The 56379-nt window shown below is 62.2% G+C and carries 56 protein-coding genes and 1 tRNA gene (2 of these 57 only partly in view); 10 read left to right on the forward strand and 47 right to left on the reverse strand.

All coding sequences use genetic code 11. The features are described 5' to 3' along the window. From PE058_RS00685 to PE058_RS00755, 15 genes are all read right to left on the reverse strand, one after another. Positions 1–735: the 5' portion of a cbb3-type cytochrome c oxidase subunit I gene (locus PE058_RS00685; RefSeq protein ID WP_020085603.1), read on the reverse strand. 639 nt of this gene lie to the left of the window's left edge; the window shows 735 of its 1374 coding nt (coding positions 1–735); its start codon is at positions 733–735; its stop codon lies beyond the left edge, outside the window. A gap of 25 nt (positions 736–760) precedes the next feature. Then, positions 761–1213, reverse strand: a complete 453-nt coding sequence (locus tag PE058_RS00690; RefSeq protein WP_020085604.1) for a c-type cytochrome — start codon at positions 1211–1213, stop codon at positions 761–763. Between the two features lie 254 nt (positions 1214–1467). Then, positions 1468–1764 carry a Sec-independent protein translocase protein TatB gene (tatB, locus tag PE058_RS00695; protein ID WP_020085605.1) on the reverse strand — a complete coding sequence of 99 codons (297 nt, stop codon included), beginning with the start codon at positions 1762–1764 and terminating at the stop codon, positions 1468–1470. A 26-nt stretch (positions 1765–1790) separates the two neighbouring features. Continuing rightward, entirely contained in the window at positions 1791–1991 is a 201-nt protein-coding gene (gene tatA / locus PE058_RS00700; protein WP_020085606.1) for a twin-arginine translocase TatA/TatE family subunit, read from the reverse strand. Positions 1992–2044: 53 nt separating this feature from the next. Further along, complete coding sequence (locus PE058_RS00705) at positions 2045–2392, reverse strand: hypothetical protein (RefSeq protein ID WP_020085607.1); 348 nt, start codon at positions 2390–2392, stop codon at positions 2045–2047. A 53-nt stretch (positions 2393–2445) separates the two neighbouring features. Then, entirely contained in the window at positions 2446–3483 is a 1038-nt protein-coding gene (locus PE058_RS00710; RefSeq protein ID WP_020085608.1) for a cytochrome c peroxidase, read from the reverse strand. A 12-nt stretch (positions 3484–3495) separates the two neighbouring features. Further along, entirely contained in the window at positions 3496–4431 is a 936-nt protein-coding gene (locus PE058_RS00715; protein WP_020085609.1) for a methylamine utilization protein MauJ, read from the reverse strand. Positions 4432–4462: 31 nt separating this feature from the next. Then, positions 4463–4831, reverse strand: a complete 369-nt coding sequence (locus PE058_RS00720) for a cupredoxin domain-containing protein (RefSeq protein ID WP_020085610.1) — start codon at positions 4829–4831, stop codon at positions 4463–4465. Between the two features lie 78 nt (positions 4832–4909). After that, a complete protein-coding gene (gene mauA, locus PE058_RS00725) occupies positions 4910–5461 on the reverse strand; it encodes a methylamine dehydrogenase (amicyanin) small subunit (protein ID WP_020085611.1) in 552 nt (183 codons plus the stop codon). A 64-nt stretch (positions 5462–5525) separates the two neighbouring features. After that, positions 5526–6158 carry a methylamine dehydrogenase accessory protein MauD gene (mauD, locus tag PE058_RS00730; protein WP_020085612.1) on the reverse strand — a complete coding sequence of 211 codons (633 nt, stop codon included), beginning with the start codon at positions 6156–6158 and terminating at the stop codon, positions 5526–5528. Next, positions 6158–6724, reverse strand: coding sequence for a MauE/DoxX family redox-associated membrane protein (locus PE058_RS00735; protein ID WP_020085613.1), 567 nt, complete (start codon positions 6722–6724; stop codon positions 6158–6160). The genes mauD and PE058_RS00735 overlap by 1 nt, the downstream gene beginning before the upstream one ends. Before the next feature lie 10 nt (positions 6725–6734). Continuing rightward, positions 6735–7928, reverse strand: a complete 1194-nt coding sequence (gene mauB / locus PE058_RS00740; RefSeq protein ID WP_271029603.1) for a methylamine dehydrogenase (amicyanin) large subunit — start codon at positions 7926–7928, stop codon at positions 6735–6737. Positions 7929–8065: 137 nt separating this feature from the next. Further along, a complete protein-coding gene (locus PE058_RS00745; protein ID WP_271029604.1) occupies positions 8066–8908 on the reverse strand; it encodes a cytochrome c biogenesis protein CcdA in 843 nt (280 codons plus the stop codon). A gap of 368 nt (positions 8909–9276) precedes the next feature. Then, positions 9277–10719 carry a sensor histidine kinase gene (locus PE058_RS00750; protein WP_020085616.1) on the reverse strand — a complete coding sequence of 481 codons (1443 nt, stop codon included), beginning with the start codon at positions 10717–10719 and terminating at the stop codon, positions 9277–9279. Then, entirely contained in the window at positions 10709–11383 is a 675-nt protein-coding gene (locus PE058_RS00755; RefSeq protein ID WP_020085617.1) for a response regulator, read from the reverse strand. Before PE058_RS00755 ends, PE058_RS00750 begins: the two co-directional genes overlap by 11 nt. A gap of 386 nt (positions 11384–11769) precedes the next feature. Here PE058_RS00755 and napG point away from each other — a divergent pair, with 386 nt between their 5' ends. Beyond that, positions 11770–12561, forward strand: coding sequence for a ferredoxin-type protein NapG (gene napG / locus PE058_RS00760; RefSeq protein ID WP_020085618.1), 792 nt, complete (start codon positions 11770–11772; stop codon positions 12559–12561). Between the two features lies 1 nt (position 12562). Then, the gene (gene napH / locus PE058_RS00765; protein WP_020085619.1) at positions 12563–13504 is read left to right on the forward strand and encodes a quinol dehydrogenase ferredoxin subunit NapH; all 942 of its coding nucleotides are present in this window, start codon (positions 12563–12565) and stop codon (positions 13502–13504) included. Positions 13505–13520: 16 nt separating this feature from the next. On the opposite strand, the gene PE058_RS00770 is transcribed toward napH, so the two are convergent. The 17 genes from PE058_RS00770 to PE058_RS00850 form a co-directional block, all read right to left on the reverse strand. Further along, the gene (locus tag PE058_RS00770) at positions 13521–13880 is read right to left on the reverse strand and encodes a response regulator (protein WP_020085620.1); all 360 of its coding nucleotides are present in this window, start codon (positions 13878–13880) and stop codon (positions 13521–13523) included. Between the two features lie 4 nt (positions 13881–13884). Continuing rightward, positions 13885–15315 (reverse strand): sensor histidine kinase, encoded by a 1431-nt coding sequence (locus PE058_RS00775; RefSeq protein WP_020085621.1) that lies wholly within the window; start codon positions 15313–15315, stop codon positions 13885–13887. Positions 15316–15325: 10 nt separating this feature from the next. After that, positions 15326–21547 carry a HAMP domain-containing protein gene (locus PE058_RS00780; RefSeq protein WP_271029605.1) on the reverse strand — a complete coding sequence of 2074 codons (6222 nt, stop codon included), beginning with the start codon at positions 21545–21547 and terminating at the stop codon, positions 15326–15328. A 136-nt stretch (positions 21548–21683) separates the two neighbouring features. After that, entirely contained in the window at positions 21684–21956 is a 273-nt protein-coding gene (locus PE058_RS00785) for a DUF5985 family protein (protein ID WP_020085623.1), read from the reverse strand. Continuing rightward, positions 21953–22213, reverse strand: a complete 261-nt coding sequence (locus tag PE058_RS00790) for a DUF5985 family protein (RefSeq protein ID WP_020085624.1) — start codon at positions 22211–22213, stop codon at positions 21953–21955. The genes PE058_RS00785 and PE058_RS00790 overlap by 4 nt, the downstream gene beginning before the upstream one ends. After that, complete coding sequence (locus PE058_RS00795; RefSeq protein WP_271029606.1) at positions 22210–22590, reverse strand: hypothetical protein; 381 nt, start codon at positions 22588–22590, stop codon at positions 22210–22212. The genes PE058_RS00790 and PE058_RS00795 overlap by 4 nt, the downstream gene beginning before the upstream one ends. 368 nt (positions 22591–22958) lie before the next feature. Beyond that, the gene (locus PE058_RS00800; RefSeq protein ID WP_271029607.1) at positions 22959–23690 is read right to left on the reverse strand and encodes a type 1 glutamine amidotransferase; all 732 of its coding nucleotides are present in this window, start codon (positions 23688–23690) and stop codon (positions 22959–22961) included. Positions 23691–23742: 52 nt separating this feature from the next. Then, entirely contained in the window at positions 23743–24516 is a 774-nt protein-coding gene (locus PE058_RS00805; protein WP_020085627.1) for a FadR/GntR family transcriptional regulator, read from the reverse strand. Between the two features lie 178 nt (positions 24517–24694). After that, positions 24695–25642, reverse strand: a complete 948-nt coding sequence (locus tag PE058_RS00810) for an alpha/beta hydrolase (RefSeq protein WP_083929135.1) — start codon at positions 25640–25642, stop codon at positions 24695–24697. 53 nt (positions 25643–25695) lie between these two features. Continuing rightward, positions 25696–27057 carry a glutamine synthetase family protein gene (locus tag PE058_RS00815; protein ID WP_271029608.1) on the reverse strand — a complete coding sequence of 454 codons (1362 nt, stop codon included), beginning with the start codon at positions 27055–27057 and terminating at the stop codon, positions 25696–25698. A 22-nt stretch (positions 27058–27079) separates the two neighbouring features. Beyond that, positions 27080–28153, reverse strand: a complete 1074-nt coding sequence (locus tag PE058_RS00820; protein WP_020085630.1) for a hypothetical protein — start codon at positions 28151–28153, stop codon at positions 27080–27082. Then, positions 28150–29175, reverse strand: a complete 1026-nt coding sequence (locus PE058_RS00825) for a branched-chain amino acid ABC transporter permease (RefSeq protein WP_271029609.1) — start codon at positions 29173–29175, stop codon at positions 28150–28152. Before PE058_RS00825 ends, PE058_RS00820 begins: the two co-directional genes overlap by 4 nt. Next, complete coding sequence (locus tag PE058_RS00830; protein WP_020085632.1) at positions 29172–30071, reverse strand: branched-chain amino acid ABC transporter permease; 900 nt, start codon at positions 30069–30071, stop codon at positions 29172–29174. The genes PE058_RS00825 and PE058_RS00830 overlap by 4 nt, the downstream gene beginning before the upstream one ends. Positions 30072–30073: 2 nt before the next feature. Next, the gene (locus PE058_RS00835) at positions 30074–30787 is read right to left on the reverse strand and encodes an ABC transporter ATP-binding protein (RefSeq protein WP_020085633.1); all 714 of its coding nucleotides are present in this window, start codon (positions 30785–30787) and stop codon (positions 30074–30076) included. After that, positions 30787–31938, reverse strand: a complete 1152-nt coding sequence (locus PE058_RS00840; protein ID WP_083929136.1) for an ABC transporter substrate-binding protein — start codon at positions 31936–31938, stop codon at positions 30787–30789. Before PE058_RS00840 ends, PE058_RS00835 begins: the two co-directional genes overlap by 1 nt. Positions 31939–31949: 11 nt before the next feature. Beyond that, positions 31950–32744 carry an ABC transporter ATP-binding protein gene (locus PE058_RS00845; protein WP_271029610.1) on the reverse strand — a complete coding sequence of 265 codons (795 nt, stop codon included), beginning with the start codon at positions 32742–32744 and terminating at the stop codon, positions 31950–31952. A gap of 252 nt (positions 32745–32996) precedes the next feature. Continuing rightward, complete coding sequence (locus PE058_RS00850; RefSeq protein ID WP_040498095.1) at positions 32997–33764, reverse strand: SDR family NAD(P)-dependent oxidoreductase; 768 nt, start codon at positions 33762–33764, stop codon at positions 32997–32999. 131 nt (positions 33765–33895) lie between these two features. On the opposite strand from PE058_RS00850, the gene PE058_RS00855 reads away from it, so the two are divergent. The 4 genes from PE058_RS00855 to PE058_RS00870 are packed head-to-tail and all read left to right on the forward strand — an operon-like array spanning position 33896 to position 37712. After that, a complete protein-coding gene (locus tag PE058_RS00855; RefSeq protein WP_271029611.1) occupies positions 33896–34681 on the forward strand; it encodes an SDR family NAD(P)-dependent oxidoreductase in 786 nt (261 codons plus the stop codon). 60 nt (positions 34682–34741) lie between these two features. Continuing rightward, positions 34742–36112 (forward strand): glutamine synthetase family protein, encoded by a 1371-nt coding sequence (locus PE058_RS00860; RefSeq protein ID WP_020085638.1) that lies wholly within the window; start codon positions 34742–34744, stop codon positions 36110–36112. A 53-nt stretch (positions 36113–36165) separates the two neighbouring features. Beyond that, complete coding sequence (locus tag PE058_RS00865; protein WP_020085639.1) at positions 36166–36927, forward strand: SDR family NAD(P)-dependent oxidoreductase; 762 nt, start codon at positions 36166–36168, stop codon at positions 36925–36927. Between the two features lie 29 nt (positions 36928–36956). Beyond that, a complete protein-coding gene (locus PE058_RS00870) occupies positions 36957–37712 on the forward strand; it encodes a creatininase family protein (RefSeq protein WP_026867977.1) in 756 nt (251 codons plus the stop codon). Positions 37713–37779: 67 nt separating this feature from the next. On the opposite strand, the gene PE058_RS00875 is transcribed toward PE058_RS00870, so the two are convergent. Next, positions 37780–39225 (reverse strand): flavin-containing monooxygenase, encoded by a 1446-nt coding sequence (locus tag PE058_RS00875; protein WP_271029612.1) that lies wholly within the window; start codon positions 39223–39225, stop codon positions 37780–37782. A 258-nt stretch (positions 39226–39483) separates the two neighbouring features. Between PE058_RS00875 and PE058_RS00880 the strand changes: the two genes are divergently transcribed. Together PE058_RS00880 and PE058_RS00885 are read left to right on the forward strand one after the other, a co-directional pair. Beyond that, positions 39484–40242 carry a TorF family putative porin gene (locus PE058_RS00880; protein ID WP_020085642.1) on the forward strand — a complete coding sequence of 253 codons (759 nt, stop codon included), beginning with the start codon at positions 39484–39486 and terminating at the stop codon, positions 40240–40242. A gap of 335 nt (positions 40243–40577) precedes the next feature. Continuing rightward, complete coding sequence (locus PE058_RS00885) at positions 40578–41729, forward strand: DUF2778 domain-containing protein (protein WP_271029613.1); 1152 nt, start codon at positions 40578–40580, stop codon at positions 41727–41729. Positions 41730–41765: 36 nt separating this feature from the next. Here PE058_RS00885 and PE058_RS00890 read toward each other — a convergent pair. After that, positions 41766–41842: transfer RNA gene (locus tag PE058_RS00890), tRNA-His, on the reverse strand. A 272-nt stretch (positions 41843–42114) separates the two neighbouring features. Then, complete coding sequence (locus PE058_RS00895) at positions 42115–42474, reverse strand: HigA family addiction module antitoxin (RefSeq protein ID WP_020085644.1); 360 nt, start codon at positions 42472–42474, stop codon at positions 42115–42117. Positions 42475–42928: 454 nt separating this feature from the next. On the opposite strand from PE058_RS00895, the gene PE058_RS00900 reads away from it, so the two are divergent. Then, the gene (locus PE058_RS00900) at positions 42929–44590 is read left to right on the forward strand and encodes an FMN-binding glutamate synthase family protein (RefSeq protein ID WP_051113804.1); all 1662 of its coding nucleotides are present in this window, start codon (positions 42929–42931) and stop codon (positions 44588–44590) included. Between the two features lie 102 nt (positions 44591–44692). On the opposite strand, the gene PE058_RS00905 is transcribed toward PE058_RS00900, so the two are convergent. From PE058_RS00905 to PE058_RS00960, 12 genes are all read right to left on the reverse strand, one after another. Beyond that, a complete protein-coding gene (locus PE058_RS00905; RefSeq protein ID WP_020085646.1) occupies positions 44693–45640 on the reverse strand; it encodes a DUF2950 domain-containing protein in 948 nt (315 codons plus the stop codon). Between the two features lie 36 nt (positions 45641–45676). Continuing rightward, positions 45677–46954: a DUF3300 domain-containing protein gene (locus tag PE058_RS00910; protein WP_271029614.1), complete on the reverse strand. Its 1278-nt coding sequence runs from the start codon at positions 46952–46954 to the stop codon at positions 45677–45679. A gap of 17 nt (positions 46955–46971) precedes the next feature. Beyond that, positions 46972–47913, reverse strand: a complete 942-nt coding sequence (locus PE058_RS00915; RefSeq protein WP_020085648.1) for an HlyD family secretion protein — start codon at positions 47911–47913, stop codon at positions 46972–46974. Beyond that, complete coding sequence (locus PE058_RS00920; RefSeq protein ID WP_020085649.1) at positions 47910–48146, reverse strand: DUF3302 domain-containing protein; 237 nt, start codon at positions 48144–48146, stop codon at positions 47910–47912. Before PE058_RS00920 ends, PE058_RS00915 begins: the two co-directional genes overlap by 4 nt. A gap of 3 nt (positions 48147–48149) precedes the next feature. Next, the gene (locus PE058_RS00925; protein WP_271030642.1) at positions 48150–49661 is read right to left on the reverse strand and encodes a DUF1254 domain-containing protein; all 1512 of its coding nucleotides are present in this window, start codon (positions 49659–49661) and stop codon (positions 48150–48152) included. Between the two features lie 293 nt (positions 49662–49954). After that, positions 49955–50548 (reverse strand): HdeD family acid-resistance protein, encoded by a 594-nt coding sequence (locus tag PE058_RS00930; RefSeq protein WP_271029615.1) that lies wholly within the window; start codon positions 50546–50548, stop codon positions 49955–49957. A 2-nt stretch (positions 50549–50550) separates the two neighbouring features. Continuing rightward, positions 50551–50952, reverse strand: a complete 402-nt coding sequence (locus PE058_RS00935; RefSeq protein WP_020085653.1) for a DUF1622 domain-containing protein — start codon at positions 50950–50952, stop codon at positions 50551–50553. A 10-nt stretch (positions 50953–50962) separates the two neighbouring features. Then, complete coding sequence (locus tag PE058_RS00940; protein ID WP_271029616.1) at positions 50963–51904, reverse strand: HAD family hydrolase; 942 nt, start codon at positions 51902–51904, stop codon at positions 50963–50965. Between the two features lie 224 nt (positions 51905–52128). After that, positions 52129–53700 carry an arylsulfatase gene (locus tag PE058_RS00945; RefSeq protein ID WP_271029617.1) on the reverse strand — a complete coding sequence of 524 codons (1572 nt, stop codon included), beginning with the start codon at positions 53698–53700 and terminating at the stop codon, positions 52129–52131. Between the two features lie 72 nt (positions 53701–53772). Then, positions 53773–53937 carry a hypothetical protein gene (locus PE058_RS00950; RefSeq protein ID WP_271029618.1) on the reverse strand — a complete coding sequence of 55 codons (165 nt, stop codon included), beginning with the start codon at positions 53935–53937 and terminating at the stop codon, positions 53773–53775. Beyond that, positions 53934–54917, reverse strand: a complete 984-nt coding sequence (locus tag PE058_RS00955) for a formylglycine-generating enzyme family protein (RefSeq protein ID WP_040498096.1) — start codon at positions 54915–54917, stop codon at positions 53934–53936. The genes PE058_RS00950 and PE058_RS00955 overlap by 4 nt, the downstream gene beginning before the upstream one ends. Positions 54918–55103: 186 nt before the next feature. Further along, positions 55104–55256 carry a hypothetical protein gene (locus PE058_RS00960; RefSeq protein ID WP_020085659.1) on the reverse strand — a complete coding sequence of 51 codons (153 nt, stop codon included), beginning with the start codon at positions 55254–55256 and terminating at the stop codon, positions 55104–55106. A 569-nt stretch (positions 55257–55825) separates the two neighbouring features. On the opposite strand from PE058_RS00960, the gene PE058_RS00965 reads away from it, so the two are divergent. Beyond that, on the forward strand, positions 55826–56379 hold the 5' portion of the coding sequence (locus PE058_RS00965) for a SphA family protein (RefSeq protein WP_271029619.1). The gene runs 469 nt beyond the window's last position; 554 of the gene's 1023 nt are visible here — the first part of the coding sequence; its start codon is at positions 55826–55828; its stop codon lies beyond the right edge, outside the window.

Below are 56379 nucleotides of genomic sequence, written 5' to 3' on the forward strand. Positions count from 1 at the left end.
GTGACCGGTTCCGAGAATGCCGGAGAACAGCGCCGTGCCGACGATGACGTAAAGCCACTTCTCGACGATCTCGCGATCGACACCCGTCAGCTTGAGCATGAGGTAGGCGAGGATCGACGCCATCACCAGCTCCCAGACGCCCTCGACCCAGAGGTGGACGACGTACCACCAGTACATCTTGTCGAGGCTCAGGTTGTGCGGGTTGTAGAAGGCGAACAGGAAGAAGATCGCGATACCCCAGAGGCCGATCAGAAGCACAGTGGTGATCGCCGTCTTCTTTCCGGCGAGAACCGTCATAGAGATGTTGTAGAGGAACATGAGCGCCGCGACGACGATACCCATCTTCACCCACAAGGGCTGCTCGAGGAACTCTCGCCCGTCCTTGCCGAGCAGGATGTTGCCCTGGAACAGATCGAAGACATAGGTGACCACAGCGCCGAGCGTGCCGAGCACCAGGATCGCGAGCTGATAGTAGGCGATTTTCGTCGAGTGGATCTCACGCCCGGCTTCTTCCGGAACGATGAAGTAGGCCGCGCCGAAGAAGCCGACCAGCAGCCACACGATCAACGCGTTCGTGTGAAGCATGCGGACAATATTGAAGGGCAGGAGTTCCGACAGGGTGTTGGGCGAGATATAGATCCAGCCGGCCAGCAGCCCTCCCGAGACCTGCACGATAAACAGCAGCATCGCCGTTAGAAAGTAGGCGAAGGCGATCTTTTGACTTTCATATTTCATCGCATTTTTCTCCGTGCATTCGTCTTCAGCCGGAATCCTTGGGGGGCCAGCCCTGGGTGTCGGTCTTGTCCGCCCAGATCAGGAAGTTGGTGAGGTCGCGGATCTCCTCATCGGTGAGGTGGAAGCGCGGCATCTGACGGCGGCCCGCGATCCCCGTGGGCTGCGCTTCGATCCATCCCTTGAGAGCAGCGAATGCATCGTCCGGAGATTCCGTCACACCCCAGCGGGTCATGACGTTGCCGACCTCAGGAGCGAAGTACGCTCCCTCGCCGTGCAGGCTGTGACAATTGATGCAAGCGTGCGTCTCCCAGACGCGCTTTCCGCGTGCGACCGAGTCCGTGAGCGGCATTGCCACCGTGGTTTTTGTGACGATCTGGTAGTGGCTGTGAGCTGTCAGCCCCAGAAAGATGATGATGAAGAAAAGCGACCCGCCAAAAAAAATGTTCCGGGCCATGGTTTTCGTCATGACTTCGCGCATTGTAGACAGCCTCCCTTCGACGGCCCATGGGTGGCCAACACTGGCGCGAAGGGAACTGGCCTTACTTGACGAAAGGCAAGAGTCTCGCCGTTTTCTGAACTGCGGACGGACACAAACGGCGCATGAGGCGCGTCGTGTTGCCTCAGCCGCGCAACACTATGATGAGGCTGTTCGGGCGCGACGATCCGCGCATGATGGCGCAGAACGTGAGCCCACCTTCGGGCTTGCGGCGCAGGCGCGATAGAGCTCGTCCGCTAGGACGCGTCGCCCGACGATGCCGGTTTTCTCTCCATCGGCCGGGCGGGCACCCGGCCGGGGCCGAGATCACGGGCGGCGGCGTTCTCGAGAGCCTGCATCTCCTTGCGAACGAGATCGAGATCCGCTTCGCGAACCGTGGCGTCGATCTGCTCGCGCAACGATGCGACCGTGCGTTTGGCCATGCCTGCGTATCGGCCAATCGTGCGTAAGAGAACCGGCAGATCCTTCGGACCCACAACGACCAACGCGACAAGCGCCACGATCAGGATCTCGCTCCAGCCGATCTCGAACATGGGTCACCTCACGGATTTCGAAGGACCTAAAGGGCGTCTGCGGGCTTGCGGGCGGCTTCGTCCACGCCGATCTCCGGAAGAGGCGGGACGGCCTCGTCAGCAAGGCCTTTCTTGAAGCTCTTGATGCCCTTGGCGACGTCGCCCATGAGATCGGAGATCTTGCCTCGTCCGAACAGGAGCACGGCCGCGAGAAGGACCAGAAGGATGTGCGGTACGCTGAGACCCATTTCTCTCTCCAGTTTGGCTGCGTGCTCTTTGCTTGTGCCGCTCCGCCCGCAGGCTAGGGCTTCTGTGCGGCCGAGGCCGGGAGGATTTCGAACTCTGCCTTGATGATGGGATGAATCCAGCAGCGCACCACCGCGGGTCCGGCCTGGCGAAGCGTGAGCTTCCGCTGCGTGCCCGGAACCTGTGTATCCAGGTTGTCGACCGTACCATCGGGATAGGTGATGTAGAGATTGTGGGCCATGTCTGACTGATTGTCGAAGATGATCACATCGCCGACGTGCTTGACGCCCTCGATCGCTTGCAGCTCCATATGATGGATCACCACCCGATGCTCGGCAGCGTGAACCGCACCCGACACGAGCGCCATGAGGCACATCGCCCAGACCGCTCTCAGAAAGATCATCGCGCTTCCTCGCATTGTGCTTGCTCGTGTTGTTCTGGCTCGTGCCGTGCCTGTTACGGCAGCCGCGGAATGGCCGTCTCCAGAGGCTGTCCCTGGATCGTCTTCAGATAGGCGATCAAGTCGTCTCGCTCCTGCTTGGTCAACTTGATGGCTTTCATCTCGGGCGAGAGGCTCGGGCGTGCCTTGCCGCCATCCTCGTAGTGCGAGATCACCTCGCCGATCGTCTTCATGCTCCCGTCGTGCATGTAAGGACCGGTGAAACGGAGATCGCGCAGGGACGGCGTCTTGAAGGCGTGGCGCATGATCACGACAGTCGGCGGCGCGAACTCGCCTCGGCCGATGTCCTCGGAGGCTAGGCCGATGTCGTGGAAGCTGTCGTCAGTGAAGCGCCAGCTCGAATGGCATTTGTTGCAGCGCCCGGCCTCGTTGAAGACGACGAAACCGCGCTTCGCCTCTTCGGATATGGCGCTTTCGTCTCCTTCGATCCAGCGGTCGAACGGCGCGGGATTGGAGACGAGCGTCCGCTCGTAGGTAGCGAGCGCGGCGAGCGTGTTCTCGATGCCGATCTCCTGGCCGGGGAACGCAGCTTCGTAAAGCCGTGCGTAACCATCGATGCCCTTGAGACGCGTCACCATCTCATCAAGCGGCATTCCCATCTCGTGCTCGGCCGTGAGGGGGAGAGCGGCCTGCTGCTCGAGCGAACCAGCGCGTCCATCCCACATCAGGGCCGTGAGCCACGCCGCGTTGAGCACGGTCGGCGTCTTGCGCGGAAGCGGCACGCCTGTCACGCCGACGCCGCGCGGAAGACCGTCCGACCAGTCGAAGCCGGGGTTGTGGCAGGACGCGCACGAGATGGCGCCCGTGCGGGAGAGGCGTGGATCGAAGAAGAGATGCTTGCCGAGCTCCGCCTTCGCCGCGTCGAAGGGATTGCTCTTGGGAAACGGGGTCTCGGACGGGCGCCGATACTTCTCCTTGAGCTCACGCGATACCAGCACCGTCTCGGCCGCGTGAGCGGCGAGGCCCGCGAAAGCGCTGGCCAGCACGACGAGCGTGGCGGCGGCCATACGGAACGACAACATGTGCGCTGCCATCTCGCTCCTCACCTAGACCGGTCCGGAATTTTCGGGGATCTTGTCCTCGATGTCGGCGGCAACGGCGAAGTGGCCGCCCTCTCGCAGGCTCGCAAGAACGATGTCCCGCGCCACCAGATCGACGAGGTTAGCGAGGGCCGCAAACGCGGCGTCCGACTGATAGCCACACGCGCCGATGCTTCCCTCCGCCTCGCTCCCCTTCTGGCCCAGCAAGCCCGCCAGAAGCGCCTTGCGTTTCGGCTCTATGCCGCTCGCAAACTCTCCGAGCGTCGCGCCGTTCAGCTCCGGCTGGAAAGCGAACACGCTACTTCTCACCAGAAGGTCCGTCGTGATGACCGGATCGTCGTAGCCTTTGAGACGCGCGGTGAACGGCGAGCGGCCCGCCACCGCCGCATCCACGATGGCGCCGGCGCATATGAAGCGCCACGCCGCGCTGGTCGTGCAGCGGGATTCGCGATAGAGGCGGAGGATCTCTCCATAGGCCGCAGGCACGGACTCGAGGCCTGCCTCCGCCAAGAGCGCGCTCGGCCGAAAGGGAACGCAGCGCCAGCGCGCGCCGTGGTCGATGTCGGCGACGCGCCAGCCCGAAATCTCGATCCCGCGCCCATACTGAAGCGCCAACCGATCCAGCCTGGCGACGAGGTTCCTGTAGCAGGCGGAAAGTGCGGCGACCGCTCCGGTCGAGGAGAACGTGTAGACGATCTCCTCCAGCTTGCCGGAGGCGTTCGCACAGTCGTCGATGGTGCACTCCTTGCCGTCGAGGATGACCTGTCTGTGCCCGTCGCGCGCCGAGACGAGAATATCCGTCTCCGCCGTACGTGTGACGGGATTGCGCAGAAAGAATCCCACGACGAAGACGCGCTCGTCCTTCGCCGCCTCCGAAGCCTGGATGGTTGGCTTCGGCGTTTCGGCCTTCAACGGCGACAGCAGGTTATGAGGAATCCACATTGTGCACCGGCTCGGATGACGGAGGGGGCTCTTACGATTTCGGCTTAACCGTCACTTTGCCCTTCATGAAGGGGTGCGGCGTGCAGATGTATCCGTACTCTCCAGCCGTGTTGAATTTCAGCGATAGGGACTGGCCGGCGCGAAGCATGTCGCCCACAACCTTTAGCGGCTCCGACAAGAAGACGTTGTGGGGGACGGCGTCATGATTGGTCCAGGTGACGGTCGCGCCTTCCTCGACCTCAATGGCCGCGGGCGCGTATTTCATCTTGGAGATGTCCACCTTGACGGCCTCCGCAGGTGCGGAGCCGGAATCGACCTTCTCGATCGCATCGGCGGCGAGCGCTGCATCGAAGGCTGCCGCCACGAAAACAAATAAGGAAAGAACAGTCCTGATCTTCATCGTCTCACAGATCCTCTTCACGAATGGAGAACGGGCAGCAACGACGGCGGCCGTTGCTGCCCCAGTGACGGTGGGCGATCAGCCCGCCTTACCCACGATGGGCGAGATCGTGCAGTGGTAAGTCATCGCGTCATCCTCGGCGCCGAAGCACCAGATGATGTCGTTGGCGAATTCCGGACGGTAGACGGGAAGCTCGCCTTCAGTGTTGAGGCACGGGCAGGTGAGCGCGACGTTCTTGCCGCAGCAATCGCGGTAAGCGATGAGGTAGCTCTGCTTGTCGCCGGGGTTGTAGCAGCTCGCCACCCAGGAGCTCGGCGAGAGCTTGGTGCCCGGAGGGCAATCGGTGAGCGTGCCGCCGGCGCAGCCGCAGATGTAGCCGTCGAGCGAGCAGTGACGCCAGTAGTCGCACTGGTGGATATCCTGGTCCTGCGGATGCCAGCCTTCGCGGCTTCCGGCGCCTGCATGCGCGCGGCTCACGCGGCCGCTGCGATCGACCGGCAGAAGAGGCACGAGGGCAGCGCCGGCCACGGCGGTGCCAACGCGGCTGATGAAGCTACGGCGGCTGGTGCGCCCGGCGATGTGCCGGGAGAACTTTTCGACGAGGTCATCGAATTTGCTTCTGTTCGTCATTGTCGTTGTTCCATTGATTTTGAAAGTTGATCCCTAGACGTAGTCGCGACCCTGCGGCCCGCCCTCACATGGTGAGCGGAGGAGCAGAGTGCTCCGAGGGGGAGCCCTTCTTGGTCGCCATGTAGTCCTGCAGAGAGGCGTGGCCGGTGCGGCTCGCCTCGAGCAAACTTTCGAGGTGCTCGCGCGTGTTGCAGAGACCCTTGGCCTTGATCACGCCGGCTTCGTCGATCAGCACGCCGTAAGGCACCTTGCCGACCTGGAAGCGCATGCCGATCTCGGCCGAGATCACGTAGGACAGGTTGTCGAGCTTGTGCTTTGCGAGGAACGCCTTGTGCTCCTCCTCGGCACCGTCGCTCACCAGCATCACGTTGATGCCTTCAGCGCGCGCCACGGACTTCACGATCGGCAGAAGCTTCTCGCAGGCGGGGCACGTAGGCGAGGTGAAGAGCAGCATGGTCTCGTGACCCGCCGGATCCACGCCACCGATCTGACGGCGCTGACCCTTGACGTCGATGATGCTGAACGTCGGGGCCTTGTCGCCGATGCCGGGGCCGTGATCGGTGATCATGGCGCCAAGCGGCGCGGAGCGTTCGTGCAGGAGACCGACCTGCCGGGCAATGCCGAGGAGAACCAATCCCCCGGCGCAGAGAGCGACCCACTGAAGGACGCTGGACGCGATTAAGAGCTCGTTTGTCATCACAGTGTTCCTTCCTTGGCGATCGTACGCTTGCTCAACGGAAGCTGGCGGAGCGACACCAGCTCATTTGCACAGAGGTAGATGAGCACCACGCTCGCCGCCGCGAGCGCGGCGATGATGAAGTCGTTGGCACTCACGGCCCGCGTCCACATCGGCTGCGCGGCGAGCCAGGCGGCTCCCCCAAAAAGCGCGATGTTGCGTGCCACCAGCGCCCAATTCAGGCGCTGGCGAAGTCCTTGGCGGAAGCATCCGCAGTCGATCTCCGTGCGGCCGCGAAGGATGTTGATCGCGATCGCGAGTGCAAAGACGACGAGGAGGGCTCCGGCGGCAGCGGCCGCGATGTGCGGCACGATGCCAAGGGCGAGGGCTGCAGCGATGACCAGCTCGATCCAGGGCAGAGCGAAGGCGAAGGCGCCATCGACGGCCCTGGGAAGCAGACGGAAGTTGCGGACGACGCCGTGGAACTCGTCTGCGTTCTGGAGCTTGGAAATCGCCGCGCCTGCGAAGACCAGTGCCAGCAAGAAGCGCAGGAACAGGTCAATCATCGGGAACGACGATACCAACATGATCAAAGCCTCACTGATCGACAGTCGTCAGGACCAGCGGAACCGAGCCGAGCTGCTCGACTTTCGAGGTCTCCTTGCCGGTGGCGGCGTCGTAGATGTAGAGCGTGCGATCCACGGAGGAGAGACCGTAGAGCTGGGGCTCCTTGTCCGCGCTGACGCCGATCGAGTTCACGTCGTGATTGAGCTCGATCTTGTTCAGGCGCTTGCCGGTTGCCGCGTCATAGACGAACACGAAACGGCTCGCGTACTTATGCGTCCACTGCGCGCGCTGATCGGCGAGAAGGAAGATGCGGTTGCTTTCGCGATGGTAGGCAACCATGTTCCAGCCGCCCGGCGCCCACTTGTCGGCTTTCTCCTCCGGCGTGAAGGCCTCGAACGTATCGAGGAATTTCGCGTCTCCGGACGAGAAATCGACCTGGTACATGGTGCCGTCGTAGCTCGGCCACACGAGGCGCTTGGCCTTGGTGGAGTAAGCCGGCGTGTTGATGAGATGCTTGTTCTCCGGGTGGAGAATCTTGGTCTTCTCGTGCTTCAGGCTGCCATCCTTGCCGAAGGTGGCCTTGAGGAGGTGGCCTTCGCGGCAGTGCATGAAGAACGTGTCGCTGGCGGTCGGGAAGATGTGATAGCAGTCCGGAACGTCCATCACCTTCACGAACTTCTTCGCTTCGAGATCGACAAGGCCGACGCCCGGGCTCGGCGAGAACTGATAGAGCAGCAGCGACTTGTCGTCGGGCGTCAGCGCCGTCATCCACTGGTAGGTGTTCACCAGCAGGCGGATCTCGGGGATGTCGATGTCGGCGATGACGTTGTGCGTCTGCGCGTCAAGCACCTCGACGTAATCGTCGCGCTTGCCCTTCGAGATGCGCGAGAACACCGTGCTCGCGTGGGCGAAGAACTTTCCGTCCGAAGAGACGATCGGGTTGGGAACGAGGCCCGTGTCGCTCTGTGCCAGCAGCTTCGCGTTGTTGCCGTCGACCGTGATGATGCGTGTCGCGACGGCGAAGTCGGCCGGATCGGTCACGTAGACGCGGCGCGCGTCGCTCGGAGGCGCGGACAGGATCTTGGGATCGTCCTCGAGCTGCGAGGTCACTTCCTTGGAGACGTGCTGCGGAATCGCAGCGCCGCCGGCGAGCGCGTATGAGCTGACAACCGCAATCGCCAAAGCCGAACAAGCGGCTGTAAGCGTGAGCGACGAAAACTTCATGTCTTTCCTCCTATTGGATGGACTACGAGCGTTTTTATTGGGGCCGTGAAAAGGACGACGGAGGGGGAGCGGGCCCGCGTCGCCGCAGCCCACCTCCGAAATTCGTGACAAAGGGATTTGCCGTTTGGCCTAGGGGATCAGGCGATCAGCATCGCCGCGATCGCGAAGCCGGAGCCCACGAGGAGCATGCCATCCACGATCGCCGCGTTTTCCTGATTGCGTGCTAGCCAGCCGGTGATCGACGCGTCCGTCAGCGGAAGCGCGTTGAGCACGAGCGGCAGGAAGCGGCCAAGATTGAACACCAGGAAGACGCCGACGGCGAATGTCACGGAGCCTGAGAAGAGCGCGGCCCCCGTGACGGCATAGAGCAAGGGCGTCTGCACGTAGGTGAGATAGTTGAGGCCGAGCGAGAAGCCGTACAGGAGCCCGATCACCCACTTCGGGAAGCGCTGGCGGGCGTCATGCGGCACCTGGCAGCGGCGCTGCGGATAGGGCACCTTCACGAAGCCGAACTGATGGGCGCCGTAAGCAACGAGCAGGGCGGCAAAGGCCGGAATGGCGTAGGCGTGTACGCTTTCGAGACCGAGCACGGCGCCCGTTACGCCAAGCGCACCGCCGAGGACAAGCGCGCCGAGCGCATAGCCGATGGCGTGCGCGACGAGCGTAGGCGACCAGGCCACGACCGAGCGCAGCGAGTACTTTCCGCTGGGGCGCAGCAGGCAGACGCTCGAATATCCACACGGAGACCACGTGGAGAGCAGGCCGCCAGCGAACGCGACCGCAACGAGCAGCCACGTCAGCGACGCTTCCATCGGCACGCCGGCCGCGAGGAGGTGAACAGCGGCGACACCCGACACGGCACTCATCGCCATCAGGATCGCACGCGTCGCCCGCGAGCGCGGCGCAGCGAAGATCTCCGCGTCGGGGATGCGTTCAGCGCTGCCGGAACCGGCGACAAGAACAGCCGTCTGCTCTGCCATAAGAAGCCTCCAATTCGTATTCGTGCGTTTCCAATTTTGTTTCTTGCCGGCGGCGGCCCATTCGTAAGGCCGTCACCGGAGGAGCAAAGCTTTTCCGTTGCCTCGCAAGGATGCGCACCCTCACGAGAGCCACGTCTTTTCTTCTTTCTGCCCGCCGCCGAACGGCAGGGCCGTCGTGTCCTTCCCGGAGCGACCGCTGAGGCAGTTGCGGCGGGCACAGAGCGGATGGTTCGCACCGGACCCGCCTGCATCTGCGTTGTCGCGCTAAGGAGGAAACGACATCACGCTCGGCAGAATGCGGGATCATTCTTTCAAGCGCCTCGAAGCACCCTTACAAATTTGACAGGAATCAAATTTCGTCCGCGCACTTAGCGCCGGACGTGCCGCACGCGGTAACCGGAGCGCATGCGCAGTTGAGCTTGCGGCGTCACTCTGACGGGGCGAGCCGGGAAATGAATGAGGACCTTGAGACCGGGATTGTTGTCACAAAGCTCAACCACCGCGCGATGAAGCTCACCGATGGCGACGGCAAAAGGAATTCCCAGGCCATGGCCCGGCTTCGCGCGTGACGTCTCAAGCCGATAGAAGCGCTGAAACAAATTGCGCATCTCATCGGGGGGAACACCAGCGCCGTTGTCGGCAATTATGATGTCCGTGCCACCCCGCACCTGGTCGATGCCGATGCGAATGGTGGTTCCGGCCGGGCAGTACTGAATCGCGTTCTCAACGAAATTGACGATCATTTCGAGAAGCAGCTCACGGTCGCCCTGCACGGCGGGGATCGGCCCCTCCGGCAAGGCCGCCTCAAGATGGAGATCGTGGTCGGATATGATCGGCTCGTAGACATCAATGACGTGAGACACCAGCGCGACCAGATCGACATCGACAAAGCGCGATCGCCAATTTCCCGACTGCAACTGGCCGATATTCAAAAGCGCTTCGAAGATCGCGATGAGGGAATCGATATCCTGAATGTTCTCCTCGATCTTGCGCTTGAACTCGTCCTGACTGAGCACACCAGTGCTGACGAGCTCGAGACGCTGGCGCAGGCGCGTCATCGGCTTCTTCAAATTATGCGCAATATCGGTGGAGGTCTGGTTCAGCGTCTGAATGAGATTGCGCGAATAGTCGAGCGACGTATTGATGGCATAGGCGAGCTCGGACAGTGCATCTGTGCCGCCTTGGAAGATAATTCGCCTGTCGATGTCGCCTGACGAGAATGCGGCCAACGTGGTGTTCATGACGTCGATACGCTGGCGCGAGCGGCGTGACAGGAAGGCCCACGTGGCAAATGCCAGGGCCAACACCGATCCATTGACCGCCACAAACGCGGCGAGCAATTCCGTGCGCTTCTCGAACGCCTTTACATCCGTCTGGCCGACGAGAAGGCGTCCGGCGGAGAACGGCGCGGCCGCTACATAAAAGCGATTGCTCGAAAAGCCGGTGCCTACGCGCGCGGAGTGGATCGACAGGTTTTCCGCCTGCCATGCCTGACGCGCCGAAATCTCCGAGGAGGTGTGAATAATGACGTCGCCGTTCCGATCCTTGATCGAGACGAACACCGCATCATCCTCATCCCAGGCACCCTTCGCGCCAACGAAGCTGACGAGCTGCGGGAAGCCGTGACTGTTCTCGTATGCGACGAGGGATGCCAGGATGCGATCGACACGCTCCTGGATGCGAGACGCAATCTCGGCCTGGGACTCGAGGCAAAGCCCTGCGAACGCGAAACTCGAGACGATCAGGAGAATCACGGCAACGCAACCCGCCACCTGCAGGTTGTAGCGCGTCAGGAAGATCTCATTCTTCATATATGGAGTAGCCGCAGCCGCGCACGGTATGGATCAAGGCCGTCTTGAACGGCTTGTCGACCTTGGCTCTTAGTCGAGAGATATAGGTCTCGACGACGCTGGTCTTCGGCTCGAAGCGGAAGCCCCACACGCGCTCCAGCAGCATGGTGCGGAGCACGACACGCCCCTTGCTGCGCAGCAAGATCTCGAGAAGCAGGCACTCCCTGGGAAGCAGGTTGAGCTGCCTGCCGCCGCGCGTCACGATCCGGTGGGCGACATCCATCTCGAGATCACCCACCACGAGCTTTTCATGCTCGTTGCGCATCGGCGACCTGCGGCCGAGCGCGTTGACGCGCGCCAAAAGCTCGGAAAAAGCAAAAGGCTTTACGACATAGTCGTCGCCGCCGACCTCTAACCCCTGAACACGATCGTTGATGCCGCCGAGCGCAGTCAGAAACAGGATCGGAACGGCACGCCCGCTGCTTCTCAGCGTGCGCGCGACGGCGAGGCCATCCAGGCCCGGAAGCATCCGGTCCAGGATCACAAGATCGTAGTCTTCCTGGATACCCAGCAGCACGCCGTCCTTGCCGTTACCAACGGAATCCACGGTGTGGCCTGCCTGCCGCAACCCATTCCCGACAAAGGAGCAGGTTTCCGGATCGTCTTCGATCACCAAAATGCGCATAACCGAAGCCTCGCTGCGTCAGTAGCGTCACTTCTTGGAAATAAATTTTATTTCCTATTACTCACAAACCTGCAGCGACGCAACATCGCACTGCGACTCTTCGAGCCTACCATCGCAGGGTCTCGAAGACGATCGGAGAGCGAGGATATTTTCTTCTCTCTTACCGTCGGAACCCGCGCTGAAAACGGATCGAAATTTACATTGCGTGTAAGGTTTCTGTTTTGATTGCCGACCGTAAACCTTCTCGTCAAACTGAACGGCGTGACAGAGCGCATATTCGCGCGTCACGCGGGTTTTTGTCGGCGGTCTGCTGCTGACGCGCGCCTCGTGCATTCCAGCCGACGACGCTTTCGACGCACGTATTTCAACCGCGCAAGAGTGGTTTCATGAAAGACGGACGCACTGGCGATGGCAGCGGAGAGAGCGCGCTCCGCAACGGGGACAGAGACAAGACGCAGGAACGGCCCGCAGCCCGGACGCCGGCACGCGCCAGCTCCAACAGAGTGTCCCGTCGCGATTTCATAGGAAACGTCGCCAAATCGGCCGGCGTCGCCTGCCTCGCAGCCGTCGCCCTCGACCAATACATCCGGACCGCCCGCGCAACTGATGCGAAAGCGCTGCGGCCACCCGGTGCCATCAAGGAAGAGGAGTTCCTGGCCGCCTGCGTCCGATGCGGGCTCTGCGTGCGGGCCTGCCCCTACGACACGTTGAAGCTCGCGACCATGGGCGAGGAGACTGCCCTCGGCACGCCCTACTTCGTAGCCCGCGACGTACCCTGCTTCATGTGCGATGACGTTCCCTGCGCTAAGGCCTGCCCCACCGGCGCACTCGATCGCGAGATCCCCAACATCCGCCATGCCGACATGGGGATTGCCGTGCTCGTCGACCACGAGACGTGCCTCAACTACAAGGGCATGCATTGCAGTATCTGCTATCGTGTCTGCCCCATTCGCGACGAAGCCATCACGCTCGAGAAGCAGACCATTCGCGGGCGGCAGATGATCATTCCGACCGTACATTCCTCGAAGTGCACCGGCTGCGGTACCTGCGAGAAGCAATGCGTGCTCGAGGAAGCGGCCATCCGCGTGCTGCCGCGTCCGCTCGGCCAAGGCAAGGCCGGCCGCAATCACGCGGGGCGGCCCGTGACTGGACACGGAACGCTGAAGCGAGATCTCTAGGATGGGTGCCCTCAAGCCGTATATCGAGCGCATGACGTCGGACGCGAGATCCTACGCGGCGGCGCGGCGGGGCTGGCTGTTCGCTCATCGTTTCTGGCTTATCCGGCGAATCTCGCAACTCGCCGTGCTCGGTATCTTCCTCACCGGCCCGTGGCTCGGCATCTGGATCGCGCGCGGCAACTTCGCTTCGAGCGAGATCGTCGGCGTTCTGCCGCTCGCGGACCCTTTCATCTTCCTGCAATCGCTTGCAGCCTGGCACAAGCCCATCGCGCTCGCCGTGATCGGCGTAGCGTTCATTTCGGCGTTCTATTTTCTCGTCGGCGGACGGGCGTATTGCAGCTGGGTCTGTCCGGTCAACGTCGTGACGGACACCGCCTATTGGCTGCGCGAGAAGCTGGGCCTGACGCGCGACCGCAAGCTCGACAAGCGCACGCGCATCTGGGTGATGGTGGCGGCCCTCCTCGCGTCTGCGTTGAGCGGAACGATCGCATGGGAGTTCGTCAACCCGGTGAGCCTGCTTCAGCGCGGCCTCATCTTCGGCATGGGTGCGGGATGGGGCGTCATCGCCGCCGTTTTCATGCTCGACCTTTTCGTGACGCGGCGCGGCTGGTGCAGCCACCTGTGTCCTGTCGGCGCCTTCTACGGGCTGATCGGATCCAAGAGCGTGGTACGGGTGAGTGCCATCAACAGATCCGCCTGCACGGATTGCGGTGCCTGCTTCAAGGCGTGCCCGGAGCCTCACGTCATCACGCCCGCCCTCAAGGGAGCGGGCACACACCTGATCCTGTCCGGCGATTGCACGAACTGCGCGGCCTGCATCGACTCCTGCTACATTGATGTCTTCCAGTATGGAAACCGCTTTGCGGCCAAGCACGACCCGAGCCGATTCCTCATCGAGCCGCATGGGGTGCCGGCCTCTCAACGGCGCGAGACCGCCGCCTGAGACCCTGACGCTTGCCTCACATGCACTTGCGCAGCGTCTCGCAGATCTTGTGGGCATCGTAGGGCTTGTCGACACGGAGCTTGTCGCGATCCTCGAAGCGCAAGGCGCTGGCGCCGTATCCCGTCGCAAAGATGTAGGGAATGTCGCGCTCGTTCAGAACGTCCGCGACGGGCGCAGAGGTCTGGCCAGAGCCGAGGTTCACGTCCAGCACCGCCGCGTCGATCGAATTGAGAGAGATGCATTCGAGGGCCTGGCGCGTGTCGTAGGCTGGGCCGACGACGATGCATCCCGCATCCTGCAGGATGTCCGCGAGCACGATCGCGATGAGAGGCTCGTCCTCCACCACCAGGATGCGCTTACCGTTCAGCGGATCCATGTCATTACCCGTCGATCGGAAGGAATAGTTCACACGAAATACCTCTGTCGGTGAATTCGCAGGCGTATTCGCCGTTCGATTGCGCCGCCAAGGACTTCAAGAGGCGCGTGCCGAAGCCGACGTGGCTCGGCTCGACGGCCGGCGGCCCGCCGTTCTCCTTCCACCTGAAATGCAGCCGCTGCTTCTGCGGCGCGGGGTCGACGCTCCAGGAGATGGCGATCTTTCCGTCGGGCACGGAGTAGGCCCCATATTTGACCGCATTGGTGAGAAGCTCGTGGATGGCCAGGGTGACGGATATGGCATCACGGGAAGACAGCACCACGTCCTCGCCATCGCGAAGGAGACGCGGTGTCTCGTCGCGATAAGGCGCGAACAGCGCATCGAGCACGTCGACCAGGCGCGCGCCGTTCCATTGGCTCTGGGTCAGAAGATTGTGGCCGGTCGCCAAGGCGTGGATGCGAGACAGGAAGCGGTCCTTCTGCTCGCCCTGCGCGCCCATCATGCTCTGCAAGGCAATGGACTGCACCGTGGCCAGCATGTTCTTGACACGATGATTGAGCTCGTCGATCAGCAGCGAGCGGGCTTCCTCGGCCTGCTTTCTTTCGGTTATGTCGAGCGCGAGCCCCGTCAGGGAGCCTGGCAGACCATTGACGCCGGGAACGTAGTGGCCCTGCTCACGCAGCCACCGGATCGTGCCGTCGCTGTGCTTCACGCGCAGCTCGGCCTCATAGGCGCCACGCGTGACGATGGCCTTTTGCCATGCTTCCGTGACGGCGCCCACGTCCTGCTCATGTATCCTCTTCAGCCACTCGTCCGTCGGGCACGTGCTGTCCTCGGGAGGAAGCCCGAGAATCACGTTCAGGCTTTCGTCCCACTGGCTCATGCGATTACTGAGATCATGCCGCCACGTTCCCATCTTCGCTGCGGCGAGGGCCTGGCGGAAACGTTCCTCGCTCTTGCTCAGACGCGCCGTGGAGGCCTCCAGCTCCGACGTTCGTTCCGCCACGCTCCGCTCGAGGTTTGCGGCGAGGCGCTCGAGCTCGCGCGCCTTGCGGTAAAGCTCGATGAAGACTTTCACCTTGGCACGCAGGATCTGCGGAACGACCGGGACCGGGACGTAGTCCACCGCGCCGAACTCGTATCCGCGGATGCGATCGAGATCAGAGAGAAGAACAGCGGAGATGAAGATCACGGCGATGTTCTGAAAGCGGGGATGCTCGCGAATGAGCTGAACGAGCTCGAATCCATCGAGATCCGGCATGCAGACGTCCACGAGAACGACGGCGACATCCGTCTTCAGGAGAACTGCCAGGGCCTCGTTTGCCGAGTTGGCGGAGATCAGGTTTTCTCCCAGGTCACGCAGGATCACCTCGTAGCTCAGGAGCTTCGAAGGTTGATCGTCCACGAGCAGGATGTTCACTGCTTCCGGCAGCACGTCGTCCCTCCTAGCGGTGCAGCCACATGCGCAACGAGGCCAGCAACTGCTCCGTGTTGACGGGTTTCGCCAAGTAGTCCGAAGCTCCCGCTTCCAGACATTTCTCCCGGTCGCCCTTCATGGCTTTCGCCGTCAGGGCGATGATCGGCAGCCGCCTCCATTTCCCTTCGGCGCGAATGGCCTGCATGGTTTCATAGCCATCCATCTCAGGCATCATGATGTCCATGAGAACGATGGAAATCTCAGGGCTTTCCCGCAAACACCCGATCGCCTCGGCGCCGTTTGTCGCGGTCAAGACGTTCATTCCCCGCCGTTCGAGCACACTGCTCAGCGCGAAAATGTTGCGGGCGTCGTCATCCACCAGAAGCGCCGAACGGCCCACCAGCGCGTCGTCCGAGCGATGGAGGCGCTCGAGCATGCGCTGCTTCTCAGGCGGCAGATCGGGCACGACGCGATGCAGGAAGAGCGCGGTCTCATCCAGGAGACGCTCCGGCGATTCCACACCCTTGACGACGACACTGCGCGCCATGGAATGCAGCTTTTGATCGTCTTCCGCAGACAGCTCGCGGCCCGTGAATACGACCACGGGAATGCTGGACAGCTCGGCGTCGTCGCCCAACGTCTCCAGGATCTCGAAGCCCGTCATGTCGGGAAGCTTGAGATCGAGCACGACGCAATCAACGGGTGTCACGCGTAGATAGCTCAAGCACTCGGCGCCGTTCGAAACCGTGTCGATGTCGATGTCCTCGTGGCTCAGCAGCTCCCTGATGCCCATCTGCTCGGCCGGATTGTCCTCCACTACGAGAAGTCGGCGGCGCCGGTTCGCGCTGAACTCCTTGATGCGCTCCAGCGCCTCGCGAAGGACTTCAGTCGTTGCCGGCTTGGTGAGGAAGGCGAACGCGCCCTGAGCCAGTCCGTGCTGACGATCCTCGTCCAGTGTGACGAGTTGCACCGGAATGTGACGTGTGGCCGGGTTCTGCTTGAGCTGACTCAGTACGCTCCACCCCAGCATGTCCGGCAGGAAGACGTCGAGTGAGATGGCGTTGGGATTGAACTCGTTGGCGAGCGCCAGCGCGTCGGCTCCCCTCTGCGTGATAACGACCTTGAAGCCGCTGTCCTTGGCGAGGTCGGCGACGATGCGTGCGTAGTGCGGATCGTCCTCGACGACCAGAAGGACAGCATCGCCGGACGCGATGTCGTCCCGATCGTCCTCAACGGTTTCCACCACGCGCTCCGGCAAACGGAGCACCGGCGGCTCGAGACGCGTCCTGTTCCGGGCCACGGTCTCCGCATCCGCGACCACGCTCACCGGCGCCGAATATTTCTGCGGCAGGAAAAGGGTGAACGTGCTGCCCTTGCCGGGCGTGCTGTGCAACTGGATCTCGCCGCCGAGAAGGCTCGACAGCTCGCGGCTGATCGCGAGGCCCAATCCCGTGCCGCCGTACTTTCTGCTGGTGCTGGCATCCGCCTGCTGGAAGGCCTCAAAAATGATCTTCTGCTTCTCCGGCAGAATGCCGATGCCGGTATCCGTCACCTCGAAGGCGATCACGGACGGCGCGCCATTGAGCGTTGGATGGTCATAGCTCCAGCCGCCGGTCGCCGACGAGACCGTGAGCTTGACGCCGCCGCTCTCGGTGAACTTGAAGGCGTTCGAAAGAAGGTTCTTGAGCACCTGCTGAAGCCGTTTCGCGTCGGTGACGATGCTGCGGCCCAGCGTCGGACTGAGGTCCACATCGAACGACAGACTGCGGTTCTCGGCCTCGTGGCGGAACGGGCGCGCGATGGAGTCGAGCAGGCTCGGCAGATGCAGCTCTTCCGCATCGACGGACACTGTTCCGGATTCGATCTTGGATAGATCGAGGATGTCGCTGATGAGGTTCAACAGATCGCTTCCGGCTCCGTGAATGGTACGGGCAAACTCCACCTGCCTGTCGGAGAGGTTTCCGTCTGCGTTCTCGCTCAACTGTTGGCCCAGAATAAGGATGCTATTGAGCGGCGTTCTGAGCTCATGGGACATGTTCGCCAGGAATTCGGACTTGTACTTCGAGGTGAGCGCGAGCTCGGTCGCCTTCTCTTCGAGCGCTCGGCGGGCGTGCTCGATCTCCTGATTCTTGGCCTCCACCTCGACGTTGCGCTCGGCAAGCTGCTGTGCCTTCTGGCCGAGTTGATCGTTCGTCGTCTGCAGCTCCTTCTTCTGCTCCTGCAGCTCCTGGGCGAGCTTCTGGCTCTGCTTCAGAAGCGCTTCGGTCTGCATGGTGGCTTCGATGCTGTTGAGAACGATGCCAATGCTGGCGGTCAACTGCTCGAGGAAGGTGAGGTGGGCCTTGTCGAACTCGTAGAGCGACGCGATGCCGAGCACGGCCTTGAGCTGCTCTTCGAAGACCACGGGCAGCACGACGATGCTGCGCGGCCGGGTTTCCAGCAACCCCGCGCCCACCGGAACCACGTCCTCGGGTATGTCGGTCACGAGAATGCGCTGCTTCTCGACAGCGCACTGGCCGATGAACCCCTTGCCCAGCTCCACGGTCTGAGGATAGCCGCGATCGGGATGATCGGCGTACTTGCCGAGAAGCTTGAGCTTCTGATTGTCGTCGGGGCTCATCTGATAGATGACGCCTTGCTGGCCGCGCACGAGGGGCACCAGCTCGGAAAGAAGCCTGCTGCCAACCGTGGTCAGATCACGCTGGCCCTGCAGCATGCCGGTGAAGCGCGCGAGGTTGGTCTTCAGCCAGTCCTGATCCGTGTTCCGCTCGGTGGTGAGGCGGAGATTGTCGATCATGGTGTTGATGTAGTCTTTCAGCTCCGCCACCTCTCCGCGGGCGTCCACCTGAATCGAGCGGGTCAAGTCTCCCTCGGTCACAGCGGTCGCCACCTCGGCGATGGCGCGAACCTGGTTCGTGAGATTGTCGGCAAGCAGGTTGACGTTGCCGGTGAGATCCTTCCACGTTCCGGCAGCGCCCGGCACGTTGGCCTGTCCGCCGAGGCGGCCCTCGACGCCCACTTCGCGCGCCACCGTCGTCACCTGATCGGCAAAGATGGCCAGCGTGTCCGTCATGTCATTGATGGTCTCGGCGAGGGCAGCGACCTCGCCCTTCGAATTCACGGTGAGGCGCTGCTTGAGATCGCCGCCCGCGACGGCATTCACCACCTTGACGATGCCACGCACCTGCTCCGTGAGGTTGGCCGCCATCACGTTCACGGTGTCGGTCAGATCCTTCCACGTACCGGCGACGCCAGGAACCTGAGCCTGGCCGCCCAACTTGCCCTCCGTGCCGACCTCGCGGGCGACGCGCGTCACTTCGGAGGCGAAGGCATTGAGCTGATCCACCATCGTGTTGATGGTGTTCTTGAGCTCCAGGATCTCGCCCTTCACGTCCACCGTGATCTTGCGCGAGAGGTCACCTCGCGCCACCGCCGTCGTCACCTCGGCGATGTTGCGCACCTGGGCCGTGAGGTTTCCGGCCATCGAATTCACGCTGTCGGTGAGATCTTTCCAGGTGCCTGCCACCACACCGGGCACGACGGCCTGCCCGCCGAGGCGGCCTTCGGTGCCCACCTCACGCGCCACGCGCGTCACCTCCGCCGCGAACGAGCGGAGCTGCTCCACCATCGTATTGAGCGTTTCCTTGAGCGATAGGATCTCGCCGCGCACGTCCACCGAGATCTTCTTCGAGAGATCGCCCTGGGCGATGGCGGTTGCGACCTCCGCGATGTTGCGCACCTGGGCGGTGAGGTTGGACGCCATGAAGTTGACGCTGTCGGTAAGGTCCTTCCAAGTTCCGGCGACGCCCGGCACCTGCGCCTGTCCGCCGAGCTTGCCTTCCGTTCCGACCTCGCGCGCCACGCGGGTCACCTCGCCCGCGAAAGCGTTCAACTGATCCACCATGGTGTTGATGGTGGCCTTCAGCTCGAGAATTTCGCCGCGCACATCCACCGTGATCTTGCGCGAGAGATCGCCCCGCGCCACGGCGGTCGTGACGTCGGCGATGTTGCGCACCTGCGTCGTGAGGTTTGCCGCGAGCAGGTTGACGTTGTCGGTCAGATCCTTCCACGTGCCCGCGACACCCGGGACATTGGCCTGCCCGCCGAGACGGCCTTCCGTACCCACCTCACGCGCCACGCGCGTCACCTCTCCCGCGAAGCGGTTGAGCTGATCCACCATCGTGTTCAGCGTTTCCTTGAGCTGCAGGATCTCGCCGCGCACATCGACCGTGATCTTGCGCGAAAGGTCTCCGTTGGCGATCGCGGTTGCAACGTCGGCGATGTTGCGCACCTGATTGGTGAGGTTGGAGGCCATGGAATTGACGCTGTCGGTCAAATCCTTCCAGGTGCCCGCGACGCCCGGCACCTGGGCCTGCCCCCCGAGCTTGCCTTCGGTGCCGACCTCACGGGCGACGCGCGTCACCTCGGCGGCGAAGGCGTTGAGCTGATCCACCATGGTGTTGATGGTCTCGGCAAGCTGAAGGATCTCGCCGCTGACGTTGACGGTGATCTTCTTGGACAAGTCTCCGAGCGCCACGGCGGTCGCGACCTCGGCGATGTTGCGCACCTGCCCGGTGAGATTCGACGCCATGGAATTGACGCTGTCGGTGAGATCCTTCCAAGTGCCCGCGACGCCGCGCACCACGGCTTGGCCGCCGAGCTTGCCTTCGGTGCCGACCTCACGGGCGACGCGTGTCACCTCGCCCGCGAAGGCGTTGAGCTGATCGACCATCGTATTGATGGTTTCCTTCAGCTCCAGCACCTCGCCGCGCACGTCCACCGCGATCTTCTTCGAAAGGTCTCCGTTGGCGATGGCCGTGGACACCTCGGCGATGTTGCGCACCTGGGTCGTCAGGTTGCTCGCCATCGAGTTCACACTGTCGGTGAGGTCTTTCCATGTGCCCGCAACGCCGCGCACATCCGCCTGGCCACCGAGGCGGCCTTCGGTGCCCACCTCACGCGCCACGCGCGTCACCTCGAAGGCGAAGGCGTTGAGCTGATCGACCATCGTGTTGATGGTCTCCTTGAGCTGAAGGATCTCGCCGCTGACGTTGACGGTGATCTTCTTCGAGAGGTCCCCGCCGGCGATGGCGGTGGCGACCTCCGCGATGTTGCGCACCTGGTTGGTGAGGTTGCCAGCCATCGAGTTGACGTTGTCGGTGAGATCCTTCCAGGTACCGGCGACGCCCGGAACCTGTGCCTGGCCGCCGAGACGGCCTTCGGTGCCCACTTCACGCGCGACGCGCGTCACCTCGGAGGCAAAGGCATTGAGCTGGTCCACCATGGTGTTGATGGTGTTCTTCAGCTCCAGGATCTCGCCCTTCACGTCCACCGTGATCTTGCGCGAGAGATCGCCGCGCGCCACGGCCGTCGTCACCTCAGCGATATTGCGCACCTGCGTCGTGAGGTTCGCCGCCAGCAGGTTCACGTTGTCGGTCAGGTCTTTCCAGGTGCCTGCGACGCCCGGCACGACAGCCTGGCCGCCGAGACGGCCTTCCGTGCCGACCTCGCGGGCGACGCGCGTCACCTCCGCCGCGAACGAGCGGAGCTGATCCACCATGGTGTTGATGGCTTCCTTGAGCTGGAGGATCTCTCCGCGCACGTCCACCGTGATCTTCTTCGAAAGGTCGCCGTTGGCGACTGCGATGGTGACGTCGGCGATGTTGCGCACCTGGGCCGTGAGGTTCGAAGCCATCGAGTTCACGCTTTCGGTGAGGTCTTTCCAGACGCCCGTCACCTCGCTCACCTGGGCCTGACCGCCGAGCTTTCCGTCCGTGCCCACCTCACGCGCCACGCGCGTCACCTCGGAGGTAAAGATCGAGAGCTGGTTGATCATCGTGTTGACGATGGTGGCCGAGCGCAGGAAGTCGCCGGCGAGCGGGCGGCCGTCGACATCGAGACGCATCTTCTGCAGCAGGTCTCCCTGCGCGACCGCGCGAATGGTGCGCGTGACTTCCGCCGTCGGCCACAAGAGGTCGTCGATCAGGGAGTTGATGGAGGATTCCATTTCGCCCCAGGCACCGGCCGGAGTGCCGATGCGCACGCGCAGCTTGGTCTTTCCCTCGCGCCCGACCACCTCTCCGACGCGATCGAGCTGCTGGGCCATGCGCTCGTTCGTCGAGACGATCTCGTTGAAGGCATCGGCCACCCGCCCCCACAGATCAGGCCAATCGCCCGGCAGCCTCACAGAGAAGTCACCCTGACGCATGGCCTGGAGATTGTACAAAAGCTCGCCGAGGTGGCCGCTCATGTCCCGGCCGTTCGCGGGCTTTGAGAGGGGAACTTCCTCTGAGGACGCTACGCCTGGGCCTAAGTCGGTCATCTAGTTGCTCCGAACGAGATACGTATCGGTTGCGTCAAAGCGTGGACGAGAGCACGTGCCGTCACTATCCCCGTCGGGGCTTGTTCTTCAGAACGATTGCGAAGACGATGAGAAAAAACGTGAGGAGCCGCACGAAGTAGTAGACCGGCTCATGCTCCTCCAACGACGGATTGACGCCGAGATAGAAGCGGCCGATGCCGTCGACACCGAAAGCGACGGCGAACAACAGAAAAAATACGTCCCGCGTCTGCCGCCAGAACTTGAGGAAGAAAAGCGAGGCCATCAGAGAGGCCATCGCCACGGCACCGAGCAGAACGGAGTTGACCTGATCGTTCATTCCGAATCCCACACCAAGCCATAGAGGAGGATCATCATCGCGCCGAGCGCGCTCGCCGTGCGCCACAACGAAAGGTCACCATCGGGAATGACAAGCTTGTCGATCACCAGAAGAAGATTGTTGATGGTGAGACCCGCGAAGCAAAGTCCGCTCCAGAGCAGCAGACGGTAGCCGCTCTTCGCGTAAGCATTCAGCAAGAGGTACGTGCACAAGAGGGCCGTCATGGCACAGAGGCTGTAGATGGTCGCGACGATCATCCACGGTCCTTTCTCAGTTTGAACGCATTGGCGAACTCCCGAATTCGGCGCGGCTTCGAGTGGATGATGTTGGTAACGGCGATGAGGTTGCTCTTGTAGGTCTCGGCCAGACGCGCCACCATTTGCTCAATCTCCGGAGAACGAGCGGCATACCGGTATATTCCGTCCCCGCACGCGAGCAGTCCGTCGTTGCACAGATTGGCAAGGATCTCCTCCGTGCTCTGCTCTGAGATATAGAGTCGTCTGGCCGTGGAGGTGACATCCCAAACCTCTTCCTCGTGGCGGCGTAGAAGAAGCAGAGCCTCTATCTGGGCGATCGAATCGATGTGCCTCAGGATGAAGTCCTGAAGATCCAGAGGTACTGGGCTCTCCGACATTGCTCTTCTGGACTCACCCCTTTGTGCTGCGTGATAGGCAAACTGCGCCAGCCGATGTGACAGTCATCGGCCGGGCTCAGCGGACGGATCGACAAAAAAAGTCTAGCTCTCGTGCACCCCCGATAGCGGCGAACTCAGCAAAACGCGGCACGGGCGCGAAGGTTCCCATCTGAGGCCGAAGAAAATTGGAGCCGCCGGCGGCGGTGCTACGAGGCCGTCATCTTGACCTCTGCTGGAGCACTCTTTCGCCAGATCCTGGCCTTTAACGGATGATTGCAAAACGCAGCGAGCCCGCCACCCCAAAAGGGTGCTGGCTCACTGATCGTGACGTCATTGAAAAGGGTGCGCGGGGGCCGACGCGGAATGCTCTAGAAGAGATCCATCCAGCGGTTCATCACGCGCTCACCGAACGCGCGCTGAGCAGCGTCGAACTGCGCGAACTCGCGGTCCATCCTCGCAGCCATGTCCGCGATCTCCGCCTCGGAATGGCCGGTCTCGGACGAGAGTTCCCTGCGAAGCCAGATGTCCACGACCTCGCGCTCGGCTTCGAAGTGGCACTGGAAGCCATAGGTCTTCGCACCCACGCGATACACCTGGTTTGGAATATTGTCGCCGTGCATCAGGTGAACGGCCCCCGGCGGTAACGCCAGCGTGTCGTTGTGCATCTCAAAAAGCGGAATGCTCTCGGGTGTATCGTGGAGCAGCGCATCCGATGCGGCTTCGGGCTTTACCCTGAGCTCCGTGAACCCGAACTCGAAGAAGCCTTGCGGCATGGCACCGCCGCCCAATGCGCAAGCGATGCTTTGCGCGCCGAGGCAGGATCCGAATACCGGCTTTTCGTCCTCGTGAAACGCGCGGATCGTCCGGAACAGGCCGTCGAAATAATCTGCATAGCGCGGATCGTGAGCACCGATCTCGCCGCCGAACACGATCAGCCCGTCAAACTGCGTCGTTTGTTCGGGGAGCGCGTCGCCCTTCAACCTGAACGACCAGTGGAGGTCAGCCCCCCGATCCTGCACGACTTTTCCGATGCATCCTGTTTCTTCGACACCGGCCATGCCGCCGGGCATGATGGCGAGAATCTTCACGGGAACGGTCACCAGGGTCTTCCAGCTCTCGAATGAAGGATCGCCTCTCGGCGACGCGTGGTCTCTACTTTTTCGATTTCGCGGGCTTCGGCATGAGGTTGTACAAACTCACGCGCGTCGCCTCGATGTGCATTTTCATGCGCTGCGCGGCAAGCTCACTGTTCTGGCTCTCGATCGCCGCGTAGATACCCTGATGATGATCGTTCGCGCGATCCTCCAGGCGGTTGAACACCTTTCCGACGGGCAGGAACATCGCCGCGCGCGATTGCTCGACCGCCTCGAAAAGAAAATGGTTCATGGACGCTTCGGCGATGGCGAGATGAAACTCGGAGTCGCAGGCGAAGAAGCGTGCGATGTTGGAGATGTTCGCGCGGCTTTCCTTGTTCGCACACAGCGCATCCATTTCGGTGAGCGCACTGCGCAGGCGGGCGAGATGCTTCTTGTCGCGCCGCACGGCCGCGAGCGAAGCTGCAGCGCATTCGTTCGCCAGCCTGTATTCGAAGAGGCTGTCGAGAAGACCCCTCTGGGTCTCCATGTAGGCCTCGATCTCCGCATTGTTCAGCCGGTTCTGGCCGAGCACGATGAGACCTCCCGCAGCGCCGCGCTTGACCGCGAGCAACCCCTCGCCTTCGAGTACGCGGATCGCCTCGCGGATCGTCGTTCTAGATACGAGCATCTGCGTGGCCAAATCCCGCTCGGGAGGGAGCTTGTCTCCCGGCATGAAGCGGCCGAGGAAAATTGCCTTGCGAAGCTGCTCGACGACCAGCTCGTAAGTCGCTGTGGCCCTGATGGAGCCGATCGAATGATCCGGCTGTTTAACGGGAGCAGAGGGGTTCACGTGTTTTGCTCTCATTGTCTATGCGCGCGCTTTGTGCACATGCACAATGATATAGCACCTATTGGACCAATGGTCTAATGATTGATTGGTTGCTCTTAGCCTGTGACGATGTGCCCATTGAGGTCAATCAGTTTCGAAAAGCAATTCACGTTTTTTGCTAAGAGAAAGAGAAACGGCATCAGGCGGATTTTCCGCCTAATGCTTCGGCCATATGACGGGCGCACTCGCCGAGCGCCGCGTCTGCTTCCGGCAAAAGACCGCGAAGCGAAACGAAGCCATGGATCATGTCCTCGTAGCATTTGTGCTTCACCTCGACACCGCTTGCCGCGAGCTTGCGAGCGAAGTCCTGACCCTCATCACGCAGGGGATCGAAACCGGCGGTGATGACCAGGGCTTGCGGCAGCCGCGATAGATCTTTCGCGAGCAGCGGAGAGGCCAGCTCGTTGCCTCCGTCACCGTTGGGGCCAAGGTAGCTCGCGATATAGAAGGGCATGCTGTTCAGGAGGTAGCCCTTCGAGTAGAGGCGCTTCGACTCGTTCTGGCTCGTGAGGTCCGTCACCGGGTAGATGAGAAGCTGATACCTGATTTTCGGGCCGCCTTTGTCCCGGGCCTGGAGGCAGGCCGCGATTGCAACGTTGCCGCCCGCGCTGTCGCCGCCGACTGCGATCCGATCCGGATCGACGCCGAAGGCGGCTGCGTTGGCGCTCATGTATTCAGCGACCGCGTAGGCATCGTGTGCTGCCGCGGGGAAGGGGTTTTCCGGGGCCAGCCGATAGGCCGGCGACACGACGAGACAGCCGGCCTTGCTGGCGAGAACCCGGCAAATGGAATCGTGCGTGTCGATGTCGCCGCGGATGAAGCCGCCACCGTGGTAGTAGATCAGAAGGGGGCGCTTTTCACCGACGAGCCCCTCCGGCTGATAGGCCCGCGCGGGGATGGATCCTGCGGGGCCTGGTATTTCGAATTCCCAGACGCGCCCCATATGGGGGGCCGGCGCATCCACGCCCGCCATATCTCCCTTCCACTCTTTTCTCGCCTCGTTCGGATCCTGCACCTCCACCGGAACGGCATTGGGGTTTTCAGGCTGAGACAGGATGTTTTTCAGGGTGGGGTGCAATTCGCTCATAAGGGGACCACGTAGATTGTCGTTGAAGGAAACGGAAAGCGAGAAACGCGGGCTCAAACCGTCTTGAAGTAGCGCTTCAGCTCGTACGGCGTGACCTGCTCGGCCTGCCACGCCAGCCAGTGCTGCCACTCGATGTCCCGAGAGGCCGCGTAGTGCTCGACGAAGGCGCTGCCCAGGTAATCCTTGGCGATCTCGGAATTGCGGAACATCTCGGTCGCTTCGGGCAAGGAGGACGGCAGGCGCGCCCAATTGGGATCGAGCGCGGCATTGCCTTCGGCGCCTGCGAGCGGCGCGAGCTTGCTCGTCAGTCCCAGGTGACCGCCGGCGAGCATGGCCGCAAGGACCAGATACATATTGGTATCGGCGCCCGGCACGCGATGCTCGAAACGGAAAGCGTTGCGGCCCGGCTGGCGGATGGCGCGCAGCGCGGCACTCCGGTTGTCGTAACCCCAGGATGCATTCTCCGGCGACCAGGACTTGTAGTCGAACCGGCGGTACGAATTGACGTTCGGCCGGAACAGGATCGAGAACTCCGGCATCGTCTTGATGAGGCCGGCCGCGTAGCTCAGCGCCGGGTCCGACATTGTGGTCCGCGCGGGATCGAAGAACGCGTTCTGCCCGTTCTGCCAAAGGCTCTGGTGCACATGGCCGCCGGACCCGGACTCGCCGATCTTCCATTTGGCCATGAACGTCGCGACCAAGCCACGCTCCGCACAGAGCGCGCGGAAATAGGATTTGGCGCGCGTTGCATTGTCGGCTGCTGCGACAGCCCCGGCAGGCGCGAGCGCGAACTCCAAGGCGCCGAACCCGAGCTCGGTGTGGAACGCTTCCACCTCCACGCCCGCGCCGCGCATCCGCTGCATGAAAGCGCATGCCAGCTCGCGCGCGCCGTCCGATTCCGCAAGCCGATAGGCATTGTGCATGGCGCCGAGGGGCTTCATCTCGTGATGGCGGCCTTCCGCCATAAGCCCCTCGTCCGCATGCATGACGAACGCTTCGAACTCGATGCCGAACATGGGTTCGTAGCCCGTCTCCTGGAAGCGGGACGCCACCTTCTTCAGGACGGACCTCGGCGCGAGCGGATAAGGCGAGCCGTCGGGATTGTACATGTCGTAAATGACGGCGGCGGTGTTCTCGCGCCAATTGAGCGGCACGGCCGTGTCCGGATCCGGACGGGCCTCCATGTCGGGGAAGCCGTTGTCGAAGGAGCTGTGCCTCGTCACCCAGACGTCGTCGACCGGCGTAAACTGATAAACGATGGTGCAGAAAGCGCCTTGCGAATCCGGCTTCACCTTCGCGGCCGGCAGGAACTTGCCGCGGAGCGCGCCGTCTAGATCGACGGTCTCCATCTGCACGAACTCTATTCCCTGCTCCGGCAGGCTTCCCAAATCCAGTCGCTTGGCTGGCGCGGCCATTCTTGATCCCAGCTTTCCGTTTCTATTTCTTCTGTGCGGCGCCGCCGATATGGGCGGGTTTCGTCATGCCTACCCGCTCGTAAATCGACTGCGGCACCAGCTTCGGATCCTTGTAGACGTACCAGGTGCACTTCCCGCCGGCTTTGGCATCAGGCCACGTGGGCGGATCGACGACACGCGTCGGATAGCCGAACCTGCGCATCGGCATGCGCTCGTTCAGCGCGCAACAGTGAACGCAGTAGAGGCACACGCCCTTCTTGTTCCAGGCCCACTCGTGCTCGGATGTGGTGACACCGAAGCCGTAAGGCGGCTCCATGCGCGGCGGCAGGCCGGTGTCCGGATCATCGCGATAGGTGCGCCCGCCGGAGCCGCACGGATCGAAGCGCATCCCCCAGCGGTCCTCCTCCTCGAACACTTCGATGGTGCCGAGGCGTCCGGGCCCGCTCAGGTGCCCCCGCAGGCCTTCGAGCGCATAGTGCATCAGAAGGTCGAACGAGCGCGGCCAGGGATTGTTGTCCACGTCGTAACGCACATAGTAGGCGTACATCGGCGCCATGAGCGCATCCCACAGCTCACCGATACAGCTTTCTCCGATCTGCTTGGCCGCGACGTCGACAAGGCCGTAGACCCAATCGCATTTTCTATCGTGGGTGTCGCGCCAGAGCTGGCGTGCCTGCTCGAGCTCGGCGCTCGCCTGATCGGCATGACCCGCCACGCACGACGACGCGCACGCTTCGATCAGCGCGTTGTAGCGCGCCCAGCCGGCCTCGGGATCGAACTCCGTGCCGTCGGCGTTCTTCACCAGATCGCGGATGCGGCGCTCCTCGGCGTCGATCACCTGGGTCGCGACGCCGCGCGCTTCGAGAAACGCCCGTATCTCGACGATCCAATCCCGATAGAGCTCGTGCGCCTCGACCGCCTCGCGGATGGTATAGCGCGCAAGCTCGGCCGCGTCCTGGAAGCGGCCTTCGGCGAGAGCCTTGTCAGCCAGCACGTACGTAGAGGCCGCGTGATCCAGATATCCGCCTCGACGGATCTCGTAGCCGATGGCTTCGTGATGAACCAGCGGCGAGGCGCTTTCCCGGCTTCCTGTCATGATACATCTCCGCCGGCGGCACGATCCTGGCTCCGGCGACGCCAGATCTCATCGATTTCGTCACCGCCGACCAGTCCGTGCGGCCGCAGGATCATGCACAGCACAATGGTGACGCCCAGGAAGACGCCGGTAAGGCCGAACATCTCGGGCAGCTTGATGCCTGCGAGCGACGGTCCGTTCTCGAGATAGCGCGTGATCTCGAAGCCCACCGTCATGACAACGGAGCCGATCACCGCCCCGCTCACGCTGTAGACGCCGCCGACCACGAGCATCGCGAGCGTGAGGAAGGTAAGATCGAAGTAGAAGCTTCTCGGGCTGATGGTGCCCACAAACAGCGAGAAGAGGACGCCCGCGACGCCGAGCAGCGCCGCGCTCAGAACCCATGCCGCCAATCGCAGCCGCTTGATGCGAACGCCCATGGCGCTGGCGGCGCGCAGCTGAAGGCCCCATCGGGAGTCTCTGAACAGGCGCGCCACAAAAATCGCGGCGATGGCGCAGAACGCGGCCCACCCCAATGTGGCCTTAACGGGAACGCCGTATATGGCGCGGGGGCCGCGCGTGAGATCCACCCAGTTCATGATCACAACATGCACGATGACGAGCAGCGCAAGCGTTGCGATAGACGCCGGGGTTCCGGTCTGCCGCACCAGCATCGAGCCCACCAGAAAGGCGATCACGACGGTCACCAGCAGGGCGATGGCGACGCTGGTCCAGATCCCGAACTCCATGCCCGCGAGCCCGAACGGCGCGTTGGCGAGCGCGGTCTTCTTGATCGCAATGGGCGTCACGAGAATTGCAACCGTGTAGGCTGCGATCCCCATGAACGCGATGTGTCCGTAGTTCGTGATCCCGGCATTGCCCATGAACACTTGGAGACCGATCACGGCGATCAGGTTCACCATGAAGATGAAGACGATGCGTTGATAGAACGGCTCGGCGAAGAGCGTGGCCGCCACCGCGATAAGCGCGACGATGGCCCCGAGCAGAAGGGCGCCTTTGGCCGATTGAACGAGGTTGCTCAAGACTTTTCTCCGAAATCCGGACGCTCGCCGAGAATGCCCTGAGGCCGGAACACCAGAACCACGCCGATCAGGAAGAACACGATCGCGTCTCTGAACCCTGCGATCTCCTGGGGCAGCACAACCTGGAGCGTGACCTCCGCGATGCCGAGGGCGAAGCCGCCCACGACGGCGCCCGGCAGGCTGCCGAAGCCACCCAGCACAGCAGCAACGAATGCCTTGAGCACCGGCGCAAAGCCCATGAAGGGGTCAACGGCGCCGCGCCGCGCCAGAATGAAGATTCCCGCGAGGCCCGCGAGAAATCCCGAGATTGCGAATGCGGTCAAAATCACGCGATCCGCCTTGATGCCCATGAGGCGAACAGTCGGCACGTCCTTGGCGGCCGCCCGCATGGCCAATCCGACGGTCGTGTAACGCAGCAACGCCACGAGCCCGATGATGGCCGCGATGGTGACGCCCGTTTCGAGCACCTGGACGATGGGAATCTGGACGGAGCCGAGGGAGATCGAGGACGCGATCCAGTCGGCAGTCGGAACGGCCTTCGGCCTGCTTCCGCCGAAGATGAGGGCGATGTTCTGGATGACGATGCTCGCGCCGAACGCCGTCAACATGCCGGTGGTCGGTGAGGCGTTTCGCACGGGCTTGAAGGCGATCCGCTCCAGCAGGAGCGCGGCCGCAACCGTCATCAGAACGCCGAAAGGAAGAACGAGGAGGGGGTCGCGCACGCCGAACATGAGCAAGAGGAACATCGCGTAGCCGCCGACGGTGATCATGTCACCATGGGCGAAATTGACGAGGTTCATCACGCTGAACACGATGGCAAGGCCGAGCGCCAACAGCGCATACTCGCCGCCGACGCTGAGGGCATTGAATGCCTGCTGGAGAATGTAATCCGACACGATCAGTGGCCCTCCAGACCGAGATACATCTCCATCACCTCGCCGGAAGCCTTGAGATCCGCGGCTTTACCTCCGAAGACCAACGATCCGCTCGCAATCACGTATGCGGAATCGGCAAGATCGAGCGCCTCGTTGGCGTTCTGCTCGACAAGGAGCATGGTAAGGCCCTTGGAGCGCAATCCGTGGAGAAGCTCGAAGATCTGATCGACGACGCGCGGCGCGAGACCGAGCGATGGCTCGTCGAGCATCAACATCTTCGGGCGCGACATGAGCGAGCGCGCGATGGCCAGCATCTGCTGCTCGCCGCCCGACAGCATCCGCGCACGGGCTGCGTAGCGCTTGCGCAGAATGGGAAACAGCTCGAGGTACGTTTCGAGATCCTCGGCCACGCCGTCCCTGTCCTTGCGGCAGGCCGCGCCAAGCTGAAGGTTCTCGCCAACCGTGAGGTCGGCGAAGACGCGCCGTCCTTCCGGCGTCAGCGTGATACCGCGGGTGACGATCCTTTCGGTGGGCTCGCCCGTGATGTCGGCTCCATCGAGCCGGATCTTGCCGGCCGACGTGGGTGCGAGCCCAACCACAGACGACACGAGGCTCGTCTTTCCGGCGCCATTGGGACCAAGGAGGGCGACGATCTCGCCCCCCTTGACCTCAAGAGAAACGCCGCGGACAGCCTTGATAGGCCCGTAGCTCACATGAACGTTCTCGAGCTGCAACATCAGGGCGCCGCAACCCAGCTCGGACGAACGGTCTCGATGGGCGTCATCTTTCCATCCTTGACCTGCATGACGGTCATCTCCTTCAGGGGCACGCCGCCGCGATCCTTGTAAGTGATCGAGCCGGTGGTGATGCCCTTGAGATCCTGGATCTCCTTGATGGCGCCGTTGATGGCGGCGGAGTCGAACGAGTTCGCCTTTTCAACCGCCGCCTTCACCACCTCGACCGCCTCGCCGCCGAGGCCGAAGAAGATGTTCTGCACCTTGAAGCCTCTCTTGGTGCAATCATCATAGAAGGCCTTGAGGGCGCTGCCCTCGCCGGGGAACCCGTGGGTGACGAACGTGGCGAGCCCGGCGCCGCCCGCCGCGACCTCGGGGAACGACGGATCGTCGAAGCCATCGGTGCCGAACACGGGCATATCGAGACCCGTGGCCTTGATCGTGCGCACCAGAACGCCAGCGTCCGGTACGAGGATCGCCGCGAAGATCATGTCGGGCTTGTCGGCGATGTTTTTGATCTCGGTGACCTGAGCGTTGTAGTCAGCCAGGCCGTGGTGGTAGTTGACGCGTCCGACGATCTTGCCGCCGAGCTTCTCGAAGGCCTTCGCAAAATACTCCGGCGTGACAGCCGAATAGGCGCCGACGTCGTTGGCAATCATCAACACGGCCTTGCGATGGCCGGCCTTGTAGGCAACTTCGGCGGCGCCGGCGGCGGAGGCGTTGTCTCCGAACGGCACGAGATATCCGTTCTCAGGAGAGGCAACGGGGAATGCGGGCTGCGTCGCGCCGACAGAGAGAACCGGAATGCTCTTGGGCAGGGCGAGCTGCGCGATCGGGATCAGGCCGTCGTCCGTGGGCGGCCCCAGAAGCACGTTCGCGCCCTGATCGATGAGATCCTGGCCAACGTTGCTCGCGGTCACCGCATCGCTCTTCGTGTCGCGAATGATGAGCTTGACGGGCTTTCCGAGAATACCGCCAGCCTCGTTGATCTGCGCCACACGGCACGAAACGCCGTCCGGGCTGTCATAGGGCGCCAAGCCGCCGGTCACAGCCGCCGCGTAGCCGATTACGAGCTGGTCAGCGGCGTTCGCCGGGCCGCTCCCAACCACGCCCGCAATGGCAATGGAGGTCAGCAATACGTCTCTCAGTCTCATTCGATGCTCCTTTAGCTTCCAGCGTGCTTTTTCGATCGCTCGTGTCCGATGTAGACCTCGATCACCCGCGGATTCCTGCGGATCTCCTCCGGCAGGCCGCTGGCGACGATCTCGCCCGCGTCCAGCACGAAAATTCGCTGGCACAGGGTCATGATGAAGCGAAGGTCGTGGTCGATGACGACCACGCCGCACCCGAACCGGTCGCGAATTCCCTTCACGGCCGAAATCAGCGCGGTGGTTTCGACAGCGTTCATTCCCGCCGCCGGCTCATCGAGGAGAAGAAAAGAAGGACCGAGCGCCAAGGCTCTCGCGATCTCGAGACGGCGCTGATTGCCGTAGGAGAGCGCGCCTGCTTTCCAATGCTGGATGCGTTCAAGCTCGAACCAGGCGAGCAACTCGCCGACATCGATCGCGGCAGTCTGCTCGGCGCGATCACGCTGGCCGCTCGTCAGCGCCACCTCGATGTTCTGGCGAACGGTGAGGCGCGTGAAGAGCTTGATGTTCTGGAACGTCCGCGCCAGACCTGCGGACATGCACAACTGCGGGCTGGTGTTGCTGACGCGGCGGCCGGCGATGGTGACCTCACCCTCGTCCACCTGCATCAAGGATGTAATCGCGTTGATGAGCGTAGACTTCCCGGCGCCGTTCGGACCGATCAAGCCGACAATCTCTCCAACGCCACAGTCGAGATCGACGCCCCGAAGAACTTTCAGCCCCCCGAAGCTCTTTCGCACACCGCTGACGACTAGGCCACTTACGCGGACATCAGGTGCTGCGTCGTCCCGGCGCTCTTGGGTATCCCCCATTACCTGCGTTCCGTTTCCCAACTCGTGAACCTAGTTCCAAATATCTAATATTGCCTTTGGTCTACATTTCAGTCCATAGTTTGATCTAAGTCAACGACAATTGTGCGTCACGCTATCGGTCTCACACCAAATGCGTGACGCGACGACGAAGGATCTCAGTGAATGGCTCTCGCGTGCCCGATCTCCAGACAAAAGCCTTGTCGGGACGCGGCGAAGAACGAGATCCGGAGGGCGTTCCGGGCTCTCGCGCCCTCACAGCTTCGCCAGCAATCCTCCATCTACGGCGAGATCGATGCCGGTAATGAAGCGCGCTTTCTCCGAGAGCAGGAAAAGCGTGGCAGCAGACACATCTTCAGGTTGACCGATGATGCCGAGCGGGGTTCTCGCCTCCATGGCGGAGACGCGCTTGCTATCTACGTAGATGTCCGCGGTCATCGGCGTTGCGATCGATCCGGGGCAAACGGTGTTCGATCTGATTTTTTCGCGCGCGTACTGCATGGCGAGGGATCGCGAGAAAGACACGAGACCTGCCTTCGAAATCTGGTAGGCATCCGCCGGACCGCCGTCGATGATGTTCTCCATGTTCCTCAAGGCGACGACACTCGCGATGTGCACGAAGGATCCGCCGCCTGCCTTGCGAAGCAGCGGGAGGCTTTCTCTCACCACACGGATCGCGCCCGTAAGGTTCACGTCCATGGTCGCAGCAAATACAGCGTCGTCGGCCTTTTCGACGGAGCCATCACGCTCGAAGAAGCACAGCCCTGCTGCATTGACGACGCAATCGATCTTGCCGTGCGCCTTGTCGATCTCGGCGAACACGGCGCGGATGCTCGCGGCATCGCGCAGATCTCCCTGGAAGAAGCGCGCGCGCTCGAATCCTTTCAATTCCAGCGGTTCGGGCTTCAAATCGAAGGCGAAGACGCTTGCGCCCTCGCTCAGGAGATCGCGTGCGATCGCAAGGCCAATTCCTCCGCCCGCACCGGTAACGAACGCGATCTTGTTTTCGAATGTTTGGCTCATCGGTATAATCTCCAGACCATTGAGGGCGCGGAACATGCCACCGAATGAGCGGCGTCGCATCTCAAAAAACTCACCGACGTTGCGCGAGCTTTCACGACATCAGCATCTGAACGAAGCGGAGACGATCTCAAATGACACTTGAAGGCAGGCGCGCAATCGTGACAGGGGGCGCAAGCGGAATCGGCGCTGCGATCGCCGAGCGGCTCGCGGCCGATGGCGCGCACGTCGCGGTCGCCGATCGCAACCTTTCAGGCGCCTCAACTCTCGCGAAAGACCTCTCGCAGCGCGGGCTTCGTGCAATTGCGGTGGAGGTGGACGTCGCCTCGTCCGCCTCTGTCTCGGCGATGATCGACACATGCGTGCGCGAACTCGGCGGGCTCGACATTCTGGTCAACAACGCGGGCATCGTTCATCGCGAGGATGGCGACGTCGAATCCACGACGGAAGAAGCTTGGGACACGACGCTCGCCGTCAATCTCAAGAGCATCTTCCTCTGCTCCAAGCATGCCATCCCGGTGATCGAACGGGGCGGCGGCGGCTCGATCGTCAACGTTTCCTCGATCGTTGCGATGATGGGCTCATTCCCGGCGCAGATCGCCTACACCGCGAGCAAGGGCGGTGTGCTGTCGATGACACGCGAGCTTGCCGTGACGCTCGCCCGGCGCAACATCCGCGTCAACGCGGTGTGCCCGGGCCTCACCGCGACGGCTATGGCGGCCCAGCTCGTGCAGGACGACGCGGCGTATCAGCTCCGGCGCCTGCATATCCCAATGGGCCGCATGGCGCGCCCGGAGGAGATCGCCGCGACCGTGGCGTTCCTGGCGTCCGACGAATCTTCCTACATGACCGGCCAGATGCTTCCCGTCGACGGCGGCATGACGGGTGCCTACCTCACCCCGCCCGATCCCTCCAACTAACGCGATCAGAGAGACACGATGCGCCACCTCGCCCGCGCATCCAACAATCAGGAAACCTAAATGACAACGACACTGGACGATCTCAGGCGCATGATCGAGGCCGGCACGATCAAGACCGTCGTATGCGGGCTTGGCGACTTGTGGGGACGCCTCGTCGGAAAGCGCCTGACGGGTAAGAACTTCCTGCAGTGCGCCTCCGGCTCCGAAGGCCTGCACGCCTCGGTCTATCTGTTCTGCACCGACATGGATATGGACCCGCGCCCGGGCTATGCGATCACAGGCTGGGACAAAGGATTCCAGGATTTCGTGATGAGGCCGGACCTCGACACGATCCGCATCACGCCGTGGATGCCGAACACCGCCTTCGTTCTCTGCGACGCGGTGGACGAGACCACGGGCGAGCTTCTCCCGATCGCACCGCGCACCATTCTGAAACGTCAGATCGCACGGGCGCAAGCGATGGGTCTCGCGTTCAAATGTGCAACCGAGCTCGAGTTCTTCACCTTCCGGGACACCTATGACACGGCTTGGCAGAAGAGATACCGGGGGCTCGATCCCACGTCGCGCTATCGCGGCGACTACCACATCCTTCAGTCGACGCGCGACGAGGAGGTGATCGGTGAGATCCGCGATCTCATGGAGGCTGCAGGCATCGAGATCGAGAATTCGAAGACCGAGTGGGGGCTCGGCCAGCAAGAGATCGCGCTGCGCTACACCGATGCGCTCGAGATGGCCGACAGGCACCTGATGTACAAGTGCTGGGTGAAGGAGCTCCTGAGCCTCCGCGGCATGTCCGCGACGTTCATGGCCAAGCCCTTCATCGACGAGGTGGGCTCGTCCTGCCACGTTCATATCAGCCTTTGGGACAGCGGCACGGGCCAGCCGATCAGCTACGACGCCGATTCCCACACTCACATGTCCGATCGCTTCGGCTCGTTCGTCGCCGGAATGATCGAGCATGGCCGCGAGTTCGCCCTGCTCGCTGCGCCCACCATCAATTCCTACAAGCGCTTCCGCACCACGTCGTTCGCACCCGTGCAGCTCGTCGTCGGCGGGGACAACCGGACGTGCGGCTTCCGTCTCGTCGGACACGGCAAGAGCTTCCGGGTCGAATCCCGCATTCCCGGCGCGGACGCCAACCCCTACCTCGCGCTCGCCGGAACCATCGCGAGCGGCCTCAACGGCATCGAGGCGCGGAGCCCGCACCCGGCGCTCTACACCGACAACGCCTACGAGGACGCCTCTCTTCCGCGCGTGCCCGGAACCATGCGGGAAGCGGTCACGCTGTTCTCGGCGAGCCAGAAGGTGCGGGCCGCCCTCGGCGACGAGGTGCACGACCACCTCAAGAACTTCTCGGAAAACGAACTCGATGCCTTCGAGCGCGAGACCGTCACCGACTGGGAGCTGATGCGCTACTTCGAGCGCATCTGATCTCGCGAAGCCATTTCAACAAATATCAAAACTATTCAAGCAAAGGACACGACATGACGGACGTGAAGAACGTCGCGCTGGTTACCGGCGGGACAGGCGGCATCGGCGGCGAGATCAACAAGAGGCTGGTGGACGCTGGCTACCTCGTGGTGGCAGCGGATATGAACGTTCCGCCCGAGGCTTCCACCAAACCCGCGACGGATCAACCGAACGGCGTCGTTCTCTATCGCATGGATGTTCGCAATGGGGCAGAGGTCGATGCGTGCGTCGCGTTCTGCACCACGCTGGGCAAGCTCAAAGTCGTCATCAATTGCGCCGGCCTTCTTCGCCATGGCCTGGTTGAGGACATCACCGACGACGCCTTGAATACGGTGTGGGACGTCAACATCGCGGGTGCGGCGCGCGTGTGCCGCGCGGCAAGCCCGCACCTCTCGGAAGGGGCCTCGATCATCAATATCTCGAGCGTAACGGCAAAGATCGGCCGCATGCGCGGCGGCGCCATGTACGGCTCCTCGAAAGCTGCCCTCGAGGCGCTCACGCGCTATCTCGCCATCGAGCTTGCGCCCCGCGGCATTCGCGTGAACGCGATCGCGCCGGGCTTCATCGCGGTGCTGCCCATGAGCGCCTCCATGCGCTTCATCGCCCATGCCGACAACGACCAGGACGCGCTGGCCTGGTGCATCGATCAAACGCCGATGGCCCGGCCTGGGCGGGCGGACGAGATCGCCGGTCCCGTGCTGTTCCTCGCCTCCGACGACGCCTCCTACATCACCGGCCACGTGCTGATGGTGGACGGCGGCGTGACGGCGGCTTGATCGGGCGTTGAGAGAAGGGAGACCCGGACATGCCACGCTGGGATATGCTCACGAGCCCCGAGATCGGGGATCTCGTGGCGAGCGGAATGGACCTCGCCGTGCTGCCGGTGGGAGCCACGGAGCAGCACGCGGCGCATCTGGCGACGGGGACCGACACGTTCTCGGCCGACACAGTGGCGACGCTGGCGGCGAAGGAGGCGGGCGTTCTCGTGCTGCCCGCCATTCCCTATGGATGCTCGCACGGGCATACGGAGAAATGGCCGGGAACGATCTCGCTCGATCCCGTGACGCTCACGGGCGTGATCTATGACGTTTCGCTGTGGGCCATCCGCTCCGGCGTTCGGCGGATCATCTTCCTGTCGGGCCACGCCACCAACGGCCCCTCTCTTGGGAGCGCAATCCTGCGGCTACGATACGAGCAGCCTGAAGCCCGCTTTCGTCAGCTCGGGCTCTGGGACATCTCGCAGCGTGCCGGACAGCTCTATTCGAGGGACGCGGAGGATTTTCACGCCAATCGGGGCGAGACATCCCTGCTTCTGCACGCGGCTCCCGACATGGTGCGCATGGAGAAGGCTTTCGACATTCCGGATGTGACGCCTGGCAAGGTATTCCAATACCCGCCGCCGCGCACGACGCCCACGGGCGCTGTCGGCAATCCGAGCGAAGCGACGGCAGAGGACGGGCAGATGATGATGTCAGTGCTGGTGGAGGACTTCGCGGCGCTGCTCAAGACGGCGCTGGTGGAGCCGTGGCCCGACATTCCTCCCGGACCGGACGCGGCCTGAGACCCGACCTAAAAAAGTGGCCTAGCTCGACGAGCTAGGCCACTCGAGTTTAGCGCTGCTGCGTGCGCTATTTGAAGGTCACCATGAACCGCCGGGCAAGCTTGGTTCCGAAGATGTAGGCGGAGGCACTGAACGGCCACTGCGAAACGACCTTGCCGCTACGGGCCTGGAAGTAGTTGCTCGTCGAGCCCCAGACGGTGCGCGAAAGCCGGTCCTGCAGCCACGCATTGAACTTGCGGAACCAATCGGGGTTCACCGACACCGTCTTGGCTCCGCGCTTCAGAAGCTTGGAAATGAGGGACGCGGCGAAGTCGGCCTGAGCCTCGTAGAACGACACCAGCGGCACGCTGTTCGTGTTAGGGCCGTACATCATGAAGAAGTTAGGGAAGCCCGGCACCATCAAACCCAGAAGCGCCTCGGGCTCGCCGTTCCACTTCTCATGTAGATCGACGCCGCCTTCGCCCTTGACCTTGTAGCCACCGAGATAGTTCGCGGCGTCGAAGCCCGTGGCATAGACGATGAGGTCTAGCTCGTGCTCGGTGCCGTTGGCATCCACCGCGCCTTTCGGCGTGAGCGATTTCACGGCATGGGGAATGAGCTCGACCTTCGGATTCTTCAGGTCGTCATAGTAGGTATCGCTGATGACCGTGCGGCGCGCCTCGAAGGGAAACGCGGGCGTGGCAAGCTTGAGGAGATCAGGCCTGTCTCCGAGAGAGGCGTGAAGGTAGGCGAGCGCCTGATCCGCACGCTTCTGGTTCGAGCGGCCGCCCTTGCGCGCGTGGCTCGCGCCGTACTGGCGCACGTCGTAGCCGGCGTAGAGCTTGAACCTCTTCCACCAGGACACGGGGCCGAAGCGATTCCAGCGGCGCTCGCTCGGCGTGAAATCGCGAGCGAGCTTCGGCAGCAGCCAGTTCGGCTCGATCTGGAAGATCTTAACCGACCTGGCATCGCGCGCGGCTTCCGAGATTACCTGCACCGCCGAGGACCCAGTGCCCAGGATGCCGACGCGCTTTCCATGCATCGTCAGCCCTTCAGGCCAACGCGACGTGTGCGTCTGATCGCCGAGGAACGGCGTCTCACCGCGCGCGAACGGCGGCAAAAGGGGAAGGTTCAGGAAGCCGACGGCGCTGATGACCGAGCGGAACGGGCCGTGCTTGGCGCCCGACGCCGTGGTCACGGTGTAAGTCTTGCTCTCGTCCGACCAGGCGACGGTATCGACCTTCTCGTTGAAGCGAATGTGGCGGACGATGTCCCATTTGGCAGCGACGTGATTGAGATAGTCGAGCAGCTCCTGCTGGCTCGCGTAGTTCCGCGTCCAGTCATAGGGCTCGAACGAAAACGAATAGATGTGCGATTCGAGATCGACCTCGGCACCGGGATACCTGTTGTTCCACCACGTGCCCCCAAGGCTTTGCTCCTGCTCGAAGATCGTGAAATCCGTAATGCCCCTTCTTTTGAGGGCAATGGCGGCGGCGAGGCCGCTAAAGCCTGAACCGATGATCGCAACAGGCATCACCGCATGCCCCTCAACCGAAGCCCTCGGGTTCACTCGCAACCTCTTCTTGACAAATGTCTATGTGGTCTATTAGTTAGACCTATTGACCATTGTCAAGATTGTTCTCTTGACCAGAGCGGAAGGGGCGCTCTGCAGAAACGAATGGCAAGGCACGGCCGCGATGTGGGTTGAGTTCAGCAACGACGCGGACAGACGGAGACGATTTCTTTTGGGTGCAGGAGACGGACAGGATCCGCCTGCAGAACGGGGGTTGATATGACGACAAAGAGTTTCGCGGGCGCGATTGCCGCTCTTGGACTTTCCCTTTGCGCGGCCACGACTGGGGCTCAAGCCGAGGACAGACAGTTCGGCTACGCGCTGACCATCACGGGTGCGAGCGAATTCATGTTCCGCGGCATCTCGTACACGGACGAAAAGCCCACCGCGAACCTCTATGCCGAACTCAGCTACGGCATCGCCTACCTCGGACTGTGGACGTCCAACATCGACTATGGCCCGGTCGGCCCGTGGGAGCAGGACGTCTATCTCGGCATTCGTCCCGTCACCGGCCCTATCAACTGGGACATCGCCGCCTACTACTATCTCTACGGCAACCGCGACAGCGGCCAGTTCGGCTCGTCGTCCGACATCGATTATTACGAGTTCAAGATCTCCGCGAGCACCACGCCCGTCACCAACATGACGGTTGGCGCGACGGTCTGGCTGACGCCCGACCAGGGTTATGCAGCGACCGACAACATCTCGTACGAAGGCACGATTTCCTACGACCTGCCCAAGCTCGGCATCTTCTCGCCGACGATCAGCGGTCTCGTGGGCCACTCGGAGTCGGGCACCAACGTGTATTATCCGACCGGATACTGGGTGGGCGAAGATTCCTACACCTACTGGAACGCGGGCATGAAACTCGCGGTCGACAAGTTCTTCATGGATTTCCGCTACTGGGACACGACCTTGGATGACGGTCTCGCCGACTCCCGGTTCGTCTTCTCGGCAGGCGTCAACCTTTTGCCGTAGCTTCGCGTCGGCAAAAGCCTGAGGACTTCCACCTTCAGGCTCACACTACCAGAGTACCTAGACTAACCCACACTTGGCCGCTGCGCTCCCAAGCGCGGCGGCTTTGCCGTTTTCGGCCCCGGACCGGCGTGGGCGCCCCATCATTGGCGCCCGTGACGCCCGCCTGGAGAACACCTTTCTCCGGGAAAAGAGATAAACTGACCGGGGTCCGGCCGGGTCCGGACACCTCATTCGACCCCCGTGAGGCCTTACTCTCACCCCGACTCGCGCGCTACCAATGCGACCTTGATTACCCGAGGGGCGCAAATTCCGCCCCGATGTGGCAAAAGCATCGCATGGATCGACATTCGCCAAAGCGCGCATCCCTAGCCCTCGCCATCACCCTCGCGGCGAGTGGTTTGCTCGCGTTTGCGCGGCCGGGCCTTGCGCAAGAGGCGACGGACGCGGCGGCAGGCTCTGTTCCGGCCGCGGCGGACGAGATCGCTGATATTTTCAGCAAGGTGGGCGATCAGCTCTACGACGAGTGCATCTTCGAGCTCTCCGACGAGCAGGTCGAGGTGCAGGCCGCTCTCATTCAGTCCTACATCCAGCAGGGCGCGGAAAGCGCGATGGCGCGCAAACTGGCCGCGGCCCAGATCCAGCCTCCCAAGCTCTCGGAAAAATGCGAGCAGGTGCGGAAATCGCCGCCGCCTCCACCTTCGGCTCCCGCCCTGGACTGGACGACCACCACGCTTCCGATCCCAAAGAAGCCGGTTGTCGAAGCAGCACCCAAACCCGCCAAGCCCGCAGGGCCCGCCCCTGTCATCACGCTTGCGAACAAGAAGGTGTTGCCGCAGTGGGATTGCGCCGACGGCGTCGACTTCGTAACCATTCACATCAAGGGCTATGAGCGAAAGCTCACCGGCGGAGAAATCTGCAACCCGTTCGAGGACGTGGTGCACGAAGTGCCGCCTTCGGTGCCGAGCTTCCGCCTCGGCTATACCATCAAGACCGGGCGTCTGTTCATCATCTCGGATGCTCCTCAGATAAACGGCCAAACGGTCGTGTGGGGTCTCTCGGGACGAGATATCTGCCGAAACAACCCCGATCCCGATTGCTTTGCCGCCAAGGCCATCGGTCCCCTGCCGCCCGGCGAATACACCTTTGCCTCAGAGCGCGGCCAGCGCGTGAGCTGGGGCCCGCGCACGAAGCGGCACGTGGCCGGCATCTACCTTCGAAAGCTCTGGAACCGCGATCTGTTCAGCCCGCAGCACACGGCCGCGATCCTGGCGCGCGGAAACATTGCGATCCACATGCGCCTCAAGGGGGAGATGTCGGAAGCGTGCATCGGGCTCGAGCCCAAGGGTTGGGCCTACGTCGCGTCCCTGATCAAGGAGGGGCGGGCCACCGGTCTCAACGTCTATATCGACGAGCCACACCCGCAGATCGCGGAGGCGCCCCCGGTGATCGTCGCGTCCTCGTTCTCGCTCACGTCGCTCTTCAAGTGACGCGGCCGGTGCGATCGCTGAAAATGGGAGTTTGGGTGGTACCGCCTCCCCGGATCGAACGGGGGACCTCTAGATCCACAATCTAGCGCTCTAACCAGCTGAGCTAAGGCGGCTTACCGATGGGGACTCGCGCTTTGCGCAACGATTTCATCGCTGCGGGGCGAGCCCTGTCAACCATCAAACCTGTGCAGCCAGCCTCGGAATGTTCAGATCAGCGTTCTAAATCAACGCCCTAGAAACAAAATCTCGGCTCGTGAGAAGCCGAGACCGAGACGTGCCGTAGGCCTGCTTGGGGAGCTTATAGAAGCGGGGCGACCTTCCCGCAAGATCAATGATCGACGGCGGCAAATCGCCAAAGTTGCATAGTCTTGCAAGGGGCGCCGCCCTAAACGAGCTGCCGCTTCCGCGATGCCTTCGTCGTCTTGGCGAGCGGGCGCATGGATTGGCGGAAATCGCCTTCCGGCTGCACCCGCCATGCATCGTGATGCGCCTGGAGGACAAGCCAGTACAGCGCGCTTGTGCCAGACAGCCTGGCCAATCCCAGAGCCATATCCGCGGAGACCCGCCCGCGCTTGTCGAGGAAGCGGGAGACCGTCTTGCCCGAAACACCCAACTCCTTCGCCAGCTTCTTCTTCGAGACGCTGAGATGGGGGAAGATGTCTTGACTGAAGATCTCGCCCGGGTGGGGTGGCCCCAGAAGTATGAACTCCTCTCGCTCCTGTTCCTTGAATCTACAATTTTTCATCGGGTTATTTCGTTTTCTTGTTTCTCCCTTTCAATCTAATATGATTGTCGCAATTCCATCATATCGAAATTTCGAGAAACCACGCGCAAAGACAAACGCGTGCTTTTATTGTCACGCGCCGGCACGACCTGCTGCCCCCGCAGGGCTCCGGCAATTACAGCGGACGATGCGGTCCGCTTCGCTCGTTCATCTTTGCATCACCAATTCCGGCTAGGCTTTTCTTCTCATTTTGTTGTTTTCCGATTCCCTGTCCGCGTGATCCGGGTCTCAGGACATGCTGCGGACGTCGCCTTACTCCACGTTGATTTTCTGAACAGTCGTTTGCGTGCGTCCCCCGTCGGAAGGCGGCGCTTCAGCGCCTCGCGTCACCTTCGCAAAACCACCATCAAACCTTTTGTAGAAAGGTGAGAGGGCGCTGCCACGCGGCGTGGCCCGCTGCAACGGAGACCCGATGATGCGTCAGTTGCTGTTGCCATTCGTGCCTCGCTATCTGCCGCTCTCGCTGTCGGTCGCCGGGACGCTCGCGCTCTGTGTCCTCGCCTGGCGCAACCCGGACATCGCTCCCTATCTTTCAGCGCCCATTCTGGTTTTTCTCTTTTTCTCTGCGCTCGGCGTCCGCGATCTCCTGCAGACGAAGCACGCCATTCTCCGCAATTATCCGATCGCCGCGCATTTGCGCTTCCTGCTCGAAAACATTCGGCCGGAAATGCGCCAGTACTTCTTCGAGGCAGACAAGGACGGATCGCCGTTTCCCCGCGACAAGCGGGCCATCGTCTATCAGCGCGCCAAAAAGGAGCTCGACAAGCGCCCCTTCGGAACCCAGTACGACGTCTACGAGAACCGCTACGAATGGCTCCACCATTCCATGGCACCGAAGGAGCCGTCCCGCGATCCCTTCCGCGTTCTCGTCGGCGGCCCGCAGTGCGCCCAGCCCTATTCAGCGTCGGTCTTCAACATCTCGGCCATGAGCTACGGCTCTCTTTCGGCCAATGCCATCCGCTCTCTCAACAAGGGCGCCAAGATCGGCGGATTTGCCCACGACACGGGGGAAGGGGGCTTCACGCCGTACCATCGCGAGAACGAGGGCGACATCATCCTGCAGATCGGATCTGGCTATTTCGCGTGCCGGAACCCCGATGGCTCGTTCTCACCGGATCGCTTTGCCGAGGTTTCTGCCGATCCGCAGATCAAGATGATCGAGCTCAAGCTCTCCCAAGGCGCCAAACCCGGGCATGGCGGCGTGCTGCCGGCTGCGAAGGTCACCGAGGAGGTCGCGCGCATCCGCGGCATCGAGGTGGGACGCGACTGCATCTCGCCCGCGCGGCACCCGGCCTTCACGACGCCTCTCGAGCTCATGCAGTTCGTCGCAGAGCTGCGCCGTCTTTCCGGCGGCAAGCCCATCGGCTTCAAGCTCTGCATCGGGCATCAATGGGAGTTTCTTGCCGTGGTCAAGGCGATGCTGGAGACGGGCATCACGCCGGACTTCATCGTCGTCGACGGCAAGGAAGGCGGCACAGGCGCCGCACCGCTCGAGTTCATGGATCACATGGGCATGCCGCTGCGCGACGGGCTCGCCTTCGTCCATGCCGCGCTCGTGGGCACCAACCTGCGCGACCGCATCAAGATCGGCGCCTCGGGCAAGATTGCAACCGCCTTCGACATGGCGCGCGTAATGGCGATCGGCGCGGACTGGTGCAACGCTGCCCGCGGCTTCATGTTTGCCGTCGGCTGCATTCAGGCCCAGCAGTGCCACACCGACCGCTGCCCGACCGGTGTCGCAACGCAAGATCCGCTGCGCCAGCGGGCGATCTCCGTGCCGAACAAGGCGCTGCGCGTCGCGCAGTTCCACAAGGAAACCGTCAAGGCGCTGGCCGAGCTTGTGGCTGCGGCCGGCCTCGATCATCCCGGCGAGCTCAAGCCCCATCATTTCATGCACCGGGCCGCGCCGGATCGCGTCGTTACTTTCGCCGAGCTCTATCCCGCGCTCCGTCCCGGCGAGCTGTTGTCGGGAACCCGCGACAGGCACTTCGAGGCAGCCTGGGCCTTGGCGCGCGCCGACAGCTTCGCGCCCTCCAGCCATGGCATTCACTTCGTTCCCGTGCTCGCGGCCGAATGATCTAGAGCGCGATCAATTTGGATTGAACCAGGATCGCGCTCGAAGGCTTCACTAAGAGGATGAATCACGCTTCGGACCAATGGGGTCCGAAGCGATCATGGTCTAGTCACGATCCACACGCTGCCAGGGCGCTTGGGGATCGAACGTCTGCATGCGACCGGCGATCCGCGCCGTGTCGGGTCCCAGATCGCGCTGATAGACGACGCCATCCTGATTGACGATGAACGTCATGATACCGGACGCCCCGTAGACGGCGGGGATGGCCGCGAGCGCGAAGCCGCCGATCATGCGGCCACCGACTAAATAGTTCTGTGCGCCGCCCGAGGCGTCTTTGCCCTGCGCGGTGAGCACGTGGAACACATAGCCATGATACGGCGCGGGCCGATCCTTACGGGCCGAGTACCCTTCCGCACGGGCGTCCGCCACCAACGGCCCGAGAGGACTTTCGGGCTCTCCCTCTTCCGTAGGCCAGTAGAGGCCGTCCATCTTTCCGTCGCTGCTCAACAGGCGGCGAGCGTACTGGACGCCTTTCCCATCCCGGTCGGCCTCCGCATATTCCCTTTGCGCGTCGACATAGGCGTGCATCACCTCTATAGCGGAGAGCTCGTTTTCGCCGATGCGGCGCGCGAGGATTTCATCGGCGCCGGCGGCCGTGTCGAACCACCATTTTCCGGCCGACTGTGCAATGGGAATTGGGAAGGGATAGTCGTCCTTTCCCAGGTACAGGGTATAGGGTCCGCCGCCGGGCGCCTCACGCAGCTCATGCGCTTCGTCATAAGCTGCCACGAAACGCTTTCTCGCCGCCGCGTCGGCCACCTCGTCCCCGGAGCTTGCCAGCTTGCGGCCTTCGTGGCCGAGCACCGTGACGATATCTCGGGGATTGCCGGACTTAACGGAGGCGACCAGTGCATCCACGGCCTCTTGCGGGGAGGCATACGTGGCGGGCCTCGCATCGGCCGCACTCCCCATAAGCGAGAGAAACCCGAGAGAGACCAGCGAAGCGAGCGCATATCGCCGGGTTTTGGAACCAGTCTTTTCCGTCGGAGACATCGAAACCTCCTCGTGACCGATTGAAGCGAAATCGACCTACCGGCGGCGCCCGCCGCCGCCACCGCGATGCATGCCGCCTCCACCGCCGACGCGGCCACGGGCAGCAACCGCACGGCTGGCATGTCCGCGCTCCGCGAAGCGTTTCACATCCTGGCCGCGCTTGACGTCGAAGGCGCCCGGCGGGGGTTTGCGCGCCCGCGCCCGGTCCAGGTCGCGGTTCACGTTTCCACTGCCAGCCTTGCCGACCTTATTGTCGCGCGTTCCGGCGCGATCGCCAGCGCGATCCTTGACCGTGTCACCCGCCTTACTGCCGGCCTTGCCGTCCGCCTTGTCGCGGATCTTCTCTCCAGCCTTGTCACTGATCTTCGCGTGATCCGTCTCCTTGAGACGCTGCTCGATCTTGGCACGGTCGAGATCACCTGCGTCGCGGCCGCGGAATTCCTTGCTGGCCTCACGCGCACGCGTTTCCTTTCCGAACTTTTCACGCACCTCCTTGTTGCGGTAGGGAACCGCTCCGCGATGATCGGGCCTGTGCTCCCACTTGTCCGACGTGATGCGCGCCCTGTTGACGTTGATTTTGTTCCACTTGTCGACGTCGATATCGATGTCGTGGCGGCGCCAGTCGAAGTGATTCCAATCCCAGATCCCGGCCGCGATGGCGATGCCGGCAGCCCAGTAGACTCCATTCACGAAGGAGGCGCCTGGATATCCCCAGTAGTACGGCGGGTAATCCGGATACCACCAATCGCCATACACCACCTCAGGCTGGTAAACCGGGACGTACACGGTCTCCGGCGTCGCAGGCTCGATGATGTACACCGGCGCGCCGCCCGACCCGCTCTCCTTCACCACCTTCTGCTGCTTGTTGCTCTTGAGATTGCCCGCCTCGTCCGCCTTGGACCGCAGGAACTGGATCTGGTCCATCACCTCGCTTTGTTGGGCGAGGAATGCGTCACCCAGCTTCTGCGTCCATTCGAGCTTGTCGCTCATCTGCTTCAACACGTCCGGGAACTGGACGAGCGCTTTTATGCTCGGGTCCCATTCCTTTGCTTCCAGCGCCTTCACGAGGGCATCGCCTTTGAGCTTCGCGTTGGCTGGCTCGCTCCGCCATCTGGCGGCTTGAACGACATCGAGCGGATAGGTCGAGGCAATGAGCACATTCGTCAGCAGTTCATCGGGGTAGAGCGCGACGGGGGCAAGGAGCTGGTCCAGCTCTTCCTTTTTGAGCTTGTCGTCATCGGCCAGCGCACCGCTCACGGCTGTGGCCCATGCCAAGAGGATGGCGATGGCCCATAGCGATATTCGTTTCAGCATCGCGTCCCTCCCTTTTTTCAGAACGGGTTCACGTAGTTCAGGATGGCTGTCATGCGCAGCATGACGCGGCGAATGACGTGGCTCGGCTTGACGTGATCGGTGAAGATCGCGACCTGGCCTGTGCTTCCGGCGGGTAGGCGCTTTTCGAGATCGGCGTCATCGAGCTTGATGCGGACGACGAAGGGCGCGGACTGCACGACCTTGGGCGTGACGGCGAAGCCCGACGGCTGTATCTGCCCGGTGGCAATCGCCTGCAGGATGCTCTCGACGCGGGCCTTGTAGATTTGTCCGGGCAGGAACTTGAATGTTATCTCCGCCTTCTGTCCCGGCTCGATGTAGCGCGCGTTTATCTGCGCGATCTCGGCGGCAAGAATGACTTCGGACGTATCTATGAACGCCATCACGGGCGCCAGCGGGAGAGAGGCCACGCGCGCGCCCTTCCGCAAGGCGAGGTTAGTGACGTAGCCCTCGGCAGGGGCCCGCACCACGGTCTTGTCGAGGTTCCATTTCGCCGCCTCCAACTGCGCCTTGAGCTGTTTGACCTCGGCTTCGCGCTGTTGAACATCGAACAGGCGGCCAGCGTCGCGACTCTGCAATTGCCCCATCTGCTCGTAGCGCAACTCGGCGAACTTGAGCTGCGCGTCGAGCGCGTCCACCTGAGCCTGATAGGTTGTCGGGTCTATGCGGAAGAGGACGTCGTTCGCCTTGAGAGGAGTGTTAGCGGCGACCGGAACCTCGAGCACCTCGCCGGCCACATCGGGGACGATCTGCACAGAATGACGGCCGACGACGACCGGCCCAGACGGCGCGCCCCACCCCATGGGGATGAAGAGGCCGATGTTCAAAAGCAGGAAAACGAGGATCGGCGACAGCTTCCAGAACAGATTGAGCGAGACGATCTTAAAGCGGACGAGAAGATAGAGGATCAGCAGATAGACATTGAACAGGAAGACGATCATTTGCCGCTCTCCCTCTTCGGCGCATCGACGAAGGCCCATACGAGCGAAAGCGGCCAAAAGACAAACCCGCAGATCAACGTCACCCAGCCTGCCACCTCAACGGCGGCAGGCCAGGGATGATTTCGCTGCTTCGCGATATATCCCGGTGCCATGCCCATGGCGACGAACACCGCCACTGCCGTGACAATCAGAACGATCAGGATAAAGATCGCGAAGTAGTCGATGAAGGACATATTTCATTCCTTACCTTCACCGCTGCTCACGCCCTCCGCAGCCGACACTGCGCGCCGTACCGGAGGCGGCGCCCATTGTCCGGTGGCCACCTCGGGCCGGGGTGCATAGAGACGCATGGTCACGCCAAGCGCGCCGCTCGCGGGGCTCGGCAGCCAGTTACTCTCCTTATCCGGGCCGGGGTTCTGGTTCTGAATGTAGATGTCGAGCGAGCCGTCGTTGTTGAACTTGAGCGCGTCACGATCTCCGATCGCAAAGCGGTTGATCGGGTTCGACACCTGGAATCCGTCCGCGTCGTACATCGTGATCGACCAGAACGCGTCGACGGGCGGTAGCTCATCCTTCGCGAAGTGGATGATGTACTTGTGCTCGCCCGTCAGCGCTTCGCCGGTCGAGTCCGCCACGACGAGCGGATAGATCGCGTCTTCGGGCTGGTTGGCACCGAGGCCCACCATCGCGACGATCGCCCGCTTCAGATAGTAGTTGCCGTAGACCCCCATGGTGTCGCTGTTGATCTGCCAGCCGTTCGCCACGCGCGCTATGGTGGGCACCTTCTCGCGCATGAGGATCAGCCCGTCCTCGGCTCCTTTCTTCAGGGCGGCCTGTATCTCCTCATCGAGCGTGCTCGGATCGAAGCTCTTTCCCGGGACAATGCCGATGCGGCCCAATCGCGACACGACGGACCAATCGGTTACGTGGGGCGGGTGCGTCTTCATCAGCTCCGCGCCCAAGGCGAAGAACTTGAGAGGCGGCATCTTGTTGACCTGCTCCAGCGTTGGCGTCTTCATGTCAACGCTCGGATCCGGGGCGGCGGCTGCAGGCGTTTTCGGCTCCTTCCCCCAATCTTCGAGAGGCGTGATCGTATAACCCGCCTGGATGGCGTGAACGGCGTCATAGTCCGCGGGGCCGTTGGTCTGGGTGCGCCCGATGATCCAAACGCTCGGAGTCGGTGCATCGATACGTGCGACGCCGTCCGGCAAGGTTCCGCTCCAGCCTTGCGGCACCACCGCGAAGTGAGCTGCCTCCGTTCCGCTCGTGCGCTTTCCGGGAACGGCGAACACGTCCGTCCACATGTCGATCATGGGCAGCAGGTAGTAACGGCCGTGCGTATTCGGCGCCGACACGATGACCGGGCCATTGGAAAGATCGAGCCATGCCGACGAATAGAGCGTGTCGAAATTCGGCCGGACCACAGCCTTGAAATTAGCATCCGGAAACGCTTTGAAGTGCCAAAACGCGTTGGGCGGCCCGAAGCCGGCCATCGTGCCGGGCTCGACGTTGGTTGCCTGGCGCCGGGTGATATCCATTGTCACCAGCGGATAGAGGAAGATGTAGGCTTCCTCCGCAATGGTCCGCGCCTCGGCGGGCGAAATCGTCTCGGCACGCGCCTGGCCGCCAGCGATCCCGAACGCTACCATCGCGATCGCCACCGATGTCAGAAATTTGCGTGTGCGCTGCTCTCTATTGCGGCTGCGGCCGTCTCCGTCGAGATCTGCCTCTGCTTCGTGCTTGTGCATTATCATTTCTACGCCTCCTCCACTCCGACCCTTCGTTCTCCGAATTCTTTCCGTTCTCACTTTTGAACCTGACCATCTCTTCCACGCCGCCTTCAGGTCGCGGGCAGCGGGACAATGCGCTCTCGCGACGGCACGCAATCCGCGCCGCCTTTTGACGTCACACGAGAAGCGTCTGCGCGGGCTTTGGGCGCCATGCCCCAAATTCCCGCGCAGACGAATGCCACGAGCACGCCGATCAACGACGCTGTCCAGTGCGACCGCTCGTGGCCCGTTGGCATGGCGACCTCTGGAACCTAGATCTTGACCTCGGCATGACGACGCAGACGCATGGCGAACGCGACGAGAAGGATGCCGTAGAGAATGGCGAAGGAGCCGATCACCAGGATCAGCGCCAAGGCTCCGGCGCCGGGCCAGAGCACCAGGAGACATCCGAACGCCACGGAGAGAATGCCGCTCGCGATGAGAAGCCATTCGTCGTCGATCTCCTTGCGGAGCTTGATCGCGCCGACGATCTCCATGATGCCGGTGGCGATGGCCCAGGCCGCGATGAAGAACAGGAGAACCAGGGCGGTGATCTGCGGCCACATGACCGTCAGCACACCCGCGGCAATGCCGAATATGCCGACGAGCGCCAGCCACCACCTGGGCGCGGGGGCGCCGCCGCGGATAGCGGCCACGACCGAAAGAATTCCGTCGACGAATGCGAACGCGCCGTACATCAGAACCAATGTCAGCAGCGTTACGCCCGGCCAGATGAAGGTGAGCACGCCGAATATGATGGCGAAAATGCCCTTGAGAAGGATGATCCCCCAGTTTCTGGCAAGCGCATCCAGCATCGGGCGCATGGTAATCGTGCCTGGAGGATAGGTTGCCGGCGAGCTTTGCATGTCTAGTCTCCCATCATTGTTGCGGGACGCCCCGCATTTGAAACTTCGTTGCGATTGGCAGCCTCGCGTTGGCGCTCCCTCACGTCGGCGATGTCACGCTCCAGGAAATAGTTGAGAAACGTGCGCACGACAGCGATGGCAGCCAGCCGGGCCACCTGATCCCACTCGGTGGTGATCGCGGTCTCGATGATGTCGGCGGCGAGCTGAAACGTCAGACCAGCGACCAGCCAGCGCCCATAGCGGAGCCAGATGTCGCGTCGTTCGGCTGCGTCCGGCACCGAGACGAGCAGCGTCTTGAGGACCGCGACGAAGGCCTCCACGCTGCCGAAGACGATGACCAGGAATGCCATCGCGTCGATAGCGACAATCGCGCTGCGGGTCAGGAGGGCAAACGTTTCCTCCATGGCGTCCTCCTCAGGCGCTCGCCCGGTCTTGACGATTGGCATCTACGAAGACCGATCGCCAATCTCTCTTCACGCTGACCAGGGTGAGACCGTACGCTTCGGCGCCGTCGAGCGCATCCGCGAGCGGGCTCAGCTTGAAATCCCGGTCGTAAGACGCCTCGCGCACCTCGTCGTCGTGATGGAGCAGAAGCGCCAGCCGCGCGCCCGTCCCGGATCGGACATAGCGCAGCATGGCCAAGTCTCCATCGGAGTTCCCGAACGCGAGAATGGGGCGGCGGCCGATATGCAGGCCGATGTTCTGCACCTTGGCTTCCCGATCGTCGAAGCAGTTGAGATCGGCGAGCTTCATGATGTCGACATGCGCGCCCTCGACCTCCATGCGGGTCTTGACGCTCGATCCGATGACCTGCTCGGGCGGAATACCATAGGCGGTCTCCGCGAAGGCCCGGATCAGATCGATGCCCCCTCCCGACACGATGAACGTCTTGAACCCGTTTGAGCGCAGGAACTCGAGCAGTTCGACCTGCGGCTGGAAGGTGCAGTGCGGGAACAGGCGGCCGAACTTGGGGTGGCGCGCGGTTGCTAGCCAGGCGCGTGTGGTGCGCTCAAAGTCCTCCTCGCTCATGCCTGCGTGGGTGGCGAAGAAGATCTCCATGATCCCCTTCTTTCCAAGCGCGTGGATCGCCTTCATGTCGCGCCCCAGGAACGCCTTGAACACGGCGACATCCCTCAGAGTGGGATCACGCTCGACCAATTCCTTGATGCGATCGAACAGAAAGAAGACCTGCACCTGCATCGGGTACTCGCACCACAGCGTTCCATCGTTGTCGAACGTGGCGATACGCTCGGAGGGCGGCACGTAGTCTCTCCCTCCTTCCTTCGTCACCCGCGCGACGAAATCGAGAATGGCCGATTTGGCCGCGCCGTCGCTCCAGCTCGCAAGCTCCCTCATGACGGAATCCGCCTTGCTGGCGCATGCGACCGCAGTGCCGAAACAAATCGCGCGCAGCGGCCAATGAGGGAGAGGATCACATGACGCGAGAGAGGAACGGTTACAGGACCGATGTGCGCGTGGCGCTCGTCGAAGCGGATCTGCATGGCGTGCTCCTTTCGCTCGGCGAAACTTGAGCAGTCTGGCGGCGGGCGAGCCCGCCGCCCCATCAAACTTCGTTCAGGTCAGTGGTGGGCACCGCTCGCGGCCTCGCTCATCTTCCTCATCGCATCGTCGATGGTGAACGTGTTCGGCGGCTGAACGGCCGGGAAATCCTTAAAAGTCGACGCGAACTTGGCCGCTGCGGCCTGCGCCACATAGATGAAATACGCGTTGTGAAGGAACCAGTCGTAGTACGTGTTCGAGGTGATATCTCCGAACTCGTAGGGGTCCGTGCGCAGGTTAAAGATCTTCGGCAGGCGCAGGCGCACGAATGGTTCCGACCAGACCTGCATCGTGCCGCGCACACGCTGCTCCATGAACACGATCTTCCAGTTGTCGAAGCGCATGGCCAGCACGTCGCCGTCGTCGCTGAAATAGAAGTAGAAGTTGCGGGGGCTCTCCTTCACCTCGCCGGTGAGATAGGGCAGCAGATTGAATCCGTCGATGTGGTTCCTATAGGTCCGGCCGATCGCCTCGTAGCCCTTCTTGCACTTCTCGACGATGTCCGGCTCTCCGGCCATGGCAAGGAACGTGGGCAACCAATCGTGATGCTGCACGATGCCGTTGCAAACCGAGCCTGCCTTGATCTTGTGAGGCCAGCGAACCAGAAGCGGAACGCGGAACGCGCCTTCCCAGTTCGTGTTCTTCTCGGACCGGAACGGCGTCATCCCGCCGTCCGGCCAAGAGTTGCGGTGTGGACCGTTGTCGGTCGAATACTGAACGAAGGTCTTGTCGGCGATTCCGAGTTCGTCGAGCGCATCGAGCACCTGCCCGACGTTCTTGTCGTGATCGATCATGGTGTCATGATAGGGCGACTGCCAGCGCCCTGCCTGACCGCGGCTTTCCTTTTTCGTATGCGTGAAGAGATGCATGTGGGTCGTATTGAGCCACACGAACCAGGGCTTGCCCGCCTTTTCCTGGCGTTTGATGAAGTCGATGGCGTGCGCGACGAAATCATCGTCGCAGGTTTCCATGCGCTTTTTGTTGAGGGGGCCCGTATCCTCGATCTTCTGCTTTCCGACCTTGCCCCACCTTGGCATTTCCGTCGGGTCGTCCTTGTCGCTCGCAAAGGAATGGATGACACCGCGAGGCCCGAAGGTATCGCGGAATTTCGGATCCTTCGGGTAGTCGTCCATCTCGGGCTCTTCCTCGGCATTGAGATGGTAGAGATTGCCGTAGAACTCGTCGAAGCCGTGATTGGTCGGCAGCATGTGATTGAGATCGCCGAGATGATTCTTGCCGAATTGGCCGGTTGCGTAGCCTTGGTTCTTGAGCGCGGCCGCAATGGTGATGATCTTATCGTTCATGCCAATGGGCGCGGCGGGAATGCCGACTTTCGACAAGCCGGTGCGATAGACACTTTGGCCTGTTATGAACGCGGATCGGCCGGCCGTGCAACTCTGCTCGCCGTAGCTGTCGGTGAAGAGCATGCCCTCCTTGGCGAGGCGATCGATGTTGGGCGTGTGATAACCCATCAGCCCGTGCGTGTAGCAACTGAGATTGGACTGCCCGATGTCGTCGCCCCAAATGACGAGAATGTTGGGCTTCCCGTATTTTCCGTTCTTTCCGTTACCGTTCTTCGCTGCCTTGGCCATACGCGTTACTCCTTAGGCGTGCGCATTCTCACCATCTCCATTGCGATCCCCGTTACGCGTGCCGTTTTCGTCTCATGAAATGGGCTCGGCACGCCCGCGGATATCCGACCAGAAGCGCTGGCTCGCCTCCGACGACCAGCCGTACCAGTAGCGGCCAAGCGTGAAGAGACCGACCGCCAGCACAATGACGCGCCATGTCACGGTTCGTTGCGCATCGGTTGGCCGGTCTTCCGTCATGGATGCGGCTCCTTGCGAAAGACGCAGCGGAAGCCGACGTGGCTTGTGGAGGTATCGATCGGCTCAGGGTGGCGCGCGGCCGGGCGGTAGCGGCGGCAATAGTTGGGCGCACAGAGATGCGATCCTCCTTTGAGGACCTTCCGGGGGATGCGGATCTCGGGCTGGCAGGGATCGTAGCTCGCGTCTTCGCGCGGCCCGCGCGGGTTCTCGGGTATGCAGCACGCCTTCGGCGCATCGGCCGGGTGTCTCGGCGCATACCAATCGGTCGTCCATTCCCAGACGTTGCCGATCATGTCGTAAACGCCGTATCCGTTCGGCGGAAAGGTTTTCACGGGCGAGGTGCGCTCGAAGCCATCGAGCTTCAGGTTCTCCTGCGGGAAGCTCCCCTGCCAGGTGTTCGCCATATGGCGGCCCTCCGGGTTGAGCTCATCGCCCCAGGCAAACTCCGCGCCTTCCAATCCGCCACGCGCGGCAAACTCCCATTCCGCCTCGGTGGGCAGCTGCTTGCCGGCCCACCTGGCATAGGCTTCGGCGTCCCGGTAGGCGATGTGCACCGCCGGATGATCGTCGAGCCCCTTGATCCAGCTTCCGCGGCCGTGGGGATGGCGCCAGCTCGCCCCGAAGCGGAACTCCCACCACCGGGCCCATTCGCGCAGATCCACCGCTCCAGGCGGTGGCCGGAAGACGAGAGAGCCAGCTCGGAGCATATGAGGAAGTGCGCCAGGATAGTCCTCCGCCTTAGGGGCGATCTCGGCGAACGTGATGTAGCCCGTCTCTTCGACGAACCGGCGGAACTGGGCGTTTGTGACCGGAGTGGCGTCGATCCAGAACTCGCCGACGCTCACGCGATGGACCGGGGCTTCCTCGGGATAGTGCTTGTCCGATCCCATCAGGAAGGTGCCCCCCGGGATCAGCACCATGCTGCTCAGCGCATCGGCTTCCGGAGCACGCACTCTTTCGATGGGCTGTAGCTTGGCCATAGGAATCAACCCCGGTCGAATGCACCGAAACGCAAATTCCCCGCTCAAGCGCTGCCACTGACATGGCAGATCGTGACGATCCTCAGTACACCAAAACGTATACGTCCCAAATGGAACGTTATGCCTGTATTAAAATAGTATTTATGCTCATTTCCGCTTCTTCACCTCGCACGTAGCGAGATCTCCTCAGGAGAAACGGACCAGAAAATTCACTCCCACGGCGGCAACGAAAAACACCAGGGCGCAAACGAATGAAACGGCAAACGACTTAGACAGCATCACACACACCTCCGCTTCCACTGCGGACAACTCCGCGGCGGCGACATTGGGAAGGCTCATGACTTCCGCGCTCGATCCGTCGCTAAGGGGGAGCCGGCAAAAGCTCCGCGATGCGGCACACCGACAGGTGAGAGGCCGGATAAAAGGAAATTGCTCGTTGAAGCGCACCCGGCCGTGTTCGCGAGATGCGAAAACGCGGACCTAAACCGGTCCCCGGGCAAACGCCGTTCGAAAAGTTATTAACAGCGCACATGTCCAGCCTCGAGCTGGTTATGTAGCTGCGACCCCATCAAACCGTATGAAAGTTTGCCCGCAAACAATAGCGAGTCAACATTTTTTCTTCATTGCAGTGCGATATTCGCCTGCCACCAAAATAAAGCGCATTTAGTAAACGACGGCGGATTGAGTTTGGCTTGTTGCCCTCCCGCAACCGAAACACGGCGAAAATCGAATATGGATATTGTTTGAATTCGTTTCCCCATTGGCTCATTCGAACCCGACCGTGTTTGCGTCTCAAGCACGCAGATCCGATTTTCAGTTGAAACCGCGAATTCTCTGTACAGCGTTTTCCATCGAGGCGACGGCACCGTCTTACGGTGTCTAACAAGCCGGCATTCTGGAGCACGCCAATGACCCTTCGAACGAAGCTCCTCGCGCTCACGGCTATTGCGGCCGCCGCCATGCAGACCGGCGGGGAAGCGCGCTCGGCTGAAAATGCCACTGGCTTCTATCTCCTCGGCAGCAAAACGGCGATGGGGGGCTATCTGCCGCCACCTGGCACCTACCTTACGGACATCAACTACTACTATTCCGGCGAAGCGGGCGGTGCAGCCGCAGTCGGCATCGCGTTACGGCAGACCGGTGCGCTTCTCAATATTGAAGCCAACGTGCACATCGACGCCGACGCCTATATCAACGCGCCTTTCGCGCTTTGGATCGCGCCCGAGAAAGTTGCCGGAGGAAACGTCGGCTTCGGCGTCATGGTCCCGGTGGGGCGGAAGGCGGTGGATGTCGGCATCGACACCCTGTTGCAGGTCACGCTTCCCAGCGGGCGCGTGCTGGATGCGGACCGCCACTTCGATCTCGACGACGCTTCGACGAAATTCGGCGACCCTGTCCTCAATGCGCTGATCGGCTGGCATCAGGGCAACTGGCATTGGACAGTCGGCGCCTTGCTCAACGT

Source organism: Hyphomicrobium sp. DMF-1 (assembly GCF_027886585.1).
Taxonomy (GTDB): domain Bacteria; phylum Pseudomonadota; class Alphaproteobacteria; order Rhizobiales; family Hyphomicrobiaceae; genus Hyphomicrobium_C; species Hyphomicrobium_C zavarzinii.

Excerpts from the sequence above, each read along its gene's own strand:
- PE058_RS00930 (WP_271029615.1), bottom strand. The coding sequence starts at position 50,548 with ATGCAAAGCTCGCCGGCAACCTATCCTCCAGGCACGATTACCATGCGC.
- PE058_RS00900 (WP_051113804.1), top strand. The coding sequence starts at position 42,929 with ATGCGTCAGTTGCTGTTGCCATTCGTGCCTCGCTATCTGCCGCTCTCG.
- PE058_RS00770 (WP_020085620.1), bottom strand. The coding sequence starts at position 13,880 with ATGGATCCGCTGAACGGTAAGCGCATCCTGGTGGTGGAGGACGAGCCT.
- PE058_RS00785 (WP_020085623.1), bottom strand. The coding sequence starts at position 21,956 with ATGAACGATCAGGTCAACTCCGTTCTGCTCGGTGCCGTGGCGATGGCC.
- PE058_RS00735 (WP_020085613.1), bottom strand. The coding sequence starts at position 6,724 with ATGTTGGTATCGTCGTTCCCGATGATTGACCTGTTCCTGCGCTTCTTG.
- PE058_RS00895 (WP_020085644.1), bottom strand. The coding sequence starts at position 42,474 with ATGAAAAATTGTAGATTCAAGGAACAGGAGCGAGAGGAGTTCATACTT.
- PE058_RS00755 (WP_020085617.1), bottom strand. The coding sequence starts at position 11,383 with ATGCGCATTTTGGTGATCGAAGACGATCCGGAAACCTGCTCCTTTGTC.
- napH (WP_020085619.1), top strand. The coding sequence starts at position 12,563 with ATGGGTGCCCTCAAGCCGTATATCGAGCGCATGACGTCGGACGCGAGA.
- napG (WP_020085618.1), top strand. The coding sequence starts at position 11,770 with ATGAAAGACGGACGCACTGGCGATGGCAGCGGAGAGAGCGCGCTCCGC.
- PE058_RS00815 (WP_271029608.1), bottom strand. The coding sequence starts at position 27,057 with ATGGCCGCGCCAGCCAAGCGACTGGATTTGGGAAGCCTGCCGGAGCAG.
- PE058_RS00715 (WP_020085609.1), bottom strand. The coding sequence starts at position 4,431 with ATGTGGATTCCTCATAACCTGCTGTCGCCGTTGAAGGCCGAAACGCCG.
- PE058_RS00855 (WP_271029611.1), top strand. The coding sequence starts at position 33,896 with ATGACACTTGAAGGCAGGCGCGCAATCGTGACAGGGGGCGCAAGCGGA.
- PE058_RS00880 (WP_020085642.1), top strand. The coding sequence starts at position 39,484 with ATGACGACAAAGAGTTTCGCGGGCGCGATTGCCGCTCTTGGACTTTCC.
- PE058_RS00925 (WP_271030642.1), bottom strand. The coding sequence starts at position 49,661 with ATGCACAAGCACGAAGCAGAGGCAGATCTCGACGGAGACGGCCGCAGC.
- PE058_RS00885 (WP_271029613.1), top strand. The coding sequence starts at position 40,578 with ATGGATCGACATTCGCCAAAGCGCGCATCCCTAGCCCTCGCCATCACC.
- PE058_RS00955 (WP_040498096.1), bottom strand. The coding sequence starts at position 54,917 with ATGGCCAAGCTACAGCCCATCGAAAGAGTGCGTGCTCCGGAAGCCGAT.
- PE058_RS00875 (WP_271029612.1), bottom strand. The coding sequence starts at position 39,225 with ATGCCTGTTGCGATCATCGGTTCAGGCTTTAGCGGCCTCGCCGCCGCC.
- PE058_RS00935 (WP_020085653.1), bottom strand. The coding sequence starts at position 50,952 with ATGGAGGAAACGTTTGCCCTCCTGACCCGCAGCGCGATTGTCGCTATC.
- PE058_RS00720 (WP_020085610.1), bottom strand. The coding sequence starts at position 4,831 with ATGAAGATCAGGACTGTTCTTTCCTTATTTGTTTTCGTGGCGGCAGCC.
- PE058_RS00820 (WP_020085630.1), bottom strand. The coding sequence starts at position 28,153 with ATGACAGGAAGCCGGGAAAGCGCCTCGCCGCTGGTTCATCACGAAGCC.
- PE058_RS00750 (WP_020085616.1), bottom strand. The coding sequence starts at position 10,719 with ATGAAGAATGAGATCTTCCTGACGCGCTACAACCTGCAGGTGGCGGGT.
- PE058_RS00845 (WP_271029610.1), bottom strand. The coding sequence starts at position 32,744 with ATGGGGGATACCCAAGAGCGCCGGGACGACGCAGCACCTGATGTCCGC.
- PE058_RS00705 (WP_020085607.1), bottom strand. The coding sequence starts at position 2,392 with ATGATCTTTCTGAGAGCGGTCTGGGCGATGTGCCTCATGGCGCTCGTG.
- tatA (WP_020085606.1), bottom strand. The coding sequence starts at position 1,991 with ATGGGTCTCAGCGTACCGCACATCCTTCTGGTCCTTCTCGCGGCCGTG.
- PE058_RS00860 (WP_020085638.1), top strand. The coding sequence starts at position 34,742 with ATGACAACGACACTGGACGATCTCAGGCGCATGATCGAGGCCGGCACG.
- mauA (WP_020085611.1), bottom strand. The coding sequence starts at position 5,461 with ATGACGAACAGAAGCAAATTCGATGACCTCGTCGAAAAGTTCTCCCGG.
- mauB (WP_271029603.1), bottom strand. The coding sequence starts at position 7,928 with ATGAAGTTTTCGTCGCTCACGCTTACAGCCGCTTGTTCGGCTTTGGCG.
- PE058_RS00810 (WP_083929135.1), bottom strand. The coding sequence starts at position 25,642 with ATGAGCGAATTGCACCCCACCCTGAAAAACATCCTGTCTCAGCCTGAA.
- PE058_RS00945 (WP_271029617.1), bottom strand. The coding sequence starts at position 53,700 with ATGGCCAAGGCAGCGAAGAACGGTAACGGAAAGAACGGAAAATACGGG.
- PE058_RS00940 (WP_271029616.1), bottom strand. The coding sequence starts at position 51,904 with ATGAGGGAGCTTGCGAGCTGGAGCGACGGCGCGGCCAAATCGGCCATT.
- PE058_RS00905 (WP_020085646.1), bottom strand. The coding sequence starts at position 45,640 with ATGTCTCCGACGGAAAAGACTGGTTCCAAAACCCGGCGATATGCGCTC.
- PE058_RS00835 (WP_020085633.1), bottom strand. The coding sequence starts at position 30,787 with ATGTTGCAGCTCGAGAACGTTCATGTGAGCTACGGGCCTATCAAGGCT.
- PE058_RS00960 (WP_020085659.1), bottom strand. The coding sequence starts at position 55,256 with ATGAGCCTTCCCAATGTCGCCGCCGCGGAGTTGTCCGCAGTGGAAGCG.
- tatB (WP_020085605.1), bottom strand. The coding sequence starts at position 1,764 with ATGTTCGAGATCGGCTGGAGCGAGATCCTGATCGTGGCGCTTGTCGCG.
- PE058_RS00790 (WP_020085624.1), bottom strand. The coding sequence starts at position 22,213 with ATGATCGTCGCGACCATCTACAGCCTCTGTGCCATGACGGCCCTCTTG.
- PE058_RS00780 (WP_271029605.1), bottom strand. The coding sequence starts at position 21,547 with ATGAGCGGCCACCTCGGCGAGCTTTTGTACAATCTCCAGGCCATGCGT.
- PE058_RS00910 (WP_271029614.1), bottom strand. The coding sequence starts at position 46,954 with ATGCTGAAACGAATATCGCTATGGGCCATCGCCATCCTCTTGGCATGG.
- PE058_RS00870 (WP_026867977.1), top strand. The coding sequence starts at position 36,957 with ATGCCACGCTGGGATATGCTCACGAGCCCCGAGATCGGGGATCTCGTG.
- mauD (WP_020085612.1), bottom strand. The coding sequence starts at position 6,158 with ATGACAAACGAGCTCTTAATCGCGTCCAGCGTCCTTCAGTGGGTCGCT.
- PE058_RS00950 (WP_271029618.1), bottom strand. The coding sequence starts at position 53,937 with ATGACGGAAGACCGGCCAACCGATGCGCAACGAACCGTGACATGGCGC.
- PE058_RS00915 (WP_020085648.1), bottom strand. The coding sequence starts at position 47,913 with ATGATCGTCTTCCTGTTCAATGTCTATCTGCTGATCCTCTATCTTCTC.
- PE058_RS00795 (WP_271029606.1), bottom strand. The coding sequence starts at position 22,590 with ATGTCGGAGAGCCCAGTACCTCTGGATCTTCAGGACTTCATCCTGAGG.
- PE058_RS00745 (WP_271029604.1), bottom strand. The coding sequence starts at position 8,908 with ATGGCAGAGCAGACGGCTGTTCTTGTCGCCGGTTCCGGCAGCGCTGAA.
- PE058_RS00690 (WP_020085604.1), bottom strand. The coding sequence starts at position 1,213 with ATGCGCGAAGTCATGACGAAAACCATGGCCCGGAACATTTTTTTTGGC.
- PE058_RS00840 (WP_083929136.1), bottom strand. The coding sequence starts at position 31,938 with ATGAGACTGAGAGACGTATTGCTGACCTCCATTGCCATTGCGGGCGTG.
- PE058_RS00865 (WP_020085639.1), top strand. The coding sequence starts at position 36,166 with ATGACGGACGTGAAGAACGTCGCGCTGGTTACCGGCGGGACAGGCGGC.
- PE058_RS00710 (WP_020085608.1), bottom strand. The coding sequence starts at position 3,483 with ATGGCAGCGCACATGTTGTCGTTCCGTATGGCCGCCGCCACGCTCGTC.
- PE058_RS00920 (WP_020085649.1), bottom strand. The coding sequence starts at position 48,146 with ATGTCCTTCATCGACTACTTCGCGATCTTTATCCTGATCGTTCTGATT.
- PE058_RS00850 (WP_040498095.1), bottom strand. The coding sequence starts at position 33,764 with ATGAGCCAAACATTCGAAAACAAGATCGCGTTCGTTACCGGTGCGGGC.